Origin of the sequence: Streptomyces sp. NPDC001868, from assembly GCF_040297125.1 — a bacterium.
Lineage (GTDB): Bacteria > Actinomycetota > Actinomycetes > Streptomycetales > Streptomycetaceae > Streptomyces.
In genome coordinates this window covers 1-57671 of sequence record NZ_JBEOYO010000006.1, presented here as the reverse complement: position 1 = coordinate 57671, position 57671 = coordinate 1, and the positions used below count along the sequence as shown (strand labels likewise).

General features: G+C 71.5%; 42 protein-coding genes and 2 pseudogenes (1 of these 44 running past the window's edge). 18 read left to right on the top strand and 26 right to left on the bottom strand.

Annotated elements, in window-relative coordinates:
* On the bottom strand, positions 1-3107 hold the 5' portion of the coding sequence (locus ABT147_RS09430) for a glycoside hydrolase family 38 N-terminal domain-containing protein (protein ID WP_351403681.1). Its footprint begins 1204 nt before the window's first position; 3107 of the gene's 4311 nt are visible here — the first part of the coding sequence; its start codon is at positions 3105-3107; the stop codon falls past the left edge of the window.
* A gap of 129 nt (positions 3108-3236) precedes the next feature.
* The gene (locus ABT147_RS09425) at positions 3237-4121 is read right to left on the bottom strand and encodes a MurR/RpiR family transcriptional regulator (RefSeq protein ID WP_086759007.1); all 885 of its coding nucleotides are present in this window, start codon (positions 4119-4121) and stop codon (positions 3237-3239) included.
* Positions 4122-4291: 170 nt separating this feature from the next.
* On the opposite strand from ABT147_RS09425, the gene ABT147_RS09420 reads away from it, so the two are divergent.
* Positions 4292-5086, top strand: a complete 795-nt coding sequence (locus ABT147_RS09420; RefSeq protein ID WP_351403680.1) for a sugar isomerase domain-containing protein — start codon at positions 4292-4294, stop codon at positions 5084-5086.
* On the opposite strand, the gene ABT147_RS09415 is transcribed toward ABT147_RS09420, so the two are convergent.
* Complete coding sequence (locus tag ABT147_RS09415; RefSeq protein WP_351403679.1) at positions 5087-8218, bottom strand: beta-N-acetylglucosaminidase domain-containing protein; 3132 nt, start codon at positions 8216-8218, stop codon at positions 5087-5089.
* A gap of 27 nt (positions 8219-8245) precedes the next feature.
* Positions 8246-8636: pseudogene (locus tag ABT147_RS09410) on the bottom strand (hypothetical protein); the annotation flags it as partial.
* 129 nt (positions 8637-8765) lie between these two features.
* Between ABT147_RS09410 and ABT147_RS09405 the strand changes: the two are divergent.
* The 5 genes from ABT147_RS09405 to ABT147_RS09385 all read left to right on the top strand — a co-directional run bounded on the left by ABT147_RS09405 (position 8766) and on the right by ABT147_RS09385 (position 17297).
* Positions 8766-9761 carry a cyclase family protein gene (locus tag ABT147_RS09405; RefSeq protein WP_351403678.1) on the top strand — a complete coding sequence of 332 codons (996 nt, stop codon included), beginning with the start codon at positions 8766-8768 and terminating at the stop codon, positions 9759-9761.
* A 335-nt stretch (positions 9762-10096) separates the two neighbouring features.
* Positions 10097-13210, top strand: coding sequence for a SpoIIE family protein phosphatase (locus tag ABT147_RS09400; RefSeq protein ID WP_351403676.1), 3114 nt, complete (start codon positions 10097-10099; stop codon positions 13208-13210).
* Between the two features lie 148 nt (positions 13211-13358).
* Entirely contained in the window at positions 13359-14960 is a 1602-nt protein-coding gene (locus ABT147_RS09395; RefSeq protein WP_351403675.1) for a sugar ABC transporter ATP-binding protein, read from the top strand.
* On the top strand, positions 14957-16060 hold the full coding sequence (locus tag ABT147_RS09390; protein WP_351403674.1) for an ABC transporter permease: 1104 nt from the start codon (positions 14957-14959) through the stop codon (positions 16058-16060). The genes ABT147_RS09395 and ABT147_RS09390 overlap by 4 nt, the downstream gene beginning before the upstream one ends.
* A gap of 70 nt (positions 16061-16130) precedes the next feature.
* Positions 16131-17297, top strand: coding sequence for a substrate-binding domain-containing protein (locus tag ABT147_RS09385; RefSeq protein ID WP_351403673.1), 1167 nt, complete (start codon positions 16131-16133; stop codon positions 17295-17297).
* Between the two features lie 41 nt (positions 17298-17338).
* On the opposite strand, the gene ABT147_RS09380 is transcribed toward ABT147_RS09385, so the two are convergent.
* Positions 17339-18592: a PP2C family protein-serine/threonine phosphatase gene (locus ABT147_RS09380; protein ID WP_351403672.1), complete on the bottom strand. Its 1254-nt coding sequence runs from the start codon at positions 18590-18592 to the stop codon at positions 17339-17341.
* Positions 18593-18879: 287 nt separating this feature from the next.
* A complete protein-coding gene (locus ABT147_RS09375; RefSeq protein ID WP_351403671.1) occupies positions 18880-20376 on the bottom strand; it encodes an FAD-binding protein in 1497 nt (498 codons plus the stop codon).
* Between the two features lie 512 nt (positions 20377-20888).
* Between ABT147_RS09375 and ABT147_RS09370 the strand changes: the two genes are divergently transcribed.
* The 6 genes from ABT147_RS09370 to ABT147_RS09345 all read left to right on the top strand — a co-directional run bounded on the left by ABT147_RS09370 (position 20889) and on the right by ABT147_RS09345 (position 27735).
* A complete protein-coding gene (locus tag ABT147_RS09370; protein ID WP_351403670.1) occupies positions 20889-22100 on the top strand; it encodes a sensor histidine kinase in 1212 nt (403 codons plus the stop codon).
* Positions 22097-22498, top strand: a complete 402-nt coding sequence (locus tag ABT147_RS09365; RefSeq protein WP_351403669.1) for a roadblock/LC7 domain-containing protein — start codon at positions 22097-22099, stop codon at positions 22496-22498. The genes ABT147_RS09370 and ABT147_RS09365 overlap by 4 nt, the downstream gene beginning before the upstream one ends.
* On the top strand, positions 22495-22872 hold the full coding sequence (locus ABT147_RS09360; RefSeq protein WP_351403668.1) for a DUF742 domain-containing protein: 378 nt from the start codon (positions 22495-22497) through the stop codon (positions 22870-22872). The genes ABT147_RS09365 and ABT147_RS09360 overlap by 4 nt, the downstream gene beginning before the upstream one ends.
* Positions 22847-23440: a GTP-binding protein gene (locus ABT147_RS09355; protein WP_351403667.1), complete on the top strand. Its 594-nt coding sequence runs from the start codon at positions 22847-22849 to the stop codon at positions 23438-23440. Before ABT147_RS09360 ends, ABT147_RS09355 begins: the two co-directional genes overlap by 26 nt.
* Before the next feature lie 13 nt (positions 23441-23453).
* Positions 23454-24794, top strand: a complete 1341-nt coding sequence (locus tag ABT147_RS09350) for a cytochrome P450 (protein WP_351403665.1) — start codon at positions 23454-23456, stop codon at positions 24792-24794.
* Positions 24795-25149: 355 nt separating this feature from the next.
* A complete protein-coding gene (locus tag ABT147_RS09345; protein ID WP_351403664.1) occupies positions 25150-27735 on the top strand; it encodes a tryptophanase in 2586 nt (861 codons plus the stop codon).
* Positions 27736-27908: 173 nt separating this feature from the next.
* Here the strand turns inward: ABT147_RS09345 and ABT147_RS09340 are convergent, their stop codons facing one another.
* From ABT147_RS09340 to ABT147_RS09330, 3 genes are all read right to left on the bottom strand, one after another.
* Positions 27909-29765 carry a serine/threonine-protein kinase gene (locus tag ABT147_RS09340; RefSeq protein WP_351403663.1) on the bottom strand — a complete coding sequence of 619 codons (1857 nt, stop codon included), beginning with the start codon at positions 29763-29765 and terminating at the stop codon, positions 27909-27911.
* A 310-nt stretch (positions 29766-30075) separates the two neighbouring features.
* Positions 30076-30498: a hypothetical protein gene (locus ABT147_RS09335; RefSeq protein ID WP_351403662.1), complete on the bottom strand. Its 423-nt coding sequence runs from the start codon at positions 30496-30498 to the stop codon at positions 30076-30078.
* Positions 30499-30651: 153 nt separating this feature from the next.
* On the bottom strand, positions 30652-31593 hold the full coding sequence (locus ABT147_RS09330; protein ID WP_351403661.1) for a hypothetical protein: 942 nt from the start codon (positions 31591-31593) through the stop codon (positions 30652-30654).
* Positions 31594-31797: 204 nt separating this feature from the next.
* On the opposite strand from ABT147_RS09330, the gene ABT147_RS09325 reads away from it, so the two are divergent.
* Positions 31798-32742 carry a M23 family metallopeptidase gene (locus tag ABT147_RS09325; protein WP_351403660.1) on the top strand — a complete coding sequence of 315 codons (945 nt, stop codon included), beginning with the start codon at positions 31798-31800 and terminating at the stop codon, positions 32740-32742.
* 4 nt (positions 32743-32746) lie between these two features.
* On the opposite strand, the gene ABT147_RS09320 is transcribed toward ABT147_RS09325, so the two are convergent.
* Positions 32747-34204 carry a serine/threonine-protein kinase gene (locus ABT147_RS09320; protein WP_351403659.1) on the bottom strand — a complete coding sequence of 486 codons (1458 nt, stop codon included), beginning with the start codon at positions 34202-34204 and terminating at the stop codon, positions 32747-32749.
* Entirely contained in the window at positions 34192-35007 is an 816-nt protein-coding gene (locus tag ABT147_RS09315) for a serine/threonine protein kinase (protein WP_351403658.1), read from the bottom strand. The genes ABT147_RS09320 and ABT147_RS09315 overlap by 13 nt, the downstream gene beginning before the upstream one ends.
* A gap of 332 nt (positions 35008-35339) precedes the next feature.
* On the opposite strand from ABT147_RS09315, the gene ABT147_RS09310 reads away from it, so the two are divergent.
* The 3 genes from ABT147_RS09310 (at position 35340) to ABT147_RS09300 (ending at position 42399) form a co-directional block, all read left to right on the top strand.
* A complete protein-coding gene (locus ABT147_RS09310; protein ID WP_351403656.1) occupies positions 35340-38573 on the top strand; it encodes an FtsX-like permease family protein in 3234 nt (1077 codons plus the stop codon).
* A complete protein-coding gene (locus tag ABT147_RS09305; protein ID WP_351403655.1) occupies positions 38570-41341 on the top strand; it encodes an ABC transporter permease in 2772 nt (923 codons plus the stop codon). The genes ABT147_RS09310 and ABT147_RS09305 overlap by 4 nt, the downstream gene beginning before the upstream one ends.
* A 74-nt stretch (positions 41342-41415) precedes the next feature.
* A complete protein-coding gene (locus ABT147_RS09300) occupies positions 41416-42399 on the top strand; it encodes an ABC transporter ATP-binding protein (RefSeq protein ID WP_351403653.1) in 984 nt (327 codons plus the stop codon).
* Here ABT147_RS09300 and ABT147_RS09295 read toward each other — a convergent pair.
* On the bottom strand, positions 42396-43088 hold the full coding sequence (locus tag ABT147_RS09295) for an ABC transporter ATP-binding protein (RefSeq protein ID WP_351403652.1): 693 nt from the start codon (positions 43086-43088) through the stop codon (positions 42396-42398). The two genes, ABT147_RS09300 and ABT147_RS09295, sit on opposite strands and share 4 nt — an antisense overlap.
* Positions 43089-43294: 206 nt before the next feature.
* Here ABT147_RS09295 and ABT147_RS09290 point away from each other — a divergent pair, with 206 nt between their 5' ends.
* Positions 43295-43531 (top strand): bacteriocin immunity protein, encoded by a 237-nt coding sequence (locus ABT147_RS09290; protein WP_351403651.1) that lies wholly within the window; start codon positions 43295-43297, stop codon positions 43529-43531.
* Positions 43532-43566: 35 nt separating this feature from the next.
* On the opposite strand, the gene ABT147_RS09285 is transcribed toward ABT147_RS09290, so the two are convergent.
* From ABT147_RS09285 to pqqA, 12 genes are read right to left on the bottom strand one after another with little or no spacing between them, the layout of a single operon-like run.
* Complete coding sequence (locus ABT147_RS09285) at positions 43567-45708, bottom strand: PQQ-dependent sugar dehydrogenase (protein WP_351403650.1); 2142 nt, start codon at positions 45706-45708, stop codon at positions 43567-43569.
* A 31-nt stretch (positions 45709-45739) separates the two neighbouring features.
* Positions 45740-46705 (bottom strand): LamG-like jellyroll fold domain-containing protein, encoded by a 966-nt coding sequence (locus ABT147_RS09280; protein ID WP_351403649.1) that lies wholly within the window; start codon positions 46703-46705, stop codon positions 45740-45742.
* A gap of 53 nt (positions 46706-46758) precedes the next feature.
* Positions 46759-47538, bottom strand: a complete 780-nt coding sequence (locus ABT147_RS09275; RefSeq protein ID WP_351403648.1) for an ABC transporter ATP-binding protein — start codon at positions 47536-47538, stop codon at positions 46759-46761.
* Entirely contained in the window at positions 47528-48259 is a 732-nt protein-coding gene (locus tag ABT147_RS09270; RefSeq protein WP_351403647.1) for an ABC transporter ATP-binding protein, read from the bottom strand. The genes ABT147_RS09275 and ABT147_RS09270 overlap by 11 nt, the downstream gene beginning before the upstream one ends.
* A 34-nt stretch (positions 48260-48293) precedes the next feature.
* Positions 48294-49322 (bottom strand): branched-chain amino acid ABC transporter permease, encoded by a 1029-nt coding sequence (locus tag ABT147_RS09265; protein ID WP_351403646.1) that lies wholly within the window; start codon positions 49320-49322, stop codon positions 48294-48296.
* Positions 49323-49365: 43 nt separating this feature from the next.
* Positions 49366-50253, bottom strand: coding sequence for a branched-chain amino acid ABC transporter permease (locus ABT147_RS09260; protein WP_351403645.1), 888 nt, complete (start codon positions 50251-50253; stop codon positions 49366-49368).
* Between the two features lie 7 nt (positions 50254-50260).
* Positions 50261-51499, bottom strand: a complete 1239-nt coding sequence (locus ABT147_RS09255; protein ID WP_351403644.1) for an amino acid ABC transporter substrate-binding protein — start codon at positions 51497-51499, stop codon at positions 50261-50263.
* Positions 51496-52653: a pyrroloquinoline quinone biosynthesis protein PqqE gene (pqqE, locus tag ABT147_RS09250; RefSeq protein WP_351403643.1), complete on the bottom strand. Its 1158-nt coding sequence runs from the start codon at positions 52651-52653 to the stop codon at positions 51496-51498. The genes ABT147_RS09255 and pqqE overlap by 4 nt, the downstream gene beginning before the upstream one ends.
* Positions 52650-52913, bottom strand: a complete 264-nt coding sequence (gene pqqD, locus ABT147_RS09245) for a pyrroloquinoline quinone biosynthesis peptide chaperone PqqD (RefSeq protein ID WP_502983061.1) — start codon at positions 52911-52913, stop codon at positions 52650-52652. Before pqqD ends, pqqE begins: the two co-directional genes overlap by 4 nt.
* A 38-nt stretch (positions 52914-52951) precedes the next feature.
* A complete protein-coding gene (gene pqqC / locus ABT147_RS09240) occupies positions 52952-53683 on the bottom strand; it encodes a pyrroloquinoline-quinone synthase PqqC (protein ID WP_502983064.1) in 732 nt (243 codons plus the stop codon).
* 14 nt (positions 53684-53697) lie between these two features.
* Positions 53698-54654, bottom strand: a complete 957-nt coding sequence (pqqB, locus tag ABT147_RS09235; RefSeq protein ID WP_351403641.1) for a pyrroloquinoline quinone biosynthesis protein PqqB — start codon at positions 54652-54654, stop codon at positions 53698-53700.
* Between the two features lie 9 nt (positions 54655-54663).
* Positions 54664-54777: a pyrroloquinoline quinone precursor peptide PqqA gene (pqqA, locus tag ABT147_RS09230; protein ID WP_351403640.1), complete on the bottom strand. Its 114-nt coding sequence runs from the start codon at positions 54775-54777 to the stop codon at positions 54664-54666.
* A 330-nt stretch (positions 54778-55107) separates the two neighbouring features.
* On the opposite strand from pqqA, the gene ABT147_RS09225 reads away from it, so the two are divergent.
* The gene (locus ABT147_RS09225) at positions 55108-56232 is read left to right on the top strand and encodes a PQQ-dependent sugar dehydrogenase (protein ID WP_351403638.1); all 1125 of its coding nucleotides are present in this window, start codon (positions 55108-55110) and stop codon (positions 56230-56232) included.
* 468 nt (positions 56233-56700) lie between these two features.
* Here ABT147_RS09225 and ABT147_RS09220 read toward each other — a convergent pair whose 3' ends face one another.
* Together ABT147_RS09220 and ABT147_RS09215 are read right to left on the bottom strand one after the other, a co-directional pair.
* Positions 56701-57105 carry a hypothetical protein gene (locus ABT147_RS09220; RefSeq protein WP_351404083.1) on the bottom strand — a complete coding sequence of 135 codons (405 nt, stop codon included), beginning with the start codon at positions 57103-57105 and terminating at the stop codon, positions 56701-56703.
* A 146-nt stretch (positions 57106-57251) separates the two neighbouring features.
* Positions 57252-57671 (bottom strand): annotated as a pseudogene (locus ABT147_RS09215) (superoxide dismutase); the annotation flags it as partial.

Here is a 57671-nt window from a genome sequence, read left to right as displayed (position 1 = left end):
TCGCCCTCGCCCGCGACGACCGCGTACTCGAAGGTGTGCGACCAGCGCTGCAGCTGGAAGCCCGAGCCGTCGGGGGCGGTGCGGCGGGGCGGGTCGACCCAGATGCCGGAGGGCCAGCCGGTGCAGGAGCGCATCAGCGACATGTAGAGATCGCCGGAGGAGGTGACCACACAGCCCGGGGTGCCCCGGTTGAGGATCGCGAAGCCCCGCCCGTCCCAGGCGTCGCCCGGCGGCAGCGCCTCGCCGCCGCCCGCCGCCGTGGCCCGTACGGTCGCGTCCTCCAGGTCGGCGACCAGCGCGGCGACGGCCTTCGCGTCGTCCTCGGGGCGGGCGCCCGCCACCACGAGCAGCGGCAGCCGCTCCAGATCGCGCAGGTCGGCGCCGGGCACCCACTCCTCGCGCAGCGAGGCACGCGGGGCCACCCACACCGACGCCAGGCCGTCCTCGGACAGTTGGCGGCGCAGTTCGCGGGCGGCGGCCGGGTCCCAGCCGAGGGCCTCGGCGACCAGGGAGTTGCGCTCCGGGCCGCCGACCGCGATGCGGAGGTCGGGCAGGTTGGAGTCGACCTCCAGATCGCCGTAGCGGGGGCCGCCCGCGATCGTCGAGGTGGCCGTGACGCCCGTGCGCACCAGGGCCGCCGCGAGCGGGGTGCCCAGCTCACCGGCGGTGTCCCAGTCGCTGAAGATCAGCTCGGCGACGCCGACGGACCGGTGCCCGAGCAGCGTGCCGGTGTCGTCGTGGACGGCGACCCGGGCCGTGGAGCCGAGCCCGAACCAGGTGTTGGCGGGGTTGTCCAGCGTCCACGGGAACTGCTCGCTGTCCACCTCCACGAACCCGAACCCGCGCCCGATCACCGCGTCCGCTACCTCGTGCACCGGCAGCCCGCCGCGCACGTCCGAGGGCCAGCGCACCCGGATCAGCCGGTCGGCGCCGTCGTAGCCGTCGACGGTCGTCGTCACGTCCAGCCGGTCGACGCCGGTCCAGAGCGTGAGCCGCTGGGTGTACCGGAAAAGGCCCAGGTCGGCGCGGACGGTGATACGCGAGCCTGCGGACGAGTGTTCGACATCGATGTCAGCCGTCACGTCCCGGCTGCGGGCGGCGGTGGTACCGGTCGGCGTGAGGTGCCAGGGCCCCTCACCGAAGCGCGGGTGCCTCGGATACTCCTCCTGCACGACCAGTTCGTTGCCGATGTCCCCGGCGCGCAACAGCTCCAGGCCGCCCTCGGTCCCGGCTTCGGTGAGCGCCCGCAGACTGCTGACACCGCCGCCGCGCGCGGGGTCGACCGTCACCTCGTAGAACTCGTTGCGGATCGTCGTCCCCTCGCCCGCCGTCCAGCCGGGCACGCTGCCCTCCGCCAGGGAGAGCGCCTTGAGGCCCATGCCGGGTACCTCCGGGACGACGACCTTCAGTTCGCCGTCCTCGGACACGGCCGGCAGCGGCAGACCGGTGTGGTCCAGCGGGACCCGGCCGGGGTCGGCGACGGTCAGCACGTCCTTGCGCTGCCAGGTCGCGGAGTTGAAGACGACCAGGTCGGTGCCGTCGCCCGGCAGGGGCACGACCCGGTCGGCGAGCGCCTGGGTCGCGTCGGCGTGCACGGTCTCCGCCAGGTCGTACAGCTCCCGCCAGCCCGTGAGCAGGTCGATGTACACCTGGTCCGACTCGGAGCCGGTGATGGCGTCGTGGTGGGCGCCGTAGATCAGCTGCCGCCAGGCCTTGTCGAGGGCCGCGTCCGGGTAGGGGTGCCCGGCGGTGAGGGAGGCGAGGGTCGCCCAGGCCTCGGCGTCGGCGAGCAGTGCCTCCCCGTACCGCTGGGCCTGCTTGGTGTCGATGTAGGAGACGTCCTTGCCGGTGTACACCGGGTTCATGTCCCGGGTCTGCGGGGAGGCCGTGCGCCCCTCCCGCTCCAGCTCGGCCCGTACGGCGGCGAAGAAGTCCCGGGGGATGCCGCTGATGAACCGGGGCCAGACGTACCGCTCCTTCCAGTCGCGGTGGATGCCCATCACCCAGCGGCACGGCGGGGCGTAGTCGCCGCCGACCGGCAGCAGCACGTTGCGGGTGAGCGCGACCTTCTTCAGCCCCCGGAAGAGCTTGAGCGCGGCGGCCTCGGCCTCGGGCAGGGTGGGCGCGTTGTCGATGGCCCAGCCGGCGCCGTAGTGGTTGACCATGTACGCGGTCAGCAGCCCGCGCCCGCTCGGGGCGATCCAGCTGAACTCCGCCGGGAACTGCATCCGGCGGGGATCGCGCGGCTCCTCGCCGAACACCGACAGCGTCGGCCCCCACTGGTGGAACGGCCCGCGCGCCCACGAACTCGACGTGACCCCCGCGTCCGCCATCAGCCCCGGGAACTGCGGGTCGTGCCCGAACGCGTCCAGCTGCCAGGCCGTCTCCGGCGACGCCCCGATGATCCCGCGCTGGAAGCCGTCGCCGTACAGCGCGTTGCGGATGGTCGCCTCGGCGCCGGTGAGGTTGGTGTTGGGCTCGTTGTAGGTGCCGCCCATGATCTCGACCCGGCCGGTGCGGATCAGCTGCCGCAGGAAGGACCGCTCCTCGGGGAAGGCGTCCCAGTAGGGCTTGAGGTAGTCCACCTCGGCGAGCACGAAGGTGTACGCCGGGTCGCGCCGGGCCAGATCGCAGTGGGCACGCACCAGGCTCATGCCGGACTGGCCGCGCGAGTCGAAGGTCCGCGCGGGCAGGCCCGTGACGGCCGGGTCGTCGGCGACGTCCCAGGTCTCGGTGTAGGCGGCCTGCGTGTTCCACCAGACGGGGTCGTAGTGGAAGTGGCTGACCATGAACATGGTCCAGCCGGGCTCGGCGGCCGTGAACTCGGCGGTGAGCCGGGCGACCCGGTCCCCGTCGGCGGCCTTGACGGTGATCTCGCGGCGGTCACCGGGCGCGAGGCCGTCGACGGCCACGGGTATCTCGGCGCGTACGGTCCCGGCCTCGCCGACGGTGACGGCGGTCTCCCCGGCACCGCGTACGCCCGGGCCCGCCACGCTCAGCCGGACCGGCCGGCCCGGGTCGTGCTCGACCTCGACGGCGACCACCTGGTGCGGCTGGTCCTCCGTCCCGACGAAAAGCTCGGTCGACTCGACAGAGATGACGCGCATGAGGCTCCTACGAGTGCTCGGCGGAGCCCCATCCTGGCAGCGCGGGGTGGTTCAATCAACCATGCATCGGAATATTGGTTGATTCATCCATGCAAAGCCGGTCGGTCCGGCGGTCGACGCCCCGCCCGTTCAGCGAGGGCGCCGGGACTTCACCGCGTGTGCCCCCGCGATGTGGTCGGTCAGCGCCAGGGAGGCGCTCGCCCGCTGGTAGGAGAGCTGGCCGACGCGGACGTACAGGCAGTCGATGAGCATCAGCACGGAGTGGCGGGCGCCGATGCTGCCGGTGCGGAAGCTGGTCTCCGAGGAGGAGGAGATCAGCCGGATGTCGGCGGCGCGGGCCAGCGGCGAGCGCGGGTCGGCGGTCAGCGCGACGGTGGTGGCGCCGCGCTCCTTGGCCAGCTCGAACGGCTCGATCACCTCACGGGTGGCGCCGGAGTGGGAGATGCCGATCGCCACGTCCGCCGGGGTCAGCAGGGCGGCGGAGGTGGTCGCCGCGTGCACCTCGGTCCAGCCGCGCACCGCGCAGCCGATGCGGAACAGCCGGGTCTCCGTCTCCTGGGCGACCGCCCCGCTGCCGCCGACGCCGTACACGTCCACGCGCCGCGCCCGGGCCACGGCCTGGGCCGCGCGCTCGACGGAGTCCAGGTCGATCCGGTCGATGGTCTGCTGGATGGCCCGCAGGTCGGCGGTGCCGACGACCTGCACGACCCGCTCCAGGCTGTCGTCGGGGGAGATGTCCGGCCCGATCTCGGTGTTGCCCCACTCGGAGGACTCGCCCCGGCCCCGCTCCTGGGCCAGCTCGATCAGCAGATGCTGGTACGAGTCGAGGCCGATGGCCCGGCAGAACCGGGTGACCGTGGCCTGCGAGGTGCCGGTGCGGCGGCCCAGCTCCGCGGCCGAGCAGTGGGTGACGGCGGCCGGATCCTCCAGGATCAGCTCGCCGACCTTCCGCAGGGAGCCGGCCAGCCGGGGCAGCTCGGTGCGGATCAGGGTGGTGACATCGGTCGAGGGCATGCAGAGAAGGTACCAGCCACCCGTTGACACAGAGGCTGAATACCAGGACCGGGCTTTGTGACCGCACTCGGGGGTGAACTGCGCCATTGCCCTCGATGCCGAGCCTGTGATTCAGTGATTCACTGATAGGTGCGTATGGGGTGGTTCAATCCACCAGTGGGGAGTCTCAGGTGTCCGTCGAGTCCGCCAATGAGTCCGTGATCGAGCCGGTGAGCGCGGACCGCTTCGCGCACGAGGGCCTGGCCGTCCTGAACCGCCTCACCGGGTCCGAGTCCGCGCGCGCCGACGTGCGCGCCGCCGCCGCGCTGATCGCCGACTGTGTCCGCGAGGACGGCGTCGTCCAGGCCTTCGGCACCGGCCACTCCCAGGCCATGGTCCTGGAGCTCGCCGGCCGCGCGGGCGGCTTCGTGCCCACGAACCGGATCCAGATGGCCGACCTCGTCCTCTTCGGCGGCGACCACCCCAGCGGCCTCGACGACCCGCTCCTGGAGCGCGAGCCCGGCATAGCGGTCCGCCTCTACGAGCTGGCCGACCCCCGCCCCCAGGACCTCTTCGTCGTCATCTCCAACTCCGGCGTCAACAACGTCATCGTCGAGATGGCCCTGCACGCCAAGGAACGCGGCCACCGCCTCCTCGCCCTCACCTCCCTCGCCCACACCCGCTCCGTGCCCGCCACCCACCCCAGCGGCAAGAAGCTCGCCGACCTCGCCGACGTCGTCCTCGACAACGCGGCCCCGCGCGGCGACGCACTGCTGGAGCTGCCGACCGGCGGCGCGGTCTGCGCCCTGTCCACGCTGACCGGCGTCATGCTCGTCCAGATGACGGTCGCCGAGGCCGCCGCCCAGCTCCTCGCCTCCGGCGATCGCCCCCCGGTCTATGTCTCCGCCAATGTGCCCGGCGGCTTCGAGGGCAACCTGGAACTGGAGAAGCGGTACGCCGGACGGATCCGGCGTACCGCCAGCTGATCAGCCCACGGGTACGGGCGTCAGCGCGACCGCCAGGGGATAGGCGCCGGTCGTCAGGGGCGCCCCGGCGGTGCCGGAGGCCGTGTCGACCGGCACCAGCCTGTTGCCGTCGGCCGTGGTGACATAGGCCGTACCGCCGTCCCAGTCCAGACCGACGTCGAAGGCGGACCTGCCGACGGTCACCCGCGCACCCGGGGCGCCGGTCACCGTGTCGACGGGCGTGACGTGGTCCCCGGTACTGGGGCTCACCCACAGCGTCCGCCCGTCCGGTGACAGACCGAGCCCGTACGCCTGGCCGGAGACCAGCAGTGTCGGCTCGGTGTCGTTGGTCGCCGTGTCGATCGGCGTCACCGTCGAGCCACCGGAGTTGGACACGTACACCCGCTTCCCGTCCGGCGCGGCGACGACGTTGAACGGCCGGGGGCCGACGGGGATCGCCGCCCCCGCCTTCCGGGTGCCCAGGTCGACGGGCGAGACGGTGTTGTCATGGATGTTCGCCACGTACAGCATCTCGCCGTCCGGAGTGATCGCCATGTTCTCCGGCCCCGCCCCGACCGCGACGCTCGCGCCCGCCTTCAATGTGCCTGTGTCCACCGGCTGGACCGTGCCGTCCGTGTAGTTGGCGACCCACAGCGTGCCGCCGTCCGGCGTGAGCGCGAGCCCGGCGGGAACACGGCCCACGGCGACCGTGGCGGTGACCTCACCCCGTGCCACATCGATGACACTGACCGAGTCGGACCCCTGGTTCGCGGCGTAGGCGGTACGCCCGTCGGCGCTCACGACCACTTCACCGGGGTTGTTGCCCACGGCGATGTCCGTGCTCTTCCCGGAGGCCAGGTCGATCGAACTCACCGACGCGCCACTGAAGTTGGCGGTAAGGGCCCTCGCCGAGCCGTCCCCGTCGGTGACCTGGACCGGGATCGCCCGGTCGAGGACGCCCGAGCCGGAAACCACGACGGAGTGCACGCCCTCGGTGACCCCGGTCAGGGTGACGGTCGCGGAGGCGCTGCCACCGGCCGGGACCGTGACGGTTCCCTCTGTGGGCGAGGCGGTGACACCGCCTGGCACATCGAGCTTCCAGGTGACCGTCCGCGCCTCCTTGCCCGAGAAACGGAGGGTCGCCGTGCCGGAGGCCCCGGGTTTCAAGGAGAGCGAGCCCGGGGCGAAGGAGGCGTCGACGCCGGGGTCCGGGGCGTGCTGGAGCATCGCCGTGTACAGGAACTGGTCCATCACCCCCGGCGACACCTGCTGCGGAATCGCGTCCAGCGCCTTCCGCCCGCTCCGCAGCCGGTTCCAGTACGTCGACACGGCCTCCGCGTCACCCCGCTTGCCGGCCAGCAGCAGATCCACGGCGGTCCGTCCGGCGCCGCCGTACGCGCCGAGCTTGTCGAGCCACGGCGAAGTCTCCTTCAGGAACCCGGGGTTGGCGAGGCGGGAGCGCAACTTCGCGGGGGTGGCCGCCATGTCGGTGAAGTAGGACCGCAGCGCGGCCGCCGCCCGGTCGAGACCGCTGTCCCCCTCGTACGCCTCACGGAAGTCGGCGATGAGCCTGGCCAGGGTCGGGGACTCGGTGGCGTCGAGCTGGGAGGAGTAGCTGTTCTCGGCGAAGATCCGCAGCCATTTGGCGGCGCCGGGTCCCGCCAGATCCCGTACGGAGGCGAGGAACGCGGCCCGGGGGTCGTAGGAGTCGGGGTTCCACAGATAGGCCGCCGACGTGAACAGCGCGAGCTTGCTCGCCTCGGCCTGGACCATCGGGTTGGCGGTGACACCGACGGACTCACGCGCCACGCCCGCCTCCCGGCCCGTGTAGGGGCCGAGCAGCAGACGGCTGGTGACGTAGTCGTTGACCGGGTAGTTGTCCCAGACCAGGATCGGATGCCCGTAGACCTCACGGGCCTGCCGCAGCTGCGCGGCGGTGATGGTCGGCGCGATCACCCCGACACCGGTCCACTCGACGACCGTGCCCGGGTCCAACTTCTCCCGCAGCGCCTTCTTGTACGGGGTGTCCGCGAGGTCGGAGTACTCGGTGGGCACCATCTCCAGCGGATCGAGCCCGGTACGGCCGGCGGAGAACTCCTCCCACACCCGGTTCAGCAGATGCGCCTGGGCGGCACCGGCGGCCCCGCCCCCGCTGCCGAACTTCTCCTCGTCCGCCGCGCAGTTCCACTTCGTGTAGCTGATGTCGTCCAGCGGGATCGCGAAGGAGCGCACCCCGATGTCGTACAGCGAGCCGAACTTGCGGACCAGGGCGCTGATGTCGCCGTCGGAGGAGTAGCAGACCGACAGGCCGGGGGAGAGGGCGTAGGTGAAGCGGACATGGTTCTCGGCGGCACGGTCGACGAGTTCGCGCAACCGGCCGAGCTGGGCGGAGGGGTATTCGTCACGCCACCGCTCCCGTAGATAAGGATCGTCCTTGGGGGAGTAGACGTACACGTTCTGCTTGGTGCGGCCGTAGAAGTCGAGTTGGCTCAGCCGCTCGGCGTGGGTCCACGGGGTGCCGTAGAAGCCCTCGATGACGCCCCGCAGCTTCGCCGTGGGCCAGTCGCGGACCGTCACCTCCGGCAGGCGCTTGCCGGTGAGGAGTTGGCGGAGGGTCTGGGCGGCGTAGAAGGTGCCGGTGGTGTCGACGCCGGCCAGGGCGAGCAGGGCGCGCCCGGAGTGGCCCGCCGGCCGCCCGGAGGCCAGGACGTACCCCTCCGCCGGCAGGCCCGCCGGGGACTTGACGCCCAGCCGCTTCAACGCGCCCCGGGTGGCCGGGTTCTCGCCGGGCCCGCCGACGTAGACGGTGAGCCCGGCGGCGGGCGGGCGCTTCCCGGCCGGCACGGTGACGATCCGGTCGGCCCCGGCCGCCCGCAGCGCCGCCTCGACGACCCGGCGGGCGGCGGGATCGGTGCCGCGCCCGACCACCTCCACCACCCGGTCGGGGACGGTGAGTTGACGCCCGCCGCCCTCGATGTGCCGGGGCGTCGGCCACACCTCGGGGACGTCCGGGGACTTGGGAGCGGACGACGCGGCGGCGGCCGGCGGCAGCGTGGGGAGGGTGAGGCTCAGGGCCAGCAGCAGGGCCCACCGCAAGCGACGGGGTCTGTGGGGGTGTTCGGGGCGTGGGAGGAGAGAGGTGATTGAAGCCATCGAGAAAGGCTAGGACTGCTGAATCAATCATTCAATAGCGCGGATCGGGCTGCTTGCGCGGTCCGCGGAGGGAGGGCGAGGGAAGGGGGGGGGAGAGCAAAGAGGAGGGGAGAGCGAAGAGGAGTGCGGGGTCAGTACGACCATCGGGGCTCCCGGCTGGGGCACGGGCGGGGTGACCTGCTCCTGGGGGAGCTTCGGCGGGTTGGTCTGCTGGTGGTTGACCTGGTCGTGGTTGACCAGCCCGGTCTTCTCCAGCACGGTGATGTGGTCGATCACCGGCCTCCTTCATCTCCGGCGTCGTACCGCGCTCCATCTCGCCGAACGGGTACTCCCACAGTCCGGCGGCACGCACCTTGATGCCGAAGTCCCGGTCCGCCTCCGTGAGGGGGCCGTACTGGGTGTTCGCGATGATCCGCTCGGGGTGGCCGACGTGTTCTCGACTTGATGGGCGGCCGAGTGGCCGACCTCCACTGCTTTGGGTGTCTTAAGGTGCTTTTCGGATGTCGCCCCTCCCCGATGTGGCGTCGAAGGCGAACGGTTGGTACCGATGAGCGGAGCACACTCGAATCCCGCCGATATCCCTCCCGTCGATGTCCCTCCCCCCGGGCCGGCCACCGGTTCCGGGAACGGCCCCGCCGTCTCCCGCCGGGAGTTCGACGCGATCTTCGAGTCGGTGCGTACGTGGGGGCGCTGGGACCGGGCCGATCGCGGCGCCTGGAACCGGGTGAGCGAGGGGCATGTGCGGCGGGCCGTGGCGGGAGTGCGGTCCGGGGTGGTCGTCCCGATGGCGCTGCCGTGGAACACCCGGCCGGGCCCGGACAACCGGAAGCCCGCCCTGCACCACATGACCGACCTCGGTGACGTGGAGAGCCCGGAGCCCACGACCCACAAGGACTTCATCGCCGCCGACTACCACGGCAAGGGTGTCACCCATCTCGACGCGCTGAGCCACATCGCCTACCGGGGGCTGCTCTACGACGGCCGCCCGGCCCGCGAGACCGTGGGCGCCGCGGGCGCCCGGTTCGGCGCGGTCTCGGCGCTCGGGCCCCTCGTCACCCGGGGTGTGCTCCTCGACCTCCCCGCCGTCCTCGGCGTCCCCTGGCTTGAACCGGGGCGGGCGGTGCGCGCCGAGGACGTGCTCGCCGCGGAGGAGGCGCTCGGCGTGACGATCGTCGAGGGCGACGCGGTGCTGCTGCGCTCCGGGCATGTCCGCCGCCGTGAGGAACTCGGCGCCTGGGACCCCGACGCGGCGAGCGCGGGGTTCCATGTGGACGCCGTACCCCTGCTGGCCGAACGGGGCATCGCGCTGCTCGGCGGGGACGGTGACAGCGATGTGCGGCCCTCGCCCGTGGAGGGCGTGCACTCGCCGGTGCACGCCCTCGCGGTGACCGCGATGGGGGTGCCGCTGCTGGACAACCTCGACCTGGAGGCACTCGCCGCGGCGCTCGCCGCAGCGGGGCGGTACGAGTTCCTGCTCGTCGTGGCCCCCCTGAACATCCCGGGCGGGACGGGCTCACCCGTCAACCCGGTCGCGGTTCTGTGAGGCCCGGTTCTTCGTCCGCGGACGGGTGGGGCTTCTCGCGCAGTTCCCCGCGCCCCTAAAAGCTTCGGGCCCCTGCGGGCCCGAAAGACTACGGCCCCGCCGGCCTGAAAGGTGACGGGGCTGCGGGTTGAAAAGCATGGGGCGCAGCCCCTGCTTTTCAGGGGCGCGGGGAACTGCGCGAGCGACCACACACCACCCGCACCCGCCGACGAACCCGCACCCCCGAGCTACTGGGCGCCCGGCGCGAACCGTGACTCGTGTTGCTGATGCCCGTATCCTCGTCAATGCCAGATATTTCCGATAAGCGGATTGTCCAGGGCGCAAGTGAGGCCAGCGTGGTGCGGTCCGACGGCGAGCCGATCCTCACGGGACGTGCGACAGACGGCACGGGCCCCACCCTTTTCCGTGAGCGGTTTCTGCAGGGTGAGCCGCTGGAGACCGGCGTCCGCCCATCGATCCTCAGCTCCTGGCAGCGATGCCGGTCCCTCGGGCTCTCACCGGACCGGTCCGACCTCCCTTTCCGGGACGACTTCGACCGGGACGACCGGATCGCCCGCGCGGCCGTACCGGTGCTCGACCGGCTGGCGTCCCGGTTCGCCGGCAGCGCGATGAACATCTCCGTCGCCGACGCGAACGGCACGGTTCTCCTGCGCCGGTTCGGCGAGGCGTCGCTGGCCAGACGGCTCCCGGACATCCAGACGGCCCCGGGGTTCGTGTTCGCCGAGCGGTTCGCCGGCACCAACGGCATCGGCCTCGCCCTGGCGGAACGCCGCCTGATCCGGGTCTACGGCGCCGAGCACTTCGCCGAACGCTCCCAGGCCAGCGCCTGCCGCGCGCTTCCCGTGCGGGACCCGCTCAGCGGCCGTATCGAAGGCGTCCTGTGCTTCGGTTATCCGCGCGGCTTCGAGAACCCGGCGCTGGACGGAGTGATCCGCCGGGCGGGCGCGGCCATCGAACGGCGGCTGCTGCGGCAGAGCTCCACACGTGAGCGCTCCCTGCTGCGGGCGTACCTGGCCGCAGGCGTCGAGACCGGCCTGGGCCCGCACCACGGCGTCGGCGTCGACGAACTGGCCCTCGGGCTGCGCCCCGCCGACCGGGCGACCCTCCTGGAGAAGGCCGCTGAGCTGATCTCTCGCGCCCAGCGGGCCACCGTCGACGTACCCCTGACGGACGGCCGACGGGTCACCCTCGTGAGCCGCCCGATGACCACCGCCTCCGGAGTGGAAGGCATAGCCGTCGAGGCCGTCCTCCCCGGCGCCGCACGGCACGAGCCCCTCACCGCCCCGCGCCTGCCCGAGCCGGTGCTGAGCCTCCCCGGGGAACGCGCGCACCCCGTCGCGCCCGCCGGTACCCCGGCCGCCCGGCGCCTCCAGGGCTCCACTCTCACCGTGGCGCCCCCCGGCCCGCTCTCCGCCGTCCCGGCCCCTGGCCATCTCCGCGACGCCGTACCCCCACCCGGCAGGATCACCGGGAGCGTCGACGGCGCCACGGCAGCCGACGCCACGGCGGCAGGCACCACGGCCGACAGCGTGACGACGGACGCCACAACGACGGACGCCGCAACGACGGACGGCGTCCCGAGCGACCGCCCCACCGCCCCGTCCACCGCCCCGTCCACCACTGACAGCGCCCCTCCCACCGCCCCCGGCACCCCGCCCACCGCCGTCGTCCTGCCGGGAGACCACCCCGGCTCCCACGGCTCCCATGGTTCCCCCGACTCTCCCGGTTCCCCCGGCGGCTCCAAGAAGTGTCTCCTCATGGTGGGGGAGCCCCACGTCGGCACCTACGCCCTGGCCGCGCGTCGCCGGCTGGAGCTGCTGTCCGAGGCCAGCGCCCGGATCGGAACCACCCTGGATGTGCGCCGCACCGCCCAGGAACTCGCCGAGACGGCGGTCCCGCGCCTCGCCGACTTCGTCACCATCGACCTCGCCGAGCCCGTCCTGCGCGGAGAGGAGGCCGCGGACCCGCGCAGCGACCTGCGCCGCACGGTGGTCCACGGCATCCGCGACGACCTCCCCTTCAGCCCGGTCGGCAAGCAGGTCGACTACGGCCCGACCGTCCCGCAGCTGCGCTGTCTGACCAGCGGGGAGGCGGTGCTGGAACCGGACCTGAAGACGGCCGCGGGCTGGCTCGCGTACGACCCCGAGCACACCGACCGGCTCCTGAGCCACGTCCACTCCCTCATCGCGGTCCCCCTGGTCGCCCGCGGCGTCGTCCTCGGTGTCGCCGCCTTCTACCGCGCGCAGGACCCCGCCCCCTTCGGGGACGACGACCGCTCGCTGGCCCAGGAACTCGCCACCCGCGCCGCCCTGTCCATCGACAACGCCCGGCGCTACACCCGCGAACGCACCATGGTCCTGGCCCTGCAGCGCAGCCTGCTCCCGCAAGGACTCCCCGACCAGGACTCCGTCGAGGTCGCCCACCGTTATCTGCCCGCCGAGTCCGACGTCGGCGGCGACTGGTACGACGTCATCCCGCTGTCCGGCACCCGGATCGGCCTCTTCGTCGGCGACGTCGTCGGCCACGGCATGCTCTCCGCCGCGACCATGGGCCGGGTCCGTACGGCCGCCCGCAGCTTCGCCGAACTCGACTTCCCGCCGGACGAGGTTCTCACCCATCTCGACAACCTCGTGGGACGACTGGACCGGGAGGACCCCGTCTCGGACGGCGGTGGCATCATCGGCGCGACCTGTCTGTACGCCGTCTACGACCCGACCTCGCAGCAGTGCACCCTGGCCCGCGCCGGGCACCCGCCGCCCGCCCTGGTCCAGCCCGACGGCACCGTGTCGTTCCCCGAACTGCCCGCCGGGCCCCCGCTCGGCCTCGGGGGGCTGCCCTTCGAGGCCGTCGACATCCACCTGCCCGAGGGCAGCCGGCTGGTCCTCTACACCGACGGACTCATCGAGGACCGCGACCGCGACGTGGACGTCGTCCTCGACCAGTTGCGCGCGGCCCTGGCCCACCCCGAGCACAGCCCGGAGGAGACCTGCCAGGTGGTCCTGGACACCGTGGCGTCCCCTCATCCGGGCGACGACATCGCCCTGCTCGTCGCCCGCACCCACGCCTTCGATCCGCGCCGCATCGCCACCTGGGAACTGCCCGCCGACCCCGCCCGCGTCAGCGAGGTCCGCTCCGCCGCCCTGCGGCAACTGGCCGACTGGGGGCTCGACGAGGCCGCGTTCGCCGCCGAACTGATGCTCAGCGAGCTGGTCACCAACGCCATCCGGCACGGCGGCGGACCCATCCGGGTACGGCTCCTGCGCGACCGCTCCCTGATCTGCGAGGTCTCCGACACCAGTAGCACCGCCCCGCATCTGCGCCGGGCGGCCACCACCGACGAGGGCGGTCGCGGTCTGTTCCTCGTCGCGCAGCTCTCCCAGAGCTGGGGCACGCGCTACACCCCGGAGGGCAAGGTCATCTGGGCCGAATGCGGCCTCGACGGCGGCTGACGCGAGCGGCACCGGGGAGGGCCGCTGGCCCGTTGGGGTCAGAAGGGGTGGCTAAATGCCGTAAATCAAGCGATATGACCGATTAGTATCGCTGGCGCAAGCCGTACTCGGGAAGAACTCGCCAGGCCGCCGACCTCCGGAGCTGTCCGTGCACGACGCTCACGACACCTCTGCGCAGCCGGCCCCGCCCAGCGGGCCGGAACCGCTGGTCCGTGTCCGCGGCCTCACCAAACGATTCGGCGGCACCCTCGCCCTGGCCGGGGTCGACCTCGACGTCCACGCGGGCAGCGTGCTCGCGCTCCTCGGCCCCAACGGAGCCGGGAAGTCCACCCTCATCAAGATCCTCGCCGGGGTCCATCACGCGGACTCGGGCCGGATCACCGTGAAAGGGCACCCGCTCGGCAGCCACGCCGTCGCCCACCACATGTCGTTCATCCACCAGGACCTCGGCCTCGTGGAGTGGATGACCGTCGCCGAGAACATCGCCCTGAGCACCGGGTACGCGCGCCGCGCCGGACTGATCTCCTGGCGGCGCACCCGGGACCGCTGCGCCGAGGCCCTGGGGCTCGTCGGCGGCCATCTCGACCCCGACGCGCCGATCGCCCGCCTCGCCCCCGCCGAACGGTCCCTGGTCGCCATCGCCCGCGCCCTGGCCACCCGCGCGCAGCTCATCGTCCTCGACGAACCGACCGCCCGGCTCCCCGCCGCGGACTGCGCCCGGCTCTTCCGCGTCCTGCACACCCTGCGCGACCGGGGCCACGGCATCCTCTACGTCAGCCACCGCCTCGACGAGGTGTACGAGGTCGCCGACACCTTCGCCGTCCTGCGCGACGGCCGTCTCGTCAGCCACGGCTCGACGGCGGGCCACAGCCCCGTCCGTCTGGTGCGCGACATCACCGGCGAGGAACCGGCCGGCCCCCGCCCCGCCCCGACACCGGCCGGCCACCGCCCTGCCACGGGATCGGCCGGCCACCGCCCCGCCGTGGGACCGGCCGGCGGCCCGGCGGTCCTGGTCCTCGACGGCGTACGGACCTCCGGCGCGGGACCGGTCGACCTGGAGCTGCGGGCCGGGGAGGCCCTCGGTCTGGTCGGTCTCTCCGGCGCCGGGCACATGGACCTCGGCCGGGCCCTCGCCGGTGCCCGGCCCCTCCTCGGCGGCCGGGTCCTCCTCGACGGCGCCCCGTACCGCCCCCGTACGGTCGCTGAGGCCGTCGGACGCGGGGTCGCCTTCGTCCCCGGCGACCGGCAGCGGGAGGGCTGCCTCGCCGAACTGACCGTGCGCGAGAACCTGTTGGCCAACCCCCGCGCCGGAGACGGGCCGGCACCGCGCTGGATCCGCCCCCGCAGGGAACGCGCCGAGGCGGCCGCCCTGATCCAACGGTTCTCGGTGCTCCCGCCGGACAGTGAGGCCACCATCGCCACCCTGTCCGGCGGGAACCAGCAGAAGGTCATGATCGGGCGCTGGCTCCGGACCGGTCTGCGGCTGCTGATCCTGGAGGAGCCGACGGCGAGCGTGGACATCGGTGCCAAGGCGGCCGTCCACCGCCTGCTCGACGAGGCGCTGGCCAAGGGCCTCGCGGTCCTTCTCCTCTCCACCGACTTCGAGGAGGTCGCGGGGGTGTGCGGGCGCGCCCTGGTCTTCGTCCGGGGAGCCGTGACGGCCGAGCTGAGCGGTCCGGCCCTCACGGTCGCGGGGCTGACCCGGGCGGCCTCGGCCATGCCCCCCGCCGGAACCACGACGCACCCGTGACCGCCCCGCCCCCGCCGTCCGCGCCGCGCCGCCCGCGCACCCCGGACCGGCCCGGCCACCACGGTGTCTCCGCCGGGCACTTCATCGGCGCCTACGGCCTCCTCGCCCTCACCGCCCTGCTCGTCCTGATCTTCTCCCTGACCCTGCCGCGCACCTTCCCCACCCTGGACACCCTCGACTCGATCCTCTCCACCCAGTCGATCCCGGCCGTCCTCGCGCTCGCCGCCATGGTCCCCATCGTGGCCGGCGCGTTCGACCTCTCCATCGGCTACGGCCTCGGCCTGGCGCACGTCATGGTGCTGTACCTCGTCGTCGAGGCGGAGTGGCCCTGGCCGCTCGCCTGTCTCGCGGTGATCGTCGGCGGGCTGGTCGTGGGCGTCCTCAACGGCGTCATCGTCGAGTTCGGCCGTATCGACTCCTTCATCGCCACCCTCGGCACCGGCAGCATGATGTTCGCCGTGACCGGCTGGATCACCGACGGCGGCCGGATCGTCCCCGGCCCGGGGGGTCTCCCGCCCGCCTTCACCGACCTCTACACCTCCACGTTCCTCGGCCTCCCGGTCCCCGCCTTCTACGTGCTGGTGCTCGCGGTCGCCCTCTGGCTGGTGCTGGAGCGACTGCCGATCGGCCGCTGTCTGTACGTCGTCGGGTCGAACCCGCGCGCCGCCGACCTCGTCGGTATCCCGGTCCGCAAGTACACCGTCTGCGCCTTCGCCGCGTCCGGGCTGATCGTCGGCTTCGCCGGGGTGCTGCTCGCCGCCCAGCAGCAGATCGGCAACCCGAGCGTCGGCCTCGACTATCTGCTGCCCGCCTTCGTCGGGGCCCTCCTCGGCTCAACCGCGATCAAGCCCGGCCGCCCCAACGCCCCGGGCACCCTCGTCGCCGTCGCCGTCCTCGCCGTCGGCCTCACCGGCATCGCCCAGATGGGCGCCGAGTTCTGGACGGTGCCCCTGTTCCACGGCGGCACCCTGCTCCTCGCCGTCGGCCTGGCCGGATACGCCGCCCGCCGCCGGGTGCACACCGGCGTCTTCGCGGCCCGCGACGCGCCCGACGGGACCTCGGAGCCACCGCCCGCCCCGCCACCGGGCGGTACCCCATGACCCCGGCCCCGCACCCCGCCCCCGGAGTCCCGGCCGCGTTCTCCCGCTCGTCCCTCCGCGAGGAGTCTCCGTGCACCACACACGCAAGCCTCACTCCGGCGCACGCAGGGCCCGGTACGCGGCGACCGCCCTGCTGACCCTGACCACCGCGCTGCTCGCCGGCTGCGAACGCGGATCGTCGAGTGACGCGGAGGGCACCGCCACGGGCACGAGCGGCTGCCCCGAGGCCCAGGCCGAGGCCCGGTCCGCCGTCAGCCGGGCGGAGCGGACCGACATCCCCTGGAACGGCCCCACCACCGGACCCAGGGCCGTGACCGGCAGAACCCTCGTCTACGTCGCCCAGACCATGACCAACCCCGGAGTCGCGGGCGCCGCCGAGGGCGTCCGGGAGGCCGCGCGGGTCATCGGCTGGAACGTCCGGGTGATCGACGGCGGCGGCGCCCCCGCCGGCATCCAGGCGGCGATGAGCGAGGCCGTGACCCTGCGGCCCTCGGGCATCGTGATCGGCGGCTTCGACCCCAACGCGACCTCGCAGCAGAACGCGCGCGCCCAGCGGGCGGGCATCCCCCTCGTCGGCTGGCACGCGGTCGCCGCCCCCGGCCCCAGCCGACGCCCCGCGCTCTTCACCAACGTCACCACCCGGGTCGAGCAGGTGGCCAGGATCAGCGCGCAGTGGGTCATCTCCACCTCCGACGGCGACGCCGGAGTGGTGATCTTCACCGATGCCTCGATCCCCTTCGCCAAGAACAAGTCCGACCTGATCAGAGAGGAACTCGCCACCTGCGCGGGCGTGGACCTCCTGTCGTACGAGAACATCCCGATCTCCGACGCGAGCAGCCGCACACCCCGCGAGGTCTCCTCGCTCCTCTCCCGGTTCCAGGACCGCTGGACCCACTCGGTCGCCATCAACGACCTGTACTTCGCCGACGCCGCGCCCGCCTTCCGCGCGGCCGGCAAGGACGGCTCGGGCCCGCCCTTCAACATCGGCGCCGGGGACGGCGACCCCTCCGCCTTCCAGCGCGTCAACAGCGACCAGTACCAGGCTGCCACCGTCCCCGAGCCGCTCTCCCTGCAGGGCTGGCAGATCGTCGACGAGTTCAACCGCGCCTTCTCCGACCGCCCGGCCAGCGGCTATGTGGCGCCCGTCCACGTCAGTACGGCCGACAACAGCGACGGCGCCACCAGCTGGGACCCGACGGGCTACCGGGAGGGGTACCGGAAGATCTGGGGCAGATGAGCGGGACGCCGGGCGCGGGTCGGATCAGGCCGCCGCACCGGTCACAGGCGCAGGACGATCAGCGCGGTGTCGTCGGTGTTGCCGGAGGCGGGCAGGAGATCGGCGAGGAGGGCGTCGGCCAGGGTCTCGGGGTCGTGCTTCCGGTGTCGGGCCAGGGAACCGGCGAGGCGCTCCAGACCGGTGTCGATGCCTTCGGTACGGCGTTCGATCAGCCCGTCCGTGTACAGGACCAGGGTGGAGTCGTCGACGAACGGCGTACGGGCCTGGGGGCGGGCGGCATGGACGGGGCGGGCGGCGAGCGGAGGGTCGGTGGCGCCATCGAGGAAGGTGACCGTGCCGTCGGGGTGCACCAGGGCGGGCGGCGGGTGGCCCGCGCAGCTGTAGGTGATGGTGTGGCCGGCCCAGTCGATGAAGGTCGTCACGACGGTGGTCGACTCGGCGCCGTCCACGGAGCGGGCGTAGAGGTCGAGCGCCTCCAGGGCCTCGGCCGGACCGTCGGCGACCCGGGTGGCCCCGCTCAGGGCGCTGCGCAGCTGCCCCATGGCGCAGGCGGCGGCCAGACCGTGGCCCACGACGTCGCCCACGGCCACCGCGAGGCCCTCGCCGGGCAGGCCGACCAGGTCGTACCAGTCGCCGCACACGTTCAGGGCGCCGATGGCCGGCCGGTACCGCACCGCCACGTCGTGCGGCCCGGTCGGGCCGGGCGGGGGCAGCATCGCCGCCTGCAGGGCGAGGGCCACCTCGCGTTCGTGGGCGTGCGCGGTGCGCAGCCGTTCGTTGACCTCCTGCAGTTCCCGGGCGCGGGTGTACAGCTCGGCCTCCAGGACCCGGGCCCGGCTGTCGCCCTGCGGGCCGCCCCCGGTGTCCCCGCCCGGACCGCCCCGGGCACGGATGAGTTCGGTGACCTCCTCCACCCGGTGGACGATCAGGGCGACCTTCCCGTCCGGGCCGAGGACGGGTGCGTTGACCGGGCTCCAGTAGTGCTCCTGCCACAGGCCGGGGCGCTGCGGGTCCTCGATGTCGTAGCGGATCAGCGCCATCGTGTCGCGCTCACCGGTGGCCACCGCGCGCAGCATCGACGCCTCGGTCTCCCGCATACCGGCCGCGGCCGGTTCGTTCGGGTTCTCGGGGAAGACGTCGAAGATGTACCGGCCCAGCAGCTGTTCGCGGGTGCGCCCGGCCAGCCGCAGGAAGTCGTCGTTGGCGTCGGCGTACACCAGATCGGGCGTGAGCAGCGCCACCATGCCGGGCAGAGCCCGGAAGACCTCCGCATAGTCGATATGCGGTTCCCTCATGTCCAGCCTGCCTTGGCGCCGAGCGTCGGTGTGCCGTTCCACGATATGCGTGTTGCGGCCGCCGGACCCGGCAGATTCCCAGCATCGGTGCCCCGGCTTCTCCCGGCCCACCACGCCGGACGCCCCGCGCTCCTCCGCGCCCACCTGAGATCGGCCGCCTTCCGGGCCCCCTCCCGGCCGTGCGCACCGGCCCGGAGGCGGGGACCGAAAGAGTGAAGCCCGCGAAGCGGTACGGGCCGCCGGGGTGGGTCCAGGGCGAGTTCCCCCGCCGCCCTGGACCCGGTGGGTCAGAAGATGCCGGGGCCCGGGGTCAGGATGCCCTTGGGGTCGTACTCGTTCTTCCAGGCGCTGAACCGCGCCCACATCGAGCCGTAGTGCGCCTGCCAGTCGGCCTTGGTGAAGGCGCACGCGCCGTGCGGGTAGCGGAAGCCGCCGACGGCGGCGGCGTCCTGGTAGAAGCGGTAGTTGCGGTCCATCATCCGTGACGTGAAGTCGGGATCGGGGCCGGACTCAGCCGCGTCGGTCAGCACGCTGACCAGCCAGACCCAGGGTCCGCCCGCGTCGCTGGGGAGCCGCAGCAGGGGGCGGCCGTAGCTCGAACGCAGCATCGGGAAGATCAGCCCGAAGCCGGTCGGGCCCAGGTCCTCGGGGGTCAGCGAGGAGAACACCGACTCGACGTACTCCTCGACGGCGTCGTCCGGCAGGAACAGGTCCGACCATGGCTTGATCTTCGCGTCCCAGTCCAGGTTCGCCGCGAAGGAGTCGTACATGGTGGTGACCAGGGAGATGTAGTCGAGATAGGGCGAGTCCTGGAAGGCCGCCGAGCCCGCGGCGGGGCTGAGCCCGCGCAGCAGGTGGGCGGTGTCGGGGACCTCGCCCGGGTTGTGGAAGACGGTGGCCCACAGGGTCAGGGGCTGTGCGGTGCCCGGCTGGGGGATGCTGCCGAGCGAGTCGAACTCGCCGCGGTTCGCCAGGATGCGGATGTCCCGGAAGAACGTCGGTATGTCCGTGTACCCGATCCGGTAGGTGCGGGCCAGCTGCTTGGCCGGCACCAGGTCGACGGTCGCGCGCGTGATCACGCCGCACTGTCCGAGTCCGCCGAGCGCGGCTTCGAACAGGTCGCTGTTCTGGGTGGCGGAGCACCACTTCATCCGGCCGTCGCCGGTGACCACCTGGAGCTGCCGGGCGTGGTCGACCTGTGCGCCCGCCCGGTAGGCCGACATCATTCCGATGCCGCCCATGGACAGGGTTCCGCCGACGGTCGTCCTGGTGTAGCTGGTGATCGACGCCGGGGTGAGACCCTGCTGGTACGCGGCCTCGATCAGGTCCTTCCAGAGCACGCCGGCGTCGACGTCGGCGCCGTCCGGGCCGATCGAGTGGATCGTGTTCCGTGACCGCATCTCGATGACCAGGCCACCGCTCACGAGCGGTTGGCCGAACATCGCGTGGTGCGCGCCGGCCGCTGCGACCTCGATGTCGTGGTCGGCGCAGAAGCCGACCATCTTTCTGATGTCCTGGACCGAACCGGGCCGGAGCACCGCGCAGGGTCTCTGGAACACGATGTTGCCCTGGTCGTGGGAGTTCGCCGCGAGGGCCGCCGCGTCGAAGACGAGGGTGCCGTCGAGGGACGGTGCCGTGGCGAAGGAGGGGCTGCCCGCCGCCGCGGCCTCGGTCACCCACTGGCGGGCGACGAGGTCGAAGCCGGCCACGAGCGCGATGGTCCCGGCGCCGAACCGGGACAGGAACTGACGTCTGTCGACGCGACCTTGTTCGTTGTGTGCCATGTCAGCCTCCGTGGTGTCGACGCGGCGGATCGTCGGCACGCCGCCGCGGATGTGTCGTCCTGTCCGGAGCGGTTTCGGCCGGGCGAGTGGTGCGGGCCGACGACGACCGCAGCGATCTCCCCCTGAAGTTCCGCTTACCGCCCATCATGACTTCCGAGGGGCTCTCCGCGAGGGGCCGAGGCGCCAACTGTGGCCGGATCCATGGCCGGTGGGCCGGTAGGTGGCGCCGTACACGGGATACCTGTCGGTCGGTAGATACCGGCTCCGCCGGGGCTCCCGCGCACGGCGTTCCGGTTCGCCTCAACTGTCGGAAGGAACGCCCCTGTTGACGCCTCGTCAACAGCTTGAGTGATGATACGATCACCGCACTTACCGAACGGACGGATAGGTGCAAAACGAGCATCTCTCGTCTTTGGTGAATTCCTCGTGACAACCCTGGAATGGCTGACCTTCGGTATGTGTGAATTGACAGGAATTCAGTAGCTGGCTATCGGCCGCCTGAAGAAGGTCTCATGACGCAATACATACAAAATCCGGCGCTCTGGGCACTCCTTGTCGTAACCCTTGTCGCCGTCGCCTTCATCGTTCGTCAGCGACGGGCGGCGCGGAAATTACGGCAGGAGATCGCAGGGCTCAGAAACCACTACGGTGAGTTGGAGAGCCAATACTCGGAGTCCGTCCGCTCGGCCCAGCAGGAAGCCGAGGGGGAGACCAGGACCGCCCTGAAGTCCGCGATGCGGACGCTGCAGGGTCTCGCCGCCGAGCAGCAGCGCATCATTTCCGGGCTGCAGCGCAAGTACGGTGATTCCGTCATGCTCCAGGACCTCCTGGAGATCGACCACATGAACGCGCAGTTCGGCCGGCGTGCCCAGTCCATCGCCGTCCTGTGCGAGGGCTGGCTCGGCCGGCACCGTGACGTGGCCTCGGTCTACGACGTGGTCCGCAGCGCCCAGGGCAGGATCCGCCACTTCCAGCGGGCACACATCCTGTCGAAGGTCGACTTCGGTCTGACCAGCCGGGCCGTCGAACCGGTGGCGCTGGCTCTCGCGGAGCTGCTGGACAACGCGACCAGCTACTCCAGCCCGGACACCGTGGTCGAGATCAACGTCCGTTCCGTGCCCAAGGGCGTCTGCATCATCGTCGACGACGCCGGTGTCGGGATGAACGAGGAGGAGAAGGCCAGGGCCGAGAAGCTGCTCACGAGCGAGCGGGCCACGGGTGTCTCGGGGCTCGGCAACCCTCCGCAGTTCGGCTTCGCGGTCATCGGTGTGCTCTGCGAGCGGTTCGGCTTCACGGTGTCGGTGGACTCCACCTCCCCCTACGGAGGTGTGCGGGCGGTCGTGCTGCTGCCCGACGAACTGCTCACCAGCATGCCGGAGCCGAAGCAGCAGCCGACGGTGTCGGTGGACACGGTCGCGCCGCGGCAGGAGCCGTCGACCTTCGAGACGGCTCCCTCGGTGCACGAGAGCGCCCCCGAGCCGGCGCTGCCCCTGGCCACGACCGAGGACGGTCTGCCCAAGCGGCGGCGCAAGCGGCCGATGGCCCTGGTCTCGACCGGTCCGTCCGCCTCCTCGGCTCCGCCGAAGCGCCGCAGCGAGGACACGGCAGCGATCATGGCCGCCTTCAAGCAGGGCACGGACGCCGGCCGCGCCACACATCCCGAGTCGGGGGAGCGGCCGGGCGGTACCCGTGACGCAAGCAGCGAAGGGCACGAGATCCAATGAACAACGATCTTTCTTGGATGCTTGACAGCGCCTTGGAGATCCCCGGAGCTCTCCACGCGGTTCTGGTCTCCTCCGACGGGCTGTTGAGGGCCCGTTCGAAGGGAGTGGGCAAGGACGACGCGGACAAGGCCGCCGCCGCGATGAGCGGTATGCAGTCGCTCAGCCGGTCGCTGGCGTTCTTCTGCTCCCGGTCGGATCTGCGGTGGCAGCAGACCCTGGTCGAGTTCGACGGCGGCTGGATCTTCCTCATCTCGGCCGGTGACGGTGCCTACCTCGCCGTGTCGGCGTCCTCCGACGTCGACATGGCGGACATCACCTTCCGGATGCAGCAGCTCGTGGGCCAGTTGGGCAAGGTCATGACGGCTCCGCCCCGGGAGAGCAGCGTGGTAGGGCCATGACCGATTCCGACAAGCAGGAGCTCGAGGCCGCCGAATTAGTGCGGCCGTACGTCATCACCGGCGGCCGCAGTCTGCCGGGGGAGAGCCAGTTCTCCCTGATCACGCTGGTCACCGCGGTGGCCGACCAGCAGCAGCGGCCTGCCCGCCTCTCGCCCGAGGAACAGAACCTGCTGCGGATGTGTGTCGGCGGTTATCTCTCCGTCGCCGAGATCGCGGGGCACATCCAACTGCCGGTGGGCGTGGTGAAGATCCTGCTGGCCGCGCTCTCCGAGGCCGGCTATCTGGTCACCCGCCCGCCGGAGACGCGTGCTCCCGTCGCCAACCTGAAGATTCTCGAGGAGGTGCTCAATGGTCTCCAGTCCAAGTTTGGATGAGCGGGCGTACGTCCCCGGCGGAGAGACGCAGACCGCCGTGAAGATCCTGGTCGTCGGGCACTTCGCGGTGGGCAAGACCACGTTCATCGGGTCGATCTCCGAGATCTCGCCGCTCTCCACCGAGGAGACGATGACCCAGGCGAGCGTGGCGGTCGACGACCTCAAGGGCGTCCAGGGCAAGACCACCACCACGGTCGCCATGGACTTCGGTCGTCTCACCGTCAGCGACCGCGTCGTGCTGTACCTCTTCGGCACTCCCGGCCAGCAGCGCTTCGTGCAGATGTGGGAGGACATGGCCCGCGGCGCCCTCGGGGCGCTGGTGCTGGTCGACCCCGAGCGGCTCGCCGACTCGTTCGCCGTGATCGACCTGATCGAGCAGTACGGACTCGACTACGCGATCGCGATCAACCATTTCGACGGTACGTCCATACACGACGCAAGGGCACTGCGCGAAGCGCTGGATCTCCTCGACGACACCCCCATCGTCACCTGCGACGCGCGGGACGAACGGTCGTCGGCCGAGGCACTGATCACGCTCGTCCGCTACTTGATGGACCGCGCCCGTTAGGAGCAGAGCAGACATGACCCCCGACCCCTCCCTTCCCGCACCACCGCCCGGCTGCCCGGCCCACGACAGCGGACTGCGGGTTCCGCTGTACGGTCCAGAGTTCGCGGCCGACCCCCAGGCGTACTACGCGCACATGCGGCACTACGGGCCGACCGCTCCGGTCGAGATCGCGCCCGGTGTGGACGCGACCCTCGTCACCGAGCACGCGACCGCCCTGAAACTCCTCCAGGACTCCGGCAGCTTCCGCAAGGACGCCCGCCGTTGGCGAGACGTCGCCGAGGGCAAGGTCGGTCCGGACAGCCCGGTCGTCCCGATGCTGGGATACCGCCCCAACGCCATGTTCACCGATGGCGCCGAACACGCGCGGCTGCGCCAGGCCATCACCGACAGCCTCGCCAAGGTCGACTCCCGCCGGCTCAGCGACATGACCAAGCGGGCCTCCGACTACCTCATCGCCCAGGTCGCCGCCCGCGGTTCGGTCGACCTGATGAACGACTACGTCAAGCAGCTGCCGCTGCTCGTGTTCAACGAGCTTTTCGGCTGCCCGGCGGACATCGGCGACCGGGTCGTCTTCGGCATCTCCGGCGTCTTCGAGGGCGTCAACGCCGAGAAGGCGAACGAGGTGCTGGGACAGGCCGTGTTCGAACTGGTCGCGCTCAAGCGGGCCAGGCCCTCCGACGACGTCACCTCGTACCTGATGCGCCACGAGGCACGGCTGACCGACGAGGAACTGGTCCACCAGCTGATCCTGCTGCTGGGCGCGGGCGCCGAACCGCTGCGCAACCTCATCGGCAACACCCTGCACCGGCTGCTCCTGCACGACCGGTACGCCGACGGCGGCCTGATCGAGGAGGCCATCGACGACACGCTGTGGGACAACCCGCCCATGGCGAACTACGCGCCGCACTACCCCGCGGCCGACATGGAGTTCGGCGGGACCAAGCTGCGGGCGGGCGACCTCGTCCTCGTCAGCATGACGGCCGCGAACACCGACCCGGTGCTGTCCGCCGCACGTCGGGCCGGCGGCGGACGGGCCCACCTGTCCTGGAGCGCGGGCCCGCACGCCTGCCCCTCCAAGGAACTCGCGCGGCTCGTCACCATGGTGGCCATCGAGAACCTGCTCAACCGGCTGCACGACATCGAGATCGCGGTGCCCGAGGACAGCCTGACCTGGCGTCCCGGCCCCTTCCACCGCGCGCTGGCCGCGCTCCCGTGCCGCTTCACCCCGCAGGCCGTACAGCGGCCGAACCCGCCCCGTACGACGGAGACGTCCGCACGTGGCGAGAACCCATCGGCGGGACGGAAGACGGAGCGAGGTGTGTGGGGCTCCTTCCTCTCCTGGTTGAAGGGGTGACGCACGCAACAGCCTGTAACAGAACGCACTGCATGAGTATTCAACCAAAGGGGTAGTAACGCGGCGGCATTCGTGGTGACCAACGAACAAAGGGAGGTGTCGTGGACCACATATCCACCGGCGCCGCTTCTGCTCGACAACCGAACATTTCCCGCCGCTCCCGACGACACGCCGCGTTACGGCACGTACAGGCCACGAGGGGCGAGACCCGCCACCAGTCGCCGCGAGACGAGATACCCGCCCAGGTCGGCGGGTATCTTTCTGTGTCCTCTCACGCCCCCGGCACGCACGGGGTGAAGGCCCCGCTCCCGGGCCCGGCCCGGGCCCCGCACTCCGAGCAGCGGCGGGAGCACCGGTGAGCGCCATCGGGTCCGGCGCCGGGGACACCCGGCGGGACCGGACGCTCGGCGGGCTCGTGACGGGCCAACTGCTGCGGTTGTGCCAGGTGTCGGGGCTCGGGCGAGCCGACGCCGAGACCTACGCGCAGGTACTGACCGACTCGCTGGGAGCGGCGGCCGATCGGCCTCTGGAGCTGCCGCCCCCGTCCCGGAGTTTCCTGTCCGACGACTCCACACCGGTGGAGTTCTCGCTCTCCTTCACCCCGGACGCGCCGCCGTCGGTGCGGGTGCTGCTGGATCCGGGATGCGCTGCCGACGGCCTCAGGGAGAACGGCCGTACCGGACTGCGCGTCGTCCGGTCGATGGCGCGGCGCTGGGGCTTCGCCACCGATCAACTCGACGCCCTGGAGGACCTGTTCTTACCCCCCGACCCTCAGGGCCCGCTGGCGCTGTGGATCGCCCTGGAACTGCGCCCCGGCGGGGTCCCCAAGGTCAAGGTGTATCTGAACCCGTCGGCGTCCGGTGCGACCAGGGCCGTCGGGACGCTACGGGAAGCACTGGACCGGCTGGGCCACCGGCACGCCTTCGACGCGTTGCCGCCGGCCGACGGCTACCCGTTCTTCGCACTCGACCTGGGCGACTGGGCGGCGCCCCGGGTGAAGATCTACGCCACCCACAAGGAGTTGCCGGTGGCGGCCGGCGGCGGTCTGTGCCGGATGGAGTCCGGCCCCGACCGTGAGACGTCGGAGGAGTTCCTCCGCACCGTGGGCGGATTCGACGACGCGGTGGGACAACGTCCGTCCCCGGAGGCCAGGTTCGACCGGCGACCCGTCCTCACCTGCCATTCCTTCACCCGGACGACCGGCGGCCCCACCGGCTTCACCCTCCATGTCCCGGTCCGCGACTACGCCCGGGACGACGGGGAGGCGCTCCGGCGGGCCGGGACCGTCCTCGGCCGCCACGGACTGGACGCCGGCGCGCTCGACCGGTCACTGGCCGCCGTCACCCCACGGCGACCGCGGGACGGTGCCGGACTCATCGCGTACGTGGCGCTGGCCCACGAGCGGAACCGGCCGCCCCGGGTGACCACGTACATCTCCTCGGAGGCCTACGAGGTACGGCCGCCGAACATCGTTCCGACCGGCCCGGCGACACCGGCGTCCGGACGGCAAGAGCCCACTCGCCTGTACATCCACGGCGAAGCGACCCGCAGCACCTCGAAAGCAAGGATCAGCATGGAGCCCTACCGCATCAAAGTCGTCGAGCCCATCGCGCTCACCACTCGCGAACAGCGCGTGGCGGCGCTGGAGCGGGTGCACTACAACCTCTTCGACCTGCGCGCCGAGGAGGTGACCATCGACCTGCTCAGCGACTCGGGCACCGGCGCCATCTCCGCCGCCCAGCTCGCGGCGGGCATGGAGGGCGACGAGTCCTACGCGGGCTCGCGGTCCTTCTACCGGTTCCACGAGACCGTGACCGAGCTGACCGGCTACAAGTACATCCTGCCCGCCCACCAGGGGCGTGCCGCCGAACGCATCCTCTTCACCACACTCCTCGAACCCGGCGGCATCGTCCTCGCCAACACCCACTTCGACACCACACGGGCGAACGTGGAACTTTCTGGATGTCAGGCGCATGACATCCCGTGCGCCGAGGCCCGGGATCTCGACAGCGAACTGCCCTTCAAGGGCAACATCGACCTGGACAGACTCCGCACCACCCTCGAAGGTCCGGACGGCTCCCGCGTCCGCGTGGTGATCATGACGATCACCAACAACGGGGGCGGCGGCCAGCCGGTCTCCATGGAGAACCTGAAGCAGACCGCCGAGATCTGCCGCCGGCACGGCGTCCCGATGATCCTGGACGCCGCCAGGTTCGCCGAGAACGCCTGGCTGGTGACCCGTCACGAGGAGGCGTACCGCGGCCGTACCCCGCGCCAGGTCGCGGAAGAAGCGTTCCGTCTGGCCGACGGCTGTGTGATGAGCGCCAAGAAGGACGGCATCGTCCACATCGGCGGCTTCATCGGGCTCAACGACCCCGAACTCGCCGAGAAGTGCGAACGGCTCCTCATCGCCACCGAGGGTTTCGCCACGTACGGCGGTCTCGCGGGCCGCGACCTCGACATGATGGCCACCGGCCTGCTGGAGGTCACCGAACCCGCGTACCTCGCCGAACGGGCCGCCGTCGCCTCCCACCTCGCCGACCGCGTCCGCTCGGCGGGCGTCGACATCCTCGAACCCCCGGGCCTGCACGCCCTCTACCTCAACGCGGGCCGGCTGCTCCCGCACATACCGCCCCACCACTATCCGGGCCACGCCCTCGCCTGCCGCCTCTACCTCGAAGGCGGCATCCGCTCGGCCGAACTCGGTTCCCTCTACCTCGGTGAGGAGGACGAGGACGGCAACCCCGTCAAGAGCGCGCCGTACGAACTCGTCCGGCTGGCGCTCCCGCGCCGGGTCTACACGCGCAGCCACTACGACCACGTCGGCCGGACCCTGGAAGGGATCGCCAAGAACGCGGAATCCGTCCACGGCTACCGCATCGTGGAACAGTCCCCGATCCTGCGCCACTTCCGCGCCAAGCTGCAGCCGGTGACCGGCTGAGACCGCCCCGTTGAGCCGACCTGAGCACCCGCTCGCGCTGTCCGGCGGGGCCGGCCGGCTCGCGCTCGACCTCGCCGCCCTGACGAAGGGCTTCACCCTCCGTCAGGGCGGCGAGCCGTGTCGTGCGCGCCGCGGCCGGGGCGGCGCAGGCACGGTGAACACGGCCCGAGGGATCAGTCCTCCGCGGGCATCACGCGGGTCACCTTGCCGTCGGTGTCGGCCTCCAGGTAGCCGGAGCGGCTGTACTCGTCGCTCAGGTAGACGGCGATTCCGGCGGGGGTGTCGAAGATGTCGTTGGGCTGTCGCACCAGCAGGTACCGGTTCTCGGGATCGTCGACGTTGAGCTTCTTCTCCGCCTCCTCGAGAAGCGCGGGGACCTTGTCCCAGTCGAAGTCGTCGAGACTGACGGGCTGTTCGCCGCCGGCGAGCGTGCCCTTGATGATGCCCTTCTCGACGCCTTGACCGGGGCGGTAGCTGTAGGTGTCGTACTTGCTGTCACTGCCCTCGACCATGAGCTGGGCCGACACGTAGTCCGGGTAGACCGAGAAGTCTCCGAACCTGTCCCGGCCGGTCTCCTTCTCGAACGCCTTGATCGCGGTGCGGATGCCGTCCGGAGTCAGCAGGTCGCCGGTCTTCGAGGTCTCGGAGGTCTCCGGGGTTTCCGAGGTCTCCTCGTCCGCCGGTTGCCCGGTCGCCGGGGCGGCATCGGCCGGTGAGACGGTCGACTTCGGGGACGTCGAGGTCGAGGCGGAGGTGGTGGGGGAGTCGCTCGCGTCCGAGCCCTGAGAGTCGTTCCCCAGGGGCAGCAGCCACCACAGCAGGACCAGGACAGCGGCGAGCGAGACCCCCGACACGCTCAGCAGGGCGGCCCGGCGCGGTGCGCGTGGGCGAACCGTGCCCACGGGTGCGGTCGTCCGCTGGTACGGAGCCTGCCCCGGGGGCGCTGTGACGGGCGGCGGCCCGAACCCCTTGACCGGGAAGGTGGTCGACGGGCCGGGAGCGCCCGCGCCGACGCCGGTCCCGGTGGCAGGAAGCGGCGGCGCCGGAACACCGGACGGTCCGAACGTCGTCGGCGAGGTGAAGCCGCCCGGATGCGGGGGCGCCGGGTGGGCAGCGGTAGCGGGCGACGGCGGAACCAGCGGATACGAGGTGGGCGCGTCCCATCCCGCCGGAGTGGCCGCCGGCCCCGACTCGATCTCGGCAAGTCGCCGGTCCAGTACGGCTGCCGACGGCCGTGCCGACGGGTCCCGCACGAGCACGCTCATCAGGACGTCGCCCAGGGCACCGGCGCGTACCGGAGGCGAGACGTCGTCGTTGAGGACCGCGGCGAGGGTGGCCAGCGTGGTGCCCCGGCGCAGCGGGTGGTGGCCCTCCACCGCCGTGTACAGCATCATCGCCAGCGACCACAGGTCGGACGCGGCTCCGCCCTCGTGTCCCGATATGCGCTCCGGTGCCATGAAGTCGGGCGTGCCGATGACGGAGCCGGTGGCGGTGAGGCCGGTCGTCTCACGGATCGCGGCGATACCGAAGTCGGTGAGGACGGGACGCCCGTCGGGGCGCAGCAGGACGTTGGCGGGCTTGACGTCCCGGTGCTGGATCCCGGCGTCGTGCGCGGCGGTCAGCGCGGCCAGCACCTGCCGGCCGATCCCCGCCGCCTCGGCCGGCGGCATCGGGCCCTCGGCCAGCCGGTCGGCCAGCGAGCCCCCGCTGACCAGTTCCATCACGATCCACGGGAACGTGCCGTCGCCGCCGTCGACTATGTGGTGGATGGTGACGACGTTCGGATGGTCGATGCGGGCCAGGGCCCTGGCCTCGCGCAGCACCCGTTCACGCAGCATTCGCGCGCCGTCGGGGTCGTACTCGGCGAGGTCCCGGTCGGGCGGGCGGACCTCCTTGACGGCCACGAGCCTGTGCAGCACCAGGTCCCTGGCCCGCCAGACCGTCCCCATCCCGCCACCGCCGAGGCGGGTCTCCAACTCGAAGCGCCCATCGACGACTCGTCTACCGGGGCCTCTGTCGTCCTCGTTCATGGGCGGGAGCATAGTTCCCGCCACCGACAGCTTTCACCGCCCGGTGGACGGTCCGGACCGGTCGGGTCGGCCGGGGCGGCGGCGCCCAGTGTCCGGTCGAAGAACGGGCCAGCTCAGCGCGCTGAGGCGGGGCGTACCGCCGGACAGGGGCGTGCGCTCGGGCGTGCGCCGTGAGCGCTGGAGGCATGGACCCGATGGCCTCGTCAAGAGTGTTCCCGGCACAGCTTCCGGAACGAGCGCGGGGGCCACGAGGCGTACCGGCCGCGGCCGGTACGCCCCACTCGTGTGACCCGCTACGGGCCGGGTGCGATCAGGTGTTGTTTCCGCAGGACCAGACCCACTTGTGGGAGGCCGCGTTGTCGTGGACGGCCTTGCCCTGACCGTCGTTGTAGAGGCCGGTCCAGTTGAAGGTGTGGCTGTTGTTGCGCAGGTTCCATTCGTGGCCCTGCCCGAGACAGGCGTAGGCGCTGCGGTAGTTCTCGTTGTAGTAGATGTTCACCTGCGCCGGGGAGCCGCTGGTGCCCCGGTTCCCGACCCAGTCGAGCTTGTTCTGGATCGTGCTCGGCCAGTCGGTGCTGTTGCCCTGGTTGCGGTAGGTCAGCCCGTTGTCGTCGGCGTAGGCGCAGAACTCGCCGGTGTTGCAGCCTCCGTCGGCCTGGGCGATGCCGGGCGCGGCCAGGATCGCCGTGGCGGCCATGGCCGCTCCGGCCAGCACGGTACGCAGCTTGCTCATGATCTCGTCAGTCCTTCGGTCGTGTCGGTCATCGATGTGTCGGTCACTGGTTGACGTGCCGGATCTCCTTCGCGGCCCCGGTGGACCCGGTGTTCCGGTGTCCTGGTTCGTTCCGCGGTCCCGGGGTCCGCCTGGTGGTGCTGTCACGCGGTGTCAGTTCCGGCCGACCACACCGCGAGCCTTGGGCAGGGCGTCCGACTGCATGCGCCGCGCCGTGTCGTACGCCGTGCGGTACTCGCCGTACAGGACGTCCGCGTAGTGCCGGTCCAGGCGCTTCGCCGTGGCCGAGAGCCCGGTCGTACGGCCGCACTCGGCCTCGTCCACCGCGGTCCTGACGTCCTTCGCCTGAGCCCCCCGGCCGGTGTCCCGCAGACGGATGTCGCGCAGCGCCGGGGGATTGTCGGCCACATGGCCGCGTCGCTTCATGCAGTCCCGCCACTTGGCGAGCGCGGCGCGGAACGCGGGGTCCCCGGCGACCCGGCCGACCCGCATCCCGGGCAGACCGTTCACCACCTGGATCGAGCGGTACCAGGCGCGCACATCCCCGTAGAGGCCGCGCCATGAGTCCGCGACACAGCCCTTCTCGCTGTGGCTGAGTGTGCCGCCCATGGGAGGCGTCACCTTGAGCCGGTCGCCGCCCTCGCTCGGCCCGTAGAGAGCGTCGCCGTAGGCCTCGTAGCGCGCCTTCGGAAGCGAGTCGAGGTACCGCTTCCCCTCGCTGTTCTTCCAGCCGCGTTCGAGACGCCGCTCGATGTCCCGGCCGTACCCGTGCCGCGCCGCCCACGCCTCGTCGTCGATCCCGTAGGGGAACTCGCGGTAGTCCGGTGCCGGCAGCCGGGGGACGGGCCAGTAGCGGAAACCCCTGTCGGCCATGCAGTCCCGGATCAGCGACTGTTCCGCGCGGTGCAGGAGGTCCAGCTCCGCCGTCGTCGGCTTGCGGGGCGGATCCTGGCCCGGCCCGGCCGCCGCGTCCGCGTTCCCCCCGCGTGGCTGGGCGGCCGAGTCGCCGCCGCCGATCGCCACGACGGCCGCGGCCAGGAGCCCCGCGCACAGCGCGGCGGCGAGCAGCCACCGCAGTCCCACCCCTAGACGCACGAGCGCTCCCTCCCCTTGTGGTGCCTGTCTCTTGATGCCTGTCCCCGTGGTGCCTGTGCGGTCCGTGAACCGACGGTTCGGAAGCTAGCCGTGAGGCGGCGGGGGAGGACATCCGGAACATGCGGGAGTACCTTTCCCCGCCGGATCGGGCACCGTGACGACGCGACAGCCATGTAAATCGGTGACAGGGAGGGGTGGGGGTACATGCGGCTCCGACGAGGGAGAGGTCCGGGCCGGGCGGCCGCGGTGCTGGCCGTGCTGGTGGCGGTCCTGACGGCTTGGGTGGCCACGGTACCGGCGGCTTCCGCCGCGCCGGGTGCCGCGCGCTCGGCACCCGCGGCTCCGGCCGCCCGACCCGACTTCAGACTGCCCTTCGCCTGCGGCCAGACCTGGCAGCTGCAGACGTACCTCGGCCACGCGCCCGACGACAAGAAGCTCGACATGTACCGCGTCGGCGGGACCACCCTCGGCTCCCTGGTGGCCGCCTCCGCGGCCGGCACGGTCACCGAGACCTTCGAGCCCGGCGGCCTGGAGATCAACCACGGCAACGGCTGGTTCACGGTCTATCTGCACATGGACCGCATCGACGTACGCCTCGGGCAGCAGGTCGCCTCCGGGGCCACGCTCGGGCGGCTGGGCCTGAAGGGCACGAGCTCGGCGCATCTGCACTACGAGCAGCTCTACGACACCAACGGGGACAACAACGGCGAGAACGACGAGATCGTCCACCCGGTGATCCAGGGGACGGAGTACCGGCTCTCACCGGGCGACAGCTTCCCCAAGGTGACCAGCACCAACGCCTGTGGCGGAGGCGGCGAGCCCACGAAGTACTGGGTGGACACCTTCGCCGACGCGACCGGCTACGCCGCCGTCGACTGCGTCGGCGACAGCAGGCCGCAGTGCGTGCCCCAGGGCAAGCTGTACAAGGGCACGAACTACGTCCTGTGCAAGAAGTGGGGCGACAAGGTGGAGGTGGGCAGCTCGTTCAACCACTACTGGCTGCTGACCGATCTCGACGAGGTGGCGCCCGGTGGGAAGGGCCGTGCCTATGTGTCGGCGTACTACCTCCAGCGCTGGGGGAACGACGAGGCGAAGGACAACGACGGCCGCGTGATCCGTGACTGCGGAGCCCACGAAGTTCCCGCGTGACCTCTCAGGAACACTCGGGCAGCTCCGGCTGGTCCTTCGTACGCACGGCGGGCAGCCAGGCCGTCCTGCTCGGTGCCCCGTCCGGGAGGCGGACCCGGAACCACCGGGCGGAGCCCGCGCCGAACTCGTCGGTCACCGGCGTCCCTTGAGGCAGGTGACAGTCGACGGAGAGTACGTCGTCGTGCCACACCCGGGTCACCACCACGTTCTCCACGGTGTACGGGCGTGAGGGGTCGATGGCCAGGCCGAGGCTGCACGCCGGAAGGCGGTCCTCGGCCCGGTCACGGCACAGCTTCACGACGTTGTACACGGTGACGCGGCCCGCCGGCCCGGCGCCGTCCCCCTCCTCCTGCTCGTCCTCTCCGGCGTACGTCCAGCCGGCGGCGGCCACCCCGAACAACGCGGCGGCGACCACGACGGCGCCGAGCAGCGTCTTCCGCCGTCCGCCGGACTTCGGGGCGGCCGGTGCCGCTGTGCTGTTCGGCGTGGCCGCCGCCGTCCGCATCCGGGCGAGCAGGCTGTCGGCGGTGTGGACGGCGCGCTCGGCGTGCGTCGGGGCCAGGCAGTCGGCGGCCAGCTCACGCCAGAAAGGGGGGACGGCGTTGTCCAGCCGCAGCGACGCGCGCCCCTCGGCGTACTCCTGCACCGCCGCCCCGCGCGCCATCGGTGTGGCCCCGGGGAACGGTGACGTACCGCCGGCGAACATCTGGTGGATCATGACGCCGAGGGCCCAGATGTCGTTGCCCGGCCGCACCTGTACGCCGCGCTCGCCCAGCGGGGCTCTCCAGCGCTCGGGCGGCAGATAGTCGAGGGTGCCCAAGGGCGGCATATAGCCGTGGGTGCCGTGGGTGCCGTCCAGCTCCGCGGCGAGACCGAAGTCGGAGAGCCTGACGGAACCGTCGGCCATGATCAGTACGTTGTCGGGCTTGAGGTCGCCGTGCACCCAGTTGATGCCGTGCAGATGGGCCAGCCCCTCACAGATCTCGGTGAGGAGCCGCACCTTCTCGTGTTCCGTCGGTCCCGGCCCGTCCTGTTCGAGGAACTGGCGCAGGCTGTGCGCGGCCCGTTCCATGATCAGCACGACGGATCCGTCGAGAACGGGGTCGCCGGGTTCGCTGAGCACGACCGAGTCGAGCATCCGGATCAGCCGTGGATGGCGGGCCCGGCGCCCGAACTCGGTCTCCCGCCGGGCGGTCTCCATGAGGGCGCGCGCCTGACGTGGGGCCAGCCCGGCGGTGGGCAGGAACTTGAGCGCGACGACCTCGTCCCGGCCGGCCCCGTCCCCGTACTCGTCCCCGTCCCCGTACTCGTCCCCGGCTCCCGGTCGCCCGTCCCTCGGGACCGCGCGCCGTCCCTCGTAGACGGTTCCCCAGCCTCCGCTCGCGATGCGTTCGCCGACCTCCCAGTCCCCGACCCGGTAGCCGGGCGGGAACTTCTCCAAGCGCGCGCTCACTTGGCGCACACCTTCGCCCCCGCCCCTCCCGCCGCACGCGGAGGCAGCAGGGCGAGGTGCTCCTCGTGGACCAGTCCGAAGCGGAGCGCGAGCCCGACGATCGCCTCGCGTTTGCCGTTGCGGCGGGCACCCTGTCCCGCCGGGTCCGCGGCGGCCGGGGCGCCCAACCGAAGTTTCTCCTCGGCGAGGTAGTCGATGTGGGAGCTGACGGCGCGAGCGGTGAGCCCGCCGTACTCCGGACAGCTCCTGAGCCGTTCGACGACCTGGGGCGTGGTCGGCACGGCGACCGCCGACTCGTCGCGCAGCCGCGGTTCGCAGAGCGCGACCAGGACCAGGAAGTACGTGGCGGTCTCGTCCAGGGAGTAGGCGGTGAGGGTCTGCGTCCCCCACCGGCCGCCCGCGTGGTGCGCACGGTCCGGATCGAGGTACACGTGATCCGGCGCGAACACCTGGAAGCTCGCCGTCGACCCCCGGGCCGGCAGGACGACCCGGGCGAACTCGAAGGGAATGGGCGCCCCCGCCCGGCGCGGCGGGACGCGCAGGTATTCCCCGGCGCCTTCCGGGTTCTCCACCAAGTAGCTGTGTGTGGCGCTGAAGTTGCTCAGCTGCCAGTGGTCCTCGGTCACCCGTATCTCGCCCGCCAGCCGGGAGACGGCCGGATCACCGAGCCGTAACTCCACCGGGGCGTCGGCCGAACCGCGCCCGAAGCGGGCCACATCGCCGGGCCCCAGCCGCAGGGTCACCGGCCCCGCACCGTGACCGCTCGCGTGCCCCTCCCCGTCCTGCGGAAGATGGATCACTACTCCGCTCATCGCCTTGCCCCCACTTCTTGCCGGCTCCGCCCGTCGGCGCCGTCCACGGTGAACACCGAGCCGTCCCCCAGGAGTTCACTCCCGTTTCCGCTCTCCCCCTGCATGCCGCTGATCGTCGGCCAGGTTGCCTCGCCGCCACCGCGTCGACCCCTAAGACGCTCGCAGGACCGTCCAGGATCCGCCCAAGACCCGCCGGAATCCGATCACAAGGCGACCAAGGTCAGTCCTACAATTCCCTCTTGCATCCACGCGCCAACGACGCCGTCTCGCGTTCCGGTCCGTGTGGTTGGAAAACGGGGGATTCGGTGGGGGAAAGAGCTGTGCCGGCAGGCGTGTTGCGATTCATCGTGCTGCGGGCGTGGGTGCATCGCGCGCTCCTCGGCGCCGCGCTGCTGACCGTGCTGCTGACCACGGCGGTGCTGGCCGCGCTCACCGCCTACTCGGGCGCGATAGGCGACGCGGCACTGCGACGGTCGCTCGCCGAGCAGCGCACCGCCGCCGAGGCGGCCCTGATGGTCAAGGCCGATGTGCCGGCCGAAGAGCGGCAGGACGCCGACGACGCCGTGCGGGCGGGGGCCCGCACCATCTTCGACGGGCTGCCCGTGCGCGTGCGGAGCCTGCTGCGGTCCGGCCCCTACGCCCTTCCGCCCGCGCTGCGGCCCGCCTCCGAACGGGACGGCAACCCGAACCTCACCTTCTTCGCCGCCCTGGATCGCACGCAGGTGCGGACCGTCACCGGGCGGCTCCCCCGGGAGACGGCGACCACCGGAACCATCGAGGCCGCGCTGCCGCAGAGCGCCGCCAAGCGGCTCAAGGTGGCCCCCGGCGCACAGATGACCGTCACCGACCAACTGGGCGGCCCGGCGGTGCGCGTGCTGATCACCGGCGTGTACCGGCCGGTGGACGCCCGGGCACCCTACTGGCAGTTGGACGACCTGGGCGGCCGAGGCGTCAAGGCGTCGAGCTTCACCACCTACGGCCCCCTGCTCACCGCCACCGGCGTACCCACGTCGGGCCGGGTGAGCGTCGGCGCGTCGGGCTGGCTGGTGTCGGCCGACTACTCCTCGCTCACCACCGAGCGCATCGGCGCGCTGCGCGAGGCCGCCCGCTCGGGGAGCGCGGAGCTGCGCAAGCGGCCCGCGCTCAGCAGTACGACCGTGGCGGCCACCGGGTTGCCCGACGTACTGGACCGCATCCAACGCTCCTACCTCGTCACCCGCTCCAGCATGCTGATCGTCGCCGCTCAGCTCGCCCTGCTCGCGGCCTGCGCCCTGCTGCTCGTCGCGCGGTTGCTCGACTCCGAACGCATGGCAGAGACCCGGTTGCTGCGTGCGCGCGGGGCGACCCGGGCCCGGCTGGCGGGCCTGGCCGCGACCGAGGCCCTGCTGATCTCCCTGCCGGCGGTGGTGGTGGCGCCGCTGCTGTCGGGGCCGTTGACACGGCTGCTGGCCGGACAGGGCGCGCTGGGCCGGACCGGGGTGCGCGTCGACGTGCCGGTCGGGGGCCGGCCCGAGGTGTGGGCGGTCGCCGCGGGCGTGGCCGCGCTGTGCGCGCTGGCGGTGGCCGTCCCGGCGTGGCGGGCGACCCTCGCGGGCACCGTCGCGGTCCGGGCGGGGGCACTGTCCGGACCGCTGCGCGCCGGAGCGGACGTCGGACTGCTCGCCGTGGCCGGGGTCGCCTTCTGGCTCCTCGACAGCCAGGACTCCGGCGCCGTCACCGCCGACCGCGACGGAGTCCTCGGCGTCGACCCGCTGCTGGTCACGGCGCCCGCTCTGCTGCTCCTCGCCGGAACGGTGCTGGTGCTGCGGCTGCTGCCCCTGCTGGCGCGCGTCGGCGAGCGGCTCCTGGCCCGGGGGCACGGGCTGACCGGGGCCATGGTCGGCTGGCAGTTCAGCCGCCGGCCGATGCGCGGGGCGGGCCCGGTGCTGCTCCTGGTCATCTCCGTGGCGCTGGGCGTGGTGGCGATCGGTCAGGGCGCGTCCTGGCACCGCTCCCAGTCCGACCAGGCCGACTTCCGCGCGGGCGCCGAGGTGCGCGTCCTGGCCTCCGGAGGCGGCGGCGTCGGCCGTACCGACGTCTACGAGGACCTCCCGCACGTCGGCGCGGTCGCCCCCGCGTTCCGTGCCACCGTGTCGCTCTCCGGCAGTCGCAGCGCGACCGTGATGGCCCTGAACACGGCGGAGGCGGCCGGACTGGTGCTGGCGCGGAGCGACCTGACGGACGGTCCGCTGCTCGCCGGGCTCGCCCCGCGCGGAGCACCCGCGGGCATCGAGGTACCGAAGGGCACGACCCGGCTCACCCTGACCGCCGCCCTGCACAGCACCGAGCCGGGGCCGGGCGCGGACGTCACCCTCACGGTCCGGGACCGGCACGGAACCTCCTACGAGATACCGTCCGGCCGCCTCGCCGCCGACGGCCGCCCGCACCGGCTGACCCCGGACCTGAACGGCGCCCGGGGCCCGCTGGCGCTGACCGGGCTCGAACTGAGCACGCCGCAGCCGGTCGGCCGCCCGCACCGGCACCGCCTGGTCCTCGGCGCGCTCACGGCGACGACGGGCGACGGCGACACCCGGCAGCTGACCCTGCCGGCGAAGTGGACGACCGCCGTCGAGGCCGACCCGGCCGCCGTCCCCGAGGACGACGCCCGGCCGAGCAGACCTCGGCTCACCTCCACGACGCCCGTCACCATGACCTACAGCACCGGCTACCAGCCACCGGACATCTCGCCGCCCGCCTCGCCGCTGGAGGTCCGGCTCAAGGTCGCCCAGCCCGCGCCGCCCGAGATCGTCGCGGTCGCCACCGACCGGTACCTCACCGCGTCCGGTACACGCGAAGGCCAGCGCGTGGACGTGACGTTCGACGGCCGTTCCGTGCCCGTACGCATCGTCCGCACCGCGAGCGCCCTGCCCACGACGGAGGCCACCGCCGAGGACGGCGGGGCCCTGCTGGTCGACCTCCGGGCCGTCAACCGGGTGCTGGAGACCCGCTACGGAACCAGCCTGCAACCCACCGAGTGGTGGCTGGGCACCACCACGCCCGGTGCCGCGGCGGCGGCCGTCCGGGCCCTGCCCGACATCGATCCGGAACAGGTGACCGTGCGCGACGAGATGGCGGAGGAACTGCGCGACGACCCGTTCGGAGCGGCCCCGGAAGCGGCACTGGTCGCGGCGTCCGCGGTGACGGTGCTCTTCGCCTCCCTCGGCTTCGCGGTCAGCGCGGCAGGGGCCATACGGTCCCGGGACGGAGAGTTCGCCGTGCTGCGGGCCCTGGGGACACCCCGCCGCCGGCTGGCCAGGCTGGTCGCCGTCGAGCACGGCGTGCTGGTGGCCCTGGCACTGCTCGTCGGCACGGCCCTGGGCACCGTGCTGACGCACGCGCTCGTTCCCCTCGTCGTGCTGACCGGGCAGGCCACCCGGCCGCTCCCGCCGGTGCTGGTCGAACTCCCGCTCCTGCGGCTGGCCGCCCTGCTGGCTGCCCTCGCGGCGGGCCCCGCCCTCGTGACCGTGGCCCTCGCACTACGGCGGGCGAAACCCGTGACGACTCTCAGGGACGAGGTGACGCAGTGACCGCGCAGCCGGTGCCCCCTGAGGACGGGGGGACGAGGGCGGTGCCGCCGCACGTACGGGCCGGGTTGCGGACCCGGCTGAGGGCCTTCGCCGGTACCTCCGTGGCCCTCGCGCTGCTGGTCGCCGTGACCGCCGCGCTCGCTGCCGCCTACCCGCGCGCCGTCGACCGGTACGGGGACGCGGGGCTGCGCCGGGCGGTCGAGCAGGCCCTGCCGGACCGGACGACTGTGCAGGTGGAGGCCCCGCCCCCCTGGATGGCCGAGGTCAAGGAGGCGGAGGACGTCCTGCGCCCCGGCCCGCTCGCCGAGGTGCGGAACGAGGTTCTCGCCACCGCGCAGCCACCGCTGGTGCCCGACCGCGCGCAGTCGGCGTACGGCGTGCGCACGACCGTCGCCCTGGAGGCGTCCGACCCCTGGCTGCCCCGGCCCGCCGGCCTGCCCGCCCAACTGCTGCTCGCCGCCCAGCAGGACCTGGCCTCCCACACCCGGGTCAGCGCGGGCCGGCTGCCGCGCACCACGGGCGGACCGGTGACCGCGGAGACCACGAAGGTCGAGGCCGTTGTCACCGCGGACACCGCCCGCACGCTCCACATCCGGGTGGGCTCGGTGATCCACATACCGTCGGTGCGTGCCCCGCTCGCCGTCCGGATCACCGGGATCGTCGTCCCGCGCGCCCCCGAAGGCGCCTACTGGTCGACACTGCCGGTGCTGCACACCCCCGCCCTGAGCCGCCTGCCCGGCAGCGCGCCGACGGACGTCTACTGGCTCGGCGGCCTGTTCCTCGCCCCCGACGCCGGCCCGGCCCTCCTGGGCACCCCCGGCAGCCCGCACCGGTACTGGCACGTGGCCCCCGACGCCGCCACCCTGCGCGGCCACGATCTCGACCGCCTCGCGTTCGCCGTCGCCGCCCTCGAATCGGGCCCGGGAGTGCAGCGCCTGCGGGAGGCCGTCGACGAGCGCCTGGAGGCCCAGACGAATCTTGACGAGGTCCTCGACGACCATGCCGGACTACGGTCGGGGATCAGCCCGCTGCTTCTCCTCGCCGCCGTCGGCACCGGCAGCCTCGCCGTGATCGTCCTGGCCATGATCGGCGGCGTGGCAGCCGACCGCCGACGCGCGGAACTGGCCCTGCTGCGTGCCCGAGGCGCCTCACTGCCCGGCCTCGCCGTCCGGCTGCTGGCGGAGACGGCGGTGGTCGCCGTACCGGCCGGCGCCCTCGGACTGACCGCCGCACTGCTCGCCCTGCCCGCCACCCGCACCGCCCCCGCCGTCACCGCCGCCCTCGCCGTCACCCTGTTCGCCTGCGTCACTCTCCCTCTGCGGGCCGTGGTGGCGCACCGCACGGTACGGATGCACGACGGCCGGGAGGACCTCACCTCCGCCCGCCCGTCGCGGCGCCGTACGGTCGCGGAACTGACCGTGCTGGTGATCGCGACGGGAGCGATCCTCGCACTGCGCCGACAGGGATCCGGCAGCACCGGTCTGGTCGCCGCCGCCCCACTGCTGACCGGCGTGGTCGCGGCCCTGCTGCTGGCACGCCTGCACCCCCTGCCGCTGCGTGCGCTGAGCAAGGCCACCACGCGCATGCGCGGCCTGGTGCTTCCGCTGTCGCTGGCCCAGGTGGCCCGCGCCCCCGGCTTCGCCGTACTGCCGCTGCTCGCCCTCCTCAGCGCCCTGACCACGGCCGCGTTCGGCGGCTCGGTCCTGGCAGGGGTCACGGAGGCCCGCGACCAGGCTGCCCTCCTCGACGTCGGCGCCGACGGCCGCGTCGAGACCGCCACCGGTGAACTCCCGCGGGCCCTGCCCGACCGCGTACGCCGACTGCCCGGCGTACGGGACATGACGGAAGCGAGCGTCACCAGGGAGGCGAAGCCGCGGCAGGGCAGTCAGCCGGTACCGCTGGCCGGTGTGGACCCCGATGCCTACGCACACCTGTCCCGCCACATGGACCTGGGGCCGTTCGACGCGGCGAGCCTCCGCCAGAAGGACGCCGGCGCGACAGGCAACGCAGACCGGCCCCTGCCCGCGCTGGCCTCACCACGCGTGGCCGAGGAGTACGGCACCGCCCCCTACTCCGTCCTGCTCCCGGACGGCACCTCCGTCACCGTCCGCGTCGTCCTGGTCCGGGAGCACACCCCGGCTGTGACCGGTGACGACTTCCTGATCGTGGACCGCGCCGGCCTTCCCGACGGCGCCGCGCGCACGACGACCCTGCTGCTGACAGGCGACACCCTGAACGGCCGGGCGCTGCGCTCGGCGGCGCAAGGCACAGCGGCAACCGTCCGGCTCCGCGCCGAGGAACGCGCACGGCACGTCGACTCACCGCTGCAGTCCGGCGCGGAACGCCTGTACGGTGCCGCGGTCGCCGCGAGCGCCGGGTACGCGGTCCTCGCCCTCGTACTGACCGTGCTGCGCACCGCGCCCGAACGCGGCGCCCTGCTCGCCCGGTTGCGCACGATGGGCATGAGCCGGTCCCAGGGCCGCCGACTCCTGATCCTCACGGCCCTCCCACAGGCGTTCCTGGCCACGGCGGGCGGCATGCTGACCGGCTGGATCGGCATCCACCTGCTGGCACCCGGCGTCGACCTCACGACCATCGCCCTGGCCTCCCCGTCCACCCCCGAGGGAGCCGCGCTGCGCACCGATCCGCTCTCACTGGCGGTTCCGGCGCTGACCGTGCTGCTCCTGGCCATCGCCGTGCCCGCCGGCCAGGCCTGGTGGACCAGCCGACGCGGCTCGGTGCGCGAACTGCGGCTGGGGGACAGCTAGACCGTGAGCAGACCCTTGCGACCAAGCCCTCTCCGGCACCGGCCCGTGTGCCCCCGTCTGCCCAGGAGCAGCCGATGACCAGCACCCCGACCTTCCACGAACTCGCCGACCGCGCCCGCGCCGCGCGCGACGCCGCTGCCTACGGTCACGACGCCCTGATCACCTGCGACCGGCTGGTACGGATCTTCTCCGCCGACGGTGTGGAGGTCCAGGCACTGCAAAGCCTCGATCTCCTCGTCCACCAGGGAGAGCTCATGGCCCTGGTCGGGGCCTCCGGCAGCGGCAAGTCCACCCTCATGAACATCCTGGCCGGACTGGACCGACCCACCGCCGGCGCCGCCCGCGTCGCCGGCCACGACCTGGTCACGATGTCCGCCAAGGAACGTCTCGCCTACCGGCGCAAGACCGTCGGCTTCGTCTGGCAGCAGACCTCCCGCAATCTCCTGCCCTACCTCACCGCCGCACAGAACGTCGCCCTGCCCCTGCAGTTGGCCCGCACCCGGGACCGGCGCCGAACCCGGGCCGACCGCGCCATGGAACTCCTCGACCTGCTGGAGGTCGCCGAGTGCCGCGACCGCCGGCCGCACGAGATGTCCGGCGGCCAGCAGCAGCGCGTCGCGCTCGCCGTCGCCCTCGCCAACGATCCCGCGGTCCTGCTCGCCGACGAGCCCACCGGCGAACTCGACTCCCACACCGCCGAACAGGTCTTCGCCGCGTTCCGCACCGCCAACGAGGAACTGGGGACCACCATCGTGATCGTCACCCACGACCAGTCCGTCGCCGGTGAGGTCCGCCGTACGGTCGCCATCCGGGATGGCCGCACGTCGACGGAGGTCCTGCGCCACAGCGAAGTCGACTCCGCCACCGGCCAGGAGAACCTGGTCGCCCGCGAGTACGCCATGCTCGACCGGGCCGGCCGCCTCCAACTCCCCGCCGAGTACACCCGGGCCCTGGGGATGCGCGACCGCGTCGCCCTGGAACTGGAACCCGACCACATCGCCGTCCGCCCGGACGACGCACGGAACGACCGCCAGGGCTCGGCCGACGAACGCCTCTAGGACTCGGTGATCTCGCCGTCCTTCAGCTCCAGCACACGATCGGCAAGGTCGAGAAGGGTCGTGTCATGGGTGGCCACGAGAGCAGTGATCTGTTCGCTACGAACGACCGCGCGCAGCAGCTCCATCACGGAGTGCCCGGTTTCCGCGTCCAGCTGGCCGGTGGGCTCGTCCGCGATGAGAATCGACGGACTGTTGGCCAAGGCGCGGGCGATGGCGACGCGCTGACGCTGCCCGCCCGACAACTCGCCCGGACGCTGCGCGGCATGGTCCGCGAGCCCCACGAGGGACAGCAGCAGCTCGACACGCTCCCGCCGCTCACGCGGATCCGCCCTGCGCAACCGCAGCGGCACGCCCACGTTCTCGGCAGCCGTGAGGATGGGAATGAGCCCGAACGACTGGAAGACGAAGCCGATACGCTCCCGGCGCAGCGCGAGAAGGGCATCCTCACCCTGGTCCCGCAGTCGCAGCCCGTCGACGGTGACACTTCCGCTGTCCGGCTCGTCCAGCCCCCCGACGATATTGAGCAGCGTGGTCTTGCCCGACCCCGAACGCCCCTTGAGAGCGACGAGTTCCCCCGCGGGAACCTCGAAGGAAACGCCCCGCAGGGCATGAACGGCGCTCGCCCCTCGACCGTACGACTTGTGCACATCCGCCACCCGCAGCATGGCTGCGGCCACCACCTGACCCATCACGCCCCCGTATGCTCCGCCGCTCCCGCGGCGCGCCAGTATCCCACCGGACGCCCTACCCGGCCAAGCACGGAGCGCCACGGAGCCCGCGTTCCGACGCCTCGGTTCCTTCGGCGAGTGACGGTGCGTCAAAGGAAACGTCCCTCGGTCTGTTGCGTACCGGGAAATCCAGGCGCCCGATACGGTGGTTGGGGTGGCGGAAGGACATGGTGGTGAGCGCAGTGGAGATGAGCCGCGCGGAGGCAGTCGCGCTTGTGCAGCGCATCATGGAAGCGGACTTCGCCTCCGACAACGAGGTGGATGGTTGGCTGGACAGACTCGACAGAGCCCTGGCATGCCCGTCAGGTCACGTCAGCGACTTGATCTTCTGGCCGCCGGAGCGGGACCTCTCGGCTGATGAGGTGGTCGATCAGGCCATGGCGTATCGGCCCATCGCTCTGTGAGGCCCCGCCTCGGCTTCGAAGCCGGATGCGCAGTCTCAGGGAGAGGAAACCGTCAGGTCGCGAAGTCGTCCGGTGTTGTCGAACGATCCGAAGCCCACTCTGCCGGAGGTGAGGGTGGTGTCGACGGCGGTCATCAGGGGGCGTTTCGAGCCGTCGACGTAGACAGCGGTCTCGCCGGTGCTCGCGCAGCGCACCACCCGCACTTTGTGCCAGGCGGTGTCGGTGATGGCAGGCGGGGCGCCTGTCGTGCCGTTCCACTGGTCGTCGATGCGTAGGCGGTCGGCGTCGTTGACGACGAAGACGCCGTTGTGCGGGTAGATGGTGTTGTCCTGGGACAGGTGGGCGTAGGAGAACTTCGTGTCCGACTGGTAGTCGAAGACGATGATCACGTCTCGGTTGGGTGTATCGACGGGGGTGTCGATGCGGACCTCGGCGTCTATGCGTACGTCGCCGTACGCCGCCGGGCCCGCCGTCAGTACGGCGTACTCGGACGGGCGGCGCGGGCCCGGGCGCTGGACGCCGGCCTCCGCGAGGACGGCCTCTCGGCCCGGGAAGCGCCACTTGGACGGGGTGACGGGGGCCCAGTTCCGGCCGTGCATGACGTGCGTGAGGCGGGAGCCGGTGGTGTCGCAGGAGGCGAACCTGCGGGTGCCGGTGATCTTCCAGATCTTGCCGTTGGCTTTGGAGAGCAGGTACAGCTCGCCGGCGGCGTCCCTGCCGAAGTGCAGGTCCACCCGGGTGTTCCCCGCCAGGTCCCGCATGGTGACGCGCTTGCCGTTCGCGTCGTACAGCATCAGGTCGTACAGCTGCGCCAGTTTCCCGCTGCCGCGCCGCATGTCCTTCGTGTCGGCGAAGAGCAGTCGTCCGTCGACGATGTCTCCGAAGATGTACTTGCCGCGTAGGGCGGGAAGGTCATGGCCTCGGTAGACGAAGCCGCCCACGACTGCCCGGCCGACGTCGGAGGTGCAGTTCCAGTCGGCGGGCGGGTCGTGGTCGTAGGCGGCTACGGGGTAGGTGTAGCCGTACTTCTCGTCGTTCTCGGGGAGGGGCAGGATCTGGTCGCAGGGGTCGGTGGCCGTCTTGTCGTAGACGAACGGGCCTTCGCGTTCGCTCCAGCCGAAGTTGTCGCCCGCGCGCACCTCGTAGACCGACTCGACGGCGTGCTGGCCGATGTTGCCGACGTACATACGGTGGCTGCCCGCCGGGTCCCAGCTGAAGCGGTGCGGGTCGCGCAGGCCGTACGCGTAGATCTCGCCGAGTGCGCCGGGGGTGGCGGTGAACGGGTTGTCCGGCGGGATCCCGTACTTGCCGTTGGTGCTGTTCGTGCCTCGTGGGTCGATGCGCAGGACCTTGCCGTGCGGCAGGGAGAGGCTCTGTGGTTCGCTGTTTCTGGCGCCCTGGCCGCCGTCGCCGACCGCGAGATAGAGCAGTCCGCGGTCGCGGCCGTGGGCACCGGCCGTCGGGTTGAAGTCGATCTGCTGGATGCCGTGGACCGGGCTCGCGAAGCCGATGCGCAGGATCTCCCGGCGGGTGCCGGTGAAGGTGTCGGCCGAGGGGTCGGTGGCGGTCCACTCGGTGACGACGCCGTGGTAGACCGGGGCCGCCTGCTGCCGGTAGTCGGGTACGGCGGTGGTGGCGGAGGCCAGTTCGGTGTGCACGGTGTAGAAGCGGCCGTTGCGCTTGAAGCCGGGGTCGAAGGTGACGAACCCGAAGCCCTGGCCGAGGCCCCGGCTGGCGAAGAACACGGGGGAGAAGGTGGCGGCGATGTCCAGGTAGAGGTGGGGGTTGCCGCCGTCCCGTACCAGGTACAGCTTGCCGTTGAGGTCGGGTACGGCCTTTCGGCCGGAGCGGTCGGGGAGTTCGCTGAGGTGGTTGATACGGGCGTGCCGCATCAGCCGGGGATCGGTGACCGGGCCGGGCGGCGGATCGGTCTTCGGGAAGGCGGCGTACTCCTCGACGGTCAGCCCGATGCCGGAGGCGGCGGGCCGCTCGGGGATGGGGTCGGTGACGGGGTCGGCGGCCGCAGCGAGCGCCGTGCCGGGGAGGGCGACGAGGGCCGACAGCAACAGCGCGAGGACGGCCAGGAGAACCAGAGGGGCCAGGGAGATCGGTGAGATCGGGGAGACCTGGGGGATCGGTGAGGGGGGTCGGCGTCTGAGGCCAGGAGATGCGGCCATGGGAAGGTCACTCCTTTGTGAACGTGGGTCGTCAGTGGGCGGCCACCAGTCGGTACTGGGCCCGGATCCGGTCGCCGCCCACCGCGCTGTCCAGGAACATCAGGCTGTCCATGCGGCAGTCGCAGGGATTGCGTTCGGCGGTGTTCTGCGGGAAGCTGCCGCCGATCTTGATGCCCCGGGGGTCGGTGGGTGAGGCGCGGTGCGGGCCCGGGCCCGAGAGGTCCCAGGGGTCGCCGGGAACGGTGTAGGAGCCGTCCAGCCGCCGGCCGTTGCGGTACAGCGCCATCGCTCCCGTGTCGAAGTCGAAGGTGGCGGCCAGGAAGACCCACTCGCCGACCGGCAGCAGGGTCCGCCAGTCCTCGGATGCGGCGAAGGCCTGCGAAGCCGACCCGTCCACGCGTCGTCCGAGGGCCACGAGCCTCAACTCGCCGTTCACCTCGATGATCTCCAACAGGCCCCGCACCGCATGGCCGTCGGAGTCCCCCGACAGCACCCCGGCCAGGCCCACGGCACCGTAACGGTCGTCCGGGGCAGCAGTGTTGCTGTTGAGGGCCGGGTTCGGGCCGGTCATCTTGAACCAGCCCATCACCGTCATCCCTTCGACCGCGTTGAACGCCCTGAGCGTCGGCACGCCGGACGGCCCGTACACCCCCGCCTTCCAGTCGTCGTTGCCCTTCGCGTCCGGCGTCACCTGCCGCACCTGGAGCGAGGTCCGGCTGCCCCGGTGCGCTCCGTCGTGCGTGCGCATCCGCGCCCCGCCGCCGACCAGGTCGATCGCTGTACGGGAGAAGCCGAGGTCGTGTTCGCGCGCCGGGTTGCCGGGGACCGGGTGCTCGAAGTCGTAGTACGCCGCCAAGTGGGGGCGGAGGGAGGGGAGCACGGGGCCCGCACCGGGGCCCGCTCCTGTTCCGGCGCCGGAAGGTGCCGCTGCCGTGGTGGCGAGGGCGGTCAGCAGCGCGGCGACCGTCGCCGTGAGTGTGGTTCGTCTGCTGCGCATGAACGGTCTCCTGGAGTCCAGCGGCGTGAGGGGAGTCATCGGCGTGGTCGGAGTCATCGGCGTGCGGGACGACCGCCCAGATACAGCTCGCCGAGCTGCGGATCGGCGAGCAACTCGCGTGCCGGACCGGTGATATGGACCCGGCCGAGATCGAGAACACAGCCGGTGTCGGCGGCCTCCAGGGCGCGCCGCGCGTTCTGTTCGACCAGCAGCACGGCGGTCCCCGCGTCCCGCATCCGTACGATCTGCTCGAAGACCACCCCGGTCGCCTTGGGATCGAGCCCCATCGACGGCTCGTCGAGGAGCACGACCCGGGGTTTGACCATCAGCGAACGCGCGAACTCCACCTGCTTCTGCTGTCCGCCGGAGAGCAGCCCTGCCAGGCTCGTCCATCGCTCCGCCACGACCGGGAACAACGCCCGTACGAAGTCGGCCCGTTCGGCGACGAGTGCCTTGTCCCGCAGGGTGTAGCCGCCGAGCAGGACGTTCTCGGCGACCGTCATCTCCCTGAACACACTGTGCCCCTGGAGGACATGGGCGACTCCGGCGGCGAGCATCCGCTGCGGTCCACGACCGGTGACGTCCTCGCCGTCTACGAGGATCCGGCCCGAGCGTGGGGAGAGGAGACCACTGGCCACCCTCAGCACGGTGGACTTGCCCGCCCCGTTGGGCCCGACCAGACAGACGATCGCTCCGGCCGGCACGCGGACCGTCAGCCCGCGCAGGACCAGCGCCGCCCGGCCGTATCCGGCGCGGATGTCGTCGAGTTCGAGAAGGAAGGGAGGGTCGGTGGCGAACCCCGAGCCCCGGTCGGTGTGAGAGTCAGACGCCAAGGTATGCCCCGAGGACTCGTTCGTCGGACTGGATCAGCGATGGCGGGCCCTGTGCGATCGGCCGGCCGCGGTCGAACACGACGACGTGGTCACTGAGGCTCATGACCATGTCCATGTTGTGCTCGACGATCAGGAACGTCCGGCCCTCGGCGTTGAGTTCGCGCACCAGGTCGCCGATGCGGTCGATGAGCGCCGGGTTGACCCCGCCCGCCGGTTCGTCCAGCAGGATCAGCTCCGGTGCGGTGGTCAGTACGCCCGCCAGCTCCAGCAACTTCTGCTGGCCCCAGGAGAGTTGACGGGCCTCGGCCCGCTCCAGGTGCTCGATGCCCATCCGGGTCAGCCAGTAGCGGGCCCGCTCGGTCTCCGCACGCGTGCCCGAGCGCCCGAGCCGGCCGGTGAGACCGCTCGGCCGGACGGCGGCCAGGAGGTTGTCCAGCACGGTCATCCGGGGGAAGACCCGGCAGAGCTGGAAGGAACGCCCGATGCCCGCGCGGGCGATCCGGTGCGGGGCTCTGCCCGTGAGGTCGCGTCCTCGGTACGTGACGCGACCGGAGTCCGGGCGGATCATCCCGGTGACACAGTTGAAGAAGGTCGTCTTTCCCGAACCGTTGGGCCCGATCAGGGCGTTGACCTTGCCGTGGTGGAAGGTCACGCTGGCCGAGTCGAGAGCGGTGACTCCGCCGAAGGCCTTGGTGAGCCCGGTGGTCACGAGGCTCGGCACGGGCCCCGCTTCGGGCTCCACCTCGAGTGCCCCGTCAGGTGCCGCTTCGTTCACTGTCCCTCACCTCCGTCGCGTCGCCCCCGCCGAACTCCCCGCCCCGCTCCCGCAGTTCGGCCGCGGTCACCTCCCGGATGGAGGCGTCGCCGGTCCGGCGGAACCGGCCGAGCAGGGCGCCGACGGCCGGGATGACGCCGTCCGGCATGAACATCACGACCACGCCGAGGAGCAGCCCCGCCACGACCAGATGCAGGGGCGTGTCCCCGTACTCGACCTTGGAGTACTCCAGCGCGTACCCGACGATCAGCGCTCCCAGCAGCGGCCCGTACAACTGGCGTACGCCCCCGAGCAGGGCCATCAGCACCATGTACGACCCGCTGAGGATGGAGAACTGGAAGACCGGGTCGAGGTCGCCGAACCACAGTGCGTACAACCCGCCGGCCAGCGCGGTGAAGGCGGCGGAGACGACGAAGACCACCAGCTTGTACGTGAAGGTGGGGATACCGAGCGACTGGGCCTTGTCCTCGTCCTCGCGGATCGCCTTCAGGCCCATGCCGAACCGCGACCGGTCGATGACCCACCACACCAGCAGGGCCAGCGCGAGCAGTGCCAGGAAGAGGAAGTAGAAGGTCCGGTGGTGCTCGGCCCGCAGCATGCCGGGGAAGGGCCGCGGTACGACCAGCCCCCGGGAACCGCCGGTGAAGGAGGCCCAGCTCTGGAAGACCAGCAGCAGGATGAGGACGAGGGCGATGGAGACGATGACGAAGGAGGCACCGCGCACCCGCAGGGCGGCGTAGCCGACCGGAACGGCGAGCGCCGCCACCATCGCCGCTGCGACGAACAGCGCGGCGAAGGGCGGGAGTTCACCCTTGGCGACCAGCAGACCGGTTCCGTACGCACCGAGTCCGGCGAACGCCCCATGTCCCAGGGAGACATAGCCCGTGAAACCGCCGACGAAGTTCCAGGAGGTGGAGAGCACCGCGTAGTTGAGGATGGCGATGCCGACCGTGATCTCGTAGGGGCTCGGCGCCATGGACGGGAAGGAGAGCGCCACGGCCGCCGCCACGAGCAGGACGCCGAGATGAACGAATGTGGATCTGGACCTGGTGTCAGAACCTCTGCGCAAGCCGCCCCCCGAAGAATCCCTGCGGCCTGACGGCCAGCGTGGCGAAGAGCGCGACGTAGAAGACGGTCTGCGCCCAGGTGGTGGACAGCTCCAGTTGCAGCAGGCTCTGCAGGACGCCCAGCGTCATGGCGGCGATGGCGGCGCCCGGCACACTGCCGAGTCCGCCGACGACGATGATGGCCATCAGCGGGCCGATCCAGTGCCAGTGCAGCGAGGGGTAGATGGTGGTGTCGAGGGCGAGCGCGGTGCCGCCGACGGCCGCCGTGGCGAGGCCGAGGCCGAACCCGTATCCGGCGACCTTGTCGGTGTCGATGCCGAGCAGCCGGGCGGCGTCCGGGTGCTGGATGGTGGCGCGCAGTGCCTGGCCGAACCGGCTGTGCTTCATGAGGAGGTAGAGGCCGAGCAGGGCGAGGGCGGCCATGCCGAAGGCGATCAGCTTCACCACCGCCACGCGGGCCCCGAGGAACTCGATGCTCGCGGAGCTGTAGCCGAGCCGGATACGGCGCTGGGTGCCGCTGAACACGTACCCGAGCAGCCCCTCGATGACCAGCGCCACCGCGAACGTGAGCAGCACGGACATCATGGTGAGCGTCGCCGGGCGGAGCCGGGTCAGGAGCAGGCGTTGCATGGCGACGCCCGCGGCGAAGAACAGCGGCACGGTGACGACCAGGGTGAGGAGCGGGTCGACGCCGGTCTCCCGGTGCGCGAACCAGGCGAGGTAGGCGGCCAGGATCAGGAAGGCGGAGTGGGCGATCATCACGACGCGCATCACGCCGAAGTAGAGGGTGAGGCCCGCCGCCAGGAGGGCGTACAGACCGCCCAGCAGCACGCCGAGGACAAGGCTCTGGAAGACGAGGCTCGCGGAGGGCATGCCGGCCTCACCACTTCGGTTTCGGATAGATCAGATCGGCTTCCTTCTGCGCCTCGGGGAGCACGATCTGTATCTCACCGCCGACCCACTGCTGAATCATGTGCGCGCTCTGCGGCCGCCCCTTGTCGTCCCACTTCAACGGCCCCACGACGGTCTCCACTTGATGGCCGCGCAGCCACTTCACCAGCTCGCTCTGGCAGTCCGGGTCCTGGGAGGCGCACCCGGCGGCCTCGACGGCGGCGGCCACCACCTGACCGGTCGTGTAGGCGTTGGCCTCGTCCTCCTCCGGCGCCTTGCCGAACTGCTCGGTGTACTTCTCGACGAACTCCTTGTTGGACGGGTAGCCGGCCTTCTGGGTGTAGCCGGTGGGCGCGAGAATGCCCTCGGTCTTGTTGCCGATGGCCTTCGCGAACTCCGGCTCGGTCGGCGCGGTGGAGAAGGCGGCCAGCTTCGGCTGGTAGTCGAGCTGTTGGAGGGCGACGATCAGATTGACGCCGTCCTGATACTGGGTGCCGCCCACCACCATGTCGGCCTTGGAATCGGCGATCTGGGCGGCGATGCTGCCGAAGTCGGTGGTGTTGGGCGGGTAGACCTTGTCGGCGACGGTCCTGATGCCGCCCTTCTCCAGCTTCTCCTTCAGCCCGTATGCCGTTCCCTGGGCGAAGGGGTCGTCCATGGCGGCGTACGCGACCGTCTTCGGACGCTCGCTCTCCGGCATGGCCAGGATGTGGTCGGCCAGGAGGTTGTAGTGGTCGTCGGCGACGGCAGGAGCGGCGTAGAAGAGGTTCTTGAAGCCCTGCTCGAAGACCTCAGGGGCCGCACCCGCCGGTTCGACGAAGAGCATCCCGTACTCTTCGGCCAGCCGCGCCGACGGGACGACGAGCCGGGTGGAGAACGGCCCGAAGAGCAGGTCGACCTCGTCCCTGCCGATCAACTGCTCGTAGTCGGAGACGACGCGGTCGGCGTTGGACTGGTCGTCGAGGATCTTCAACTCGACCTTGCGGCCCAGCAGTCCGCCCTTGTCGTTGACGATCTTCGCCCAGGCCTTGTAGCCCCGTTCGACGCCCTTGCCGGGTTCGGAGAAGTCCCCGGTGAGCGGTAAGGAGACACCGATCACGATGGGGTCGTCGGCCGAGTCCTGGGCGCCGGAGCCCGAGCCGCAGGCGCTGGCGGCGAGCAGGAGGGCGAGCGTACCGACGGCGGCCCGTACTCGTCCCCGGTCCGGTCTGTGGTGCGGTCTGGTCATCGCTTGACACCCCTCGTGGCTTCCGTGTGATGGCGATCGGGCCCCCGGTAGACGTAGTGCGGGGCGTCGGTGTCGGCGGACGGGGCGTCGGCGCGCGGCGGCTGCGACAGCGTGCGTACGAGCGCGTGGTCGGGTGAGAGCGCGCAAGCGGGGTCGGTGCGGGCGGCGTCACCGGTGAGCGCGTGGGCCTGACAGCGGCAGCCGCCGAAGTCGATCTCCCGGCGGGGACAGCCACCGCAGGGTCCGGTCATCCACTCCGTGCCGCGATAGCGGGCGAAGGCCGGGGAACTGTTCCAGATCCACTCCAGGGACCGGTCGCGTACGTTCGGCACGTCATCCGGGCCCAGCATCTCCCGGGACGCGGGGCACGGCAGGACGGCGCCGTCCGGGGCGACCGTCAGCGACACCGAGCCCCAGCCGCCCATGCACGGCTTCGGCACCCCGTCGAAGTAGTCCGGCATGACCCACACCAGTTCGATGGTGCCCGCCAGTCGCTCCCGCCGTCGCTCGACCGCCTCCCGGGCGCGGGCCAGCTGGTCACGGCTGGGCAGCAGCGCGGTGCGGTTGCGCAGGGCCCACCCGTGGAACTGGACGTTGGCCAGCTCGACCCGCTCGGCGCCCCAGGCCACGCCCAGGTCCACGATGTCGTCGACGGCGTCGAGGTTGTCGCGGTGCAGGACGACGTTGAGGCCCAGCGGCAGACCCGCGTCCCGTACGAGAGCGGCGGCCCGTTCCTTCGCCTCGAACGACCGGTGACCGGCGATCCGGTCGGACGCCACCGGGTCCGCGTGCTGCACCGACAGCTGGACGCTGCGCAGCCCGGCGGACACGAGCGCGGACATCCTCGCCACGCTCAACCCGACGCCGCTGGTGACCAGTTGGGTGTAGATCCCGGCCGACTCGGCGGCGGCGACAACAGTTGTGAGATCGCGGCGCAGCAGTGGCTCGCCACCGGAGAGGTGAGTGTGTACGACGCCGAGGTCCGCCGCCTGCCGGAACAGGTCGGCCCATTCCTCGGCGGAGAGTTCGAGTGAACGGCGCGTGAGTTCCAGGGGGTTGGAGCAGTAGGGGCAGTGCAGCGGGCAGGCGTGGGTGAGTTCGGCCAGCAGGGCCCAGGGCGCCGGCGGAGCCGTGCCCGGCGGCGGACTCGTCATCGCAGCCAGCCCTCCTCGCGTACCCGGTGGAGGAACCGGGGGACTTCGGCCGCTACGGGGGCGCCGGGGAAGCGGGCCGCCAACTCCTCGACGATCTCGTCCACGTGCCGTCGCCCGTCGCACAGCCGGAGGACATCGGCAGCCCGGCCCGCGAGGACCACCACCCGTTCCGGCAGGACCAACAGATCCGTCCCGCGCACCCGGTCGTGGCGGAGTACCACCGAGCGCGCCAGCGCCGGCCGCCAATCGGTCGCAGTCACGGTCACGGGCCGGGTCACTGGCCGGGTCACTGGCCGGGTCACTGGCGCTCCTTCCGGTCGCCGTGGTCGATCGCGTCGAGCAGCGACCACAACACGTCACACTTGAAGGCGAGGGCCGCCACGGCACGCTCCTGATCGGCCTCCGTGCGGGCCCAGTCCAGGACGAGGCCCAGTGCCTCGCCGCTGTCCTGCCGGCCCTGGGTCTCGCGAGTACGGAAGTAGGCGAGCCCATCGGCGTCGATCCACGGGTAGTGACGCTCGAACGCGGCGATACGCGTGCGCATGATGCCCGGCGCGGACAGCTCGGTGAGGGACGCCGCGACGGCCTCCAGCGGGGAGCGGAGCCGGCAGAAGTTGACGTATCCGTCCACCGCCAGCCGTACCCCGGGCAGTACTCCCTCACCGGACAGCAGCTCCGACCGGTCGAGCCCAGCGGCCTCGCCCAGCCTCAGCCACCGCTCGATGCCGCCCTCCCCGTCGGCCCGGCCGTCGTGCTCCTCGATCCGCCGCAGCCACATACGGCGCAGCCGAGAGGTGTCCAGCTTGGCCAGGACCAGGGCGTCCTTGACGGGGATGTGCCGCTGGTAGTGGAACCGGTTGAGGATCCAGCGGCGCAGCTCGTCGGGCGTCAACTCCCCTTGGTGCATCCGTACGTTGAAGGGATGGCGGTCGTGGTAGCGGTCCCGGGCCACGGCTCGCAGCCGTTCCTCGAAGCCCGTCGCGACATCTGTACCGACATCTGTGCCGACGTCTGAGCCGCTCTCGGTCAAGCCGATATCTGTGCTCACAGTTGGATCACCATTCCGTCTCCGGCCACCTCGATGCCCTGGTCTGCCAGTCGCTTGTGCTGCGGTGCGCTCGGATCGACGAGGGGATTGGTGTTGTTGAGATGGGTGTAGAGACTGCGGGCGCGCAGCGGCGCCAGGCGCTCCGCGGTGCCGCCCGGCCCGTCGATCGGGAGGTGCCCCATGCCGGTCGCGGTGCGGGTGGAGATGCCCGTACGCCGGGGTTCCTCGTCGTCCCAGAACGTGCCGTCGACGATCACGCAGTCGGCTTGCTCGACAACGGCCTGCAGAGCGTCGGGCCAGACGGCCAGCGCGGGGGCGTAGACGGCTGTCGCCCCGGTGGTGTGATTGGTGAGAAGCAGGGCCACGACCCAGGAACCCCCGTCGGGCACGGGCAACTCCACCGCGTAACGGGGGCGTTTGCCGGAGACGGGGATCGCGCTGATCGTGACGGTCGATTCCTCGGTGAGCGATACGGGCCGCTCCTGGGACAGTTCGCGCCAGGTGAGCGGCGTGTACGGGCCGAGTACGGCCTCCAGCCGCAGCCCGGTGCGCAGTGCCTCGCGCACGGGCCCGGTGGCGAGCAACTCCAGCCCGTCGGCACCGGCTTCGCGCAGCCGGGCGATGCCGAGAGTGTGGTCGAGTTCGGCGTCGGTCAGGATCAGCCCGGCGATCGGGGTCCGCCGCGAACCAGAACCAGAATCAGGACCTGATTCAGGACCACAACCTGAACCAGAACCAGAACCAGGATGCAGGGCCCGGCAGTTCTCGATCTGGTCGCCGATGTCGGGGGTGGCGTTCACGAGATACCAGCGGTCCTCCGACGCCTGTACGGCGAGAGAGGCGTGGCGGCGGCGCCAGTGCGGATGTGCACGTGCCCCGGAGCAGCCGGGACACGCACAGTTCCACTGGGGTACCCCGCCGCCCGCCGCGGTGCCGAGCACGTGCAGCAGCACGGCGGCGGGCTAACGGTCGCTCAGGAAATACGCGGTGACCTCCAGCGCGGTCTCGACGACCACGAAGTCGGGGGTCTGCCAGTTCGGCGCTTCTTCGTCGACCTGCTGTACGGATTCGGTCATGGGCCGTACCTGCCTTCCGATGTGGGGAACCGGTGTACACGGGCCAGGTCGTGCTGTGTGGCAGCAGCATCGCCAGCATCTGCCAGCCGGGTCAATGGGTCGGCGGAAAAGTGATCCGATCTCTCTTTGGCCGAAAATGGAAACGTCAAGGTCGACCGTCGTCGGGCCGATTGGCAAAATCGCAGCTGAGATGGCGCTGTCAGCCTGATCTCCCGGGTGAAGGTATGAACCTTTGGCTTTATCGTCTCTTGACCCTCAACCGCATACCTCCTACCTTCCGGAGGGCCTTCCCTGACTGACACACCACCCCCCACAGCGAGGAGCTCGCCCATGCGCGGATTCCGAACCATCACAGCGGCCGCTGCCGCGGTCACGCTCACCGCCGGTCTGCTCGGCGCGGCGGCCGGCGCCGGAAGCGCCACGGCACGAAGTGACAGCGGAACAGGCGGCGGAGCAGACAGCGGAACAGACAGCGGCATCGCCTCGGTCCCTTCGGCCATCCGAACGGTCTCGTCCGGCTGGACCGTTCCCTGGGGCCTGAGCTGGCTCCCCGACGGGTCGGCGCTCGTCACCGAACGGGACTCCTTCAAGCTCTTCAAACTCACCCAGGCGGGCACGAGGACCGAAATCGGCAGGGTGCCCAACGTCGTGACCACCAGCGGCGAGGGCGGCCTCCTCGGCGTCGCGGTCTCACCGAACTGGAACACCGACCACTACGTCTACCTCATGCACTCGGCGGCCTCCGACAACCGCATCGTCCGGATGACGTACAACGGCTCCTCGCTGAGCGGCTACACGGTCCTCGTCACCGGTATCGCCAAGAACAGGTACCACAACGGTGGTCGCATCAAGTTCGGCCCGGACGGCTACCTCTACGCCACCACGGGTGACGCGCAGAACAGCAACCTCGCCCAGGACAGGAACTCCCTCAACGGGAAGATCCTGCGGATGACGAAGGACGGCAAGCCCGCACCCGGCAACCCGTTCGGCACGCTCGTCTTCTCCCTCGGCCACCGCAACCCCCAGGGCGTCACCTGGGACGCCCAAGGGAGGCTCTGGGAAGCCGAGTTCGGCAACAGCAAGTACGACGAGCTCAATCTGATCGAGTCCGGCAAGAACTACGGCTGGCCGGTCTGCGAGGGCAACTGCTCCACCTCCGGGATGACCAGCCCCAAGCGGCAGTGGACCGTCAGCGAGGCATCCCCGAGCGCCGTCGCGTACGCCGACGGAGCCCTCTACATGGCGGCACTGCGCGGCGAGCGGCTATGGCGCATCCCGGTCAACGGCACCAGCGCCGGTACCCCCACCGCCTACTACACCACCCAATACGGCCGGCTCCGCACCGTGGAGAAGGTCCCCGGCAAGAACTCCCTGTGGCTGTCCACCACCAACGCCGACAACAACGGAGGCGAGCCGGACGGCGCGGACAAGGTGTTCCAGGTCGATCTGCAGTAGGACCCCATCCGGCGTCACACGCTTCTTGACTCCTGACCCAAACGTCCGCCCTCAAGGGCGCCTGACGGGCATCTGCCCAGGTCAGGCGCCCTCTATCTGTGTCTAGAAGAAGCCCAGCTTCTTCGGCGAGTACGACACCAGGAGGTTCTTCGTCTGCTGGTGGTACAGGCTCGCTATAGCCTCTGACCTGTGGCTATGGGTAGAAGTGCCTGCAACTGAGCCGAGTTGGTCCGCACCTGGCCCGGATCTTGGTACCGCGTGTGACGTTGACGTGCGGGGCCCGGGGGTCGAAATGGTGCAAGTAGTCAGAACAGGGTGCGTGGGGCTGGGCCGGCAACATCTCGGGGCCCGAACCGTCCCGGTGCTGTCCCTGCCGCACAGCCCGCGAGACCTGCAGCCCCGGCCGCGCAGCCCGCGGCTCCGGCCGCATCGTCGCGCGTGCCCAAGAGCAAGGTCCCGGCCGCGCCGTCAGCGACCACACCCCCGAGGACGTCGGTCGACAAGGGCCCGGCGACCTCGGCGGCCCGCCCCGTCACCGCCCCTCCGGCGGCCCGTCACGGCCGGTCCCACCGCCACCGTCACGTGGACCTCGACTGCGACTGACCGCCCGCCCCTGCCTCTTCCCCTGCTCTGGCGTCCGGAAGGAACGGAATGCCCACGCCCTCGTTCTGCCATACATGCGGCGTTCCGATCCGGTGGACCGTCACCGACGCCCGCAAGCGCCTCCCCGTCGACCTGGTCCCGGATCCGAGCGGGAACACGACTGTCTCCCGCGTCGGCCTCGGCCTGGCTGACCCACAGCCGCACCGCGGTCTCGGTCAGGTCGAAGTCCTTGGCGATCTGACCGACCGAGCGGTCACCACGCCGGCACAGCTCGACGATCTCGGCCTTGAACTCCGACGTGAACGAACGACGAGGCCGAGGCGTCTTCTTCCCCATGCTCTCCATGATGGACATCCTCCCGGGGCAGAACCCCTGATCTCGAATGTCCGTCAAAGCGGATCAAGCCCAGTCGTACGTCACACCAACGGCACGGACACCGCGTTGTAAGGGGTGTTCTCATCGCGGTCCGGGGTGGTGAAGCGGGAGTTGGGAAGGTACAGCCGACCCTTGTAGGCGGCGGCCGTGGTGGGCAGGTCGAAGCGGTCGTCCCTGATCACTCCGAATGCGGTGCCCCTTGTGCCCGATCGGTTGAGCCGGATCACGTCCACCTGGTTGCTGCCCGGCTGGACGACGTAGAGAGTGCGGCCGACGAGCACCAGCCCGTCGCCGCTGGGCAGCGTGGTGTCACCCAGGTCCACCTTGCGGGCCACGCCGGTGCGGGGGTTGACGCGCATCAGTGATCCGCCGTCCGCGGCGGCGTTGGTGACGAGCAGGGCGCTGCCGTCGGGGGTGAGCGAGATGCCGTTGGACGTGAAACCGGACTGCACCCAGTCACC

Excerpts from the sequence above, each read along its gene's own strand:
- ABT147_RS09280 (WP_351403649.1), bottom strand. The coding sequence starts at position 46,705 with ATGCGCAGCAGACGAACCACACTCACGGCGACGGTCGCCGCGCTGCTG.
- pqqE (WP_351403643.1), bottom strand. The coding sequence starts at position 52,653 with ATGACGAGTCCGCCGCCGGGCACGGCTCCGCCGGCGCCCTGGGCCCTG.
- ABT147_RS09370 (WP_351403670.1), top strand. The coding sequence starts at position 20,889 with ATGACGCAATACATACAAAATCCGGCGCTCTGGGCACTCCTTGTCGTA.
- ABT147_RS09360 (WP_351403668.1), top strand. The coding sequence starts at position 22,495 with ATGACCGATTCCGACAAGCAGGAGCTCGAGGCCGCCGAATTAGTGCGG.
- ABT147_RS09335 (WP_351403662.1), bottom strand. The coding sequence starts at position 30,498 with ATGAGCAAGCTGCGTACCGTGCTGGCCGGAGCGGCCATGGCCGCCACG.
- ABT147_RS09350 (WP_351403665.1), top strand. The coding sequence starts at position 23,454 with ATGACCCCCGACCCCTCCCTTCCCGCACCACCGCCCGGCTGCCCGGCC.
- ABT147_RS09425 (WP_086759007.1), bottom strand. The coding sequence starts at position 4,121 with ATGCCCTCGACCGATGTCACCACCCTGATCCGCACCGAGCTGCCCCGG.
- ABT147_RS09260 (WP_351403645.1), bottom strand. The coding sequence starts at position 50,253 with ATGCCCTCCGCGAGCCTCGTCTTCCAGAGCCTTGTCCTCGGCGTGCTG.
- ABT147_RS09325 (WP_351403660.1), top strand. The coding sequence starts at position 31,798 with ATGCGGCTCCGACGAGGGAGAGGTCCGGGCCGGGCGGCCGCGGTGCTG.
- ABT147_RS09225 (WP_351403638.1), top strand. The coding sequence starts at position 55,108 with ATGCGCGGATTCCGAACCATCACAGCGGCCGCTGCCGCGGTCACGCTC.
- ABT147_RS09300 (WP_351403653.1), top strand. The coding sequence starts at position 41,416 with ATGACCAGCACCCCGACCTTCCACGAACTCGCCGACCGCGCCCGCGCC.
- ABT147_RS09295 (WP_351403652.1), bottom strand. The coding sequence starts at position 43,088 with ATGGGTCAGGTGGTGGCCGCAGCCATGCTGCGGGTGGCGGATGTGCAC.
- ABT147_RS09380 (WP_351403672.1), bottom strand. The coding sequence starts at position 18,592 with ATGAGGGAACCGCATATCGACTATGCGGAGGTCTTCCGGGCTCTGCCC.
- ABT147_RS09255 (WP_351403644.1), bottom strand. The coding sequence starts at position 51,499 with ATGACCAGACCGCACCACAGACCGGACCGGGGACGAGTACGGGCCGCC.
- ABT147_RS09340 (WP_351403663.1), bottom strand. The coding sequence starts at position 29,765 with ATGAACGAGGACGACAGAGGCCCCGGTAGACGAGTCGTCGATGGGCGC.
- ABT147_RS09355 (WP_351403667.1), top strand. The coding sequence starts at position 22,847 with ATGGTCTCCAGTCCAAGTTTGGATGAGCGGGCGTACGTCCCCGGCGGA.
- ABT147_RS09415 (WP_351403679.1), bottom strand. The coding sequence starts at position 8,218 with ATGGCTTCAATCACCTCTCTCCTCCCACGCCCCGAACACCCCCACAGA.
- ABT147_RS09365 (WP_351403669.1), top strand. The coding sequence starts at position 22,097 with ATGAACAACGATCTTTCTTGGATGCTTGACAGCGCCTTGGAGATCCCC.
- pqqA (WP_351403640.1), bottom strand. The coding sequence starts at position 54,777 with ATGACCGAATCCGTACAGCAGGTCGACGAAGAAGCGCCGAACTGGCAG.
- ABT147_RS09375 (WP_351403671.1), bottom strand. The coding sequence starts at position 20,376 with ATGGCACACAACGAACAAGGTCGCGTCGACAGACGTCAGTTCCTGTCC.
- ABT147_RS09285 (WP_351403650.1), bottom strand. The coding sequence starts at position 45,708 with ATGGCCGCATCTCCTGGCCTCAGACGCCGACCCCCCTCACCGATCCCC.
- ABT147_RS09405 (WP_351403678.1), top strand. The coding sequence starts at position 8,766 with ATGAGCGGAGCACACTCGAATCCCGCCGATATCCCTCCCGTCGATGTC.
- ABT147_RS09290 (WP_351403651.1), top strand. The coding sequence starts at position 43,295 with ATGGTGGTGAGCGCAGTGGAGATGAGCCGCGCGGAGGCAGTCGCGCTT.
- ABT147_RS09315 (WP_351403658.1), bottom strand. The coding sequence starts at position 35,007 with ATGAGCGGAGTAGTGATCCATCTTCCGCAGGACGGGGAGGGGCACGCG.